This window comes from Oceanobacillus saliphilus (assembly GCF_023522835.1).
In the GTDB taxonomy this organism is placed as follows: domain Bacteria; phylum Bacillota; class Bacilli; order Bacillales; family Amphibacillaceae; genus Oceanobacillus; species Oceanobacillus saliphilus.
In genome coordinates, this window is sequence record NZ_JALCZU010000012.1 from 1 (window position 1) to 57,671 (window position 57,671).

Consider the following 57,671-nt stretch of genomic DNA (forward strand, 5'->3'; position numbering starts at 1 on the left):
TAAATATAAATAGAAAAATAAGCGTGATACCTTTTTTCCAATTTTCATGGAATGGTATCACGCTTATTTTTATTTACTGGGGTTTTGTCCCAGCCTCTTCCATCTGATTAACTCATTCCATAAGGACCCATACTGCCGGAATTGCCATTACCGCCGCCTCCACCAGTCAAGAAAGGCATCATTTTCTGTACTGTTTGGCCGAGATTCTGATTGTTTCTTGTCATTGTGTAGTAAGCTGCAGCTCCAACCCCGACAGAAGCAATTATTGGTAACCAATTACCATTTCTTTGCATTCATCATCAATCCTCTCTGTTAAAGTATCAGACAGGTTTAGCATGGCACAATGATTGAAAATCATGCTAGGAATCATATACCATGTAACTCGCTTCCTCAGCTGCATTCATTCCGGCCAGTCTTCCTGTTACAAGGGCTGAAGTAATGTTATATCCACCAGTATAGCCGTGAATATCCAAAATCTCTCCGCAAAAATAAAGGCCATGCATTATTTTGGACTGCATCGTATTTGGGACAATTTCCTTAATGGAAACACCGCCACCGGTCACAAATGCTTTTTCAAGCGGCAGGGAACCATGTACATGGAAAGTGAAGTTTTTGATGGTATGCACAATGGAACGTACTGTTTCTTTAGAGATATTCGCACATTTTTGGTCATCTCCAATTGAGTTATGCGCGAGAATATACGTTAAAAATCGTTCCGGGACAATTCCCTTTATTATATTTTTAAAAGCTTTCTTTGGGTTTTCTTCCATAGAGTCAAGAATATTCGTTATCAGTTTTTCTTCATGTTGATCTGGAAGGGCGTCAAGTACCATGGGAACTTTTTTCTGTCCCTTCATCAACTCCTTGACGACAAATTGCGAACAGCGTAATACAGCAGGTCCAGATACACCAAAATGAGTGAAAATCATATCCATTCTATGTGTGATGATCGGCTTGCCTTTTTTATTCAGAACCGATAAATCTACACTGCGAAGAGAGAGACCCTGAAGACTTTTATTTTGAATAAAGGGTTCTTTCGATGTTAGTGCAACTTCTGTTGGATAAAGCTCTGTTATCGTATGTCCGGCTTTTTTTGCCCAAGCGTAGCCATCCCCGGTTGAACCAGTATGTGGTACCGCCTTGCCACCGACAGCAATGACAATCGCTTTCGTATTTAGTTTTTCTCCTTCTTCCAAAATTACATGGTGCATGGTTTCGTCATAATGCACAGCCTTGACTTTTGTATTCATTTTCACGGTGACATTTAATTCCTTCAGTTTATCAATTAATGCGTTAACGACACTTTGCGCAGAGTTGGAAACAGGGAACATACGCCCATGATCCTCTTCCTTTAATGCTACACCCATATCTTCAAAGAAATCAATAATATCATCGTTATTAAAAACGGAAAAAGCACTGTATAGAAATTTACCATTTCCAGGGATGTGTTGAATTACTTCCTCTTGTGGGAGACGATTCGTTACATTACATCTTCCACCGCCTGAAATGGCGAGCTTTTTCCCGAGTTTTTTTCCTTTTTCAAGCAGCATCGTTTTTGCGCCATGCTCTGCTGCAGATATAGCAGCCATCAGACCGGACGGACCACCGCCAATTACGATTACATCATATGTCAATTCGATTCATTCCTTTCGTAAGTATAGTACCACTTAACAGCTGTCATGCTCAAATTTCTTTCATTAATTACCTTGAAATCGACAAAAATTGCTCCGTTGCACGAACATTATATGAAGAAACTGTGTATTAAGTATGGTAAAATGAGTTTTAGTATTTAAAAAAGAAAAACACACTGCAGACGGGGAAGTCGCAGTGATCAATTACGATTGCTAAGATGCGGGTGAAATAATGTCAAAAATAGTCAGAGGAACGATGCTTTTAACTGGTGCATCGTTTTTGTCGAAATTGTTGGGAATGCTTTATGTAATTCCCTTCAATGCGCTTGTAGGTGCTGAAGGTGGAACGCTTTATGCTTTTGCCTATACGCCATATAGTATATTTATTAGTCTATCAACAGTGGGGATTCCGTTAGCGGTTTCCAAATTTGTTTCGAAATATAATTCGCTCGGTGATTATGAAACGGGAATGCGAATGTTCAAAGCAGGAAGCAAACTCATGCTTTGTACTGGAATCATCGCATTTTTAATCATGTTCTTAGGGGCTGATTTGTTAGCACAATGGATGATTAAAGGGAAAGATGCAGAGGTTACTGCGGAGGACGTTGCGTTTGTTACTCGAATGGTCAGTGTTGCCTTAATTATCATTCCTTCCATGAGTATTGTGCGAGGATTCTTTCAAGGTCATGAATCGATGGGACCAACTGCAATTTCACAAGTTGTCGAACAAATTGTCAGGATTGCATTTATCTTAATAGGAGCCTATATTATACTCCATATACTTGGGGGTTCCATCGTTACAGCAGTCGGATTTTCAACATTTGCGGCATTCATTGGTGCACTTGGGTCCTGTGTCGTCCTGGCCATTTATTGGAAAAAGCGAAAGCCATTTCTTGACAGGCAAGTTGCAAATCAGCGCTATACGTATGACCTTGATACGAAGGATTTATTTAAAGAATTATTCCAGTATGCAGGACCATTTGTATTAGTTGGACTTGCCATTCCTTTATATCAGTTTATCGATCAGTTCACATTCGAGCCAGCCATGCTTGCCAGTGGTCGCCAAGGTATCTGGGTAGAAGCTTATTCGGTTATTAATATGTACGGTCATAAAATCGTTATTATCCCAATGACGATAGCAACTGGCCTTTCATTGGCGATGCTGCCAAGCCTGACACAGTCATTTACAAGAAAAAATGAACAAATGTATACAAAGCAAATTAACCAGGCTTTCCAAATCGTTTTAGTGCTCGTTATTCCTGCTTCAGTCGGAATAGCAATCTTATCACATGAAGTGTATGGTGCACTTTTTGGGATGAAAAATATTGAGATGACAGGTACATTACTTGCCTGGTATGCACCAATTGCACTGCTGTTTGCTTTGTTTACAGTAACATCAGGCATTCTTCAGGGTATAGACCAGCAGAACTATGCGGTGTTCAGTTTGCTGTCAGGCCTATTGGCAAAAATATTGCTGAACAGCCAGCTTATTCAGATGTTTGGTGCAAAGGGAGCAATCTTTGGGACCGCTATTGCGGCTAGTATTGCTGTGACACTTAATCTGTGGCGCATTAAAACAGCTATCGATTTTAAATTTAAACAAACCATTAAACGTACGATGCTGATTGGTATATTTACAGTAATCATGTGTATCGTAGTCTGGATTCTTAAAGGAATTATGGGTTTATTCATTCCATATGAAGAATCACGTTGGGCAGCTACTATAATGCTTGCTGTTGGTGCAACTGGTGGTGCAGTTGTCTATTTGGGACTTGCCTACTCATCCACATTGCTGGAACGAATCTTTGGGGGCAAGATCCCTTTAGTAGGCAGATTTTTAAGAAGGTAAAAGGAGAATGAGAATGCGTCTTGATAAATTGCTTTCCAATATGGGAATTGGAAGCAGAAAAGATGTAAAAACTTTATTAAAGAAGAAACAGGTTACCGTAAATGGAGCTGTTGTAAAAGATAATGCGATGAAAGTCGACCCGGAATCAGATGAGATTGCGGTGAATGGGGAAATCATTCGCTATAGGAAATACATTTATCTAATGATGAACAAAGCACCTGGCTATGTATCGGCAACGACAGACGCTCGCGAGAAAACGGTCATTGATTTGCTTGGAGAAGATGTCAGGCATTTCAATCCGTTTCCGGTCGGACGTCTTGATAAAGATACAGAAGGGTTATTGCTTCTAACTAATGATGGTGACTTGGCACATCAGCTCGTTTCTCCAAAGAAGAATGTCGGGAAAACGTATTTTGCCAGGATTGATGGTAACGTATCGGAAGCAGATATCAGAACGTTTCGTGAAGGTGTCGTGTTGGAGGATGGTTACCAGGCCAAACCGGGAGAACTTGTCATTTTGCGAAATGGAGAAACCTCAGAGATTGAAGTTACGATTACAGAGGGAAAGTTCCATCAAGTGAAGCGGATGTTCGAAGCCGTTGGGAAGAAAGTAATTTACTTGAAACGTCTAAGCATGGGTGAATTGAAACTAGATAACAACTTGAAGCTTGGCAACTACCGAGAATTGACGGAGAGCGAACTGGCGTATTGTCTTTCTTTAAAATCAGAAGCTTAAGCACACATAACTAGTAGGAGATGCATTGCTAGTTGGCCATGTGCTTTGCCGAAAAGAATAAATGAGGGATCAAACATGTCACATTATTTTATAGCCATCCATGTGCCAGAGGAGCTTCAAGCACTTTTTTCAGACTGGCAGCATGGATTGAAGGAACAATTTCCGTACAAGCAATGGCCACACAACCAGGATCTGCACATCACCCTAAAGTTTCTCGGTGATGTTGCCGATAATAAAGTGGAACAATTGAAGCAGGAATTGCAGAAAGTACAGGATTTGCAGGCTTTTGATCTTGATGTCGGAGGAATAGGTACGTTTGGCAATCCGAATAAACCTCGTGTCCTTTGGGCCGGGGTTGAACGTACGGATAGATTAGTCAAACTGCAGCAAATCGTCGAGGATTGTGCATTGAAAATCGGCTATCAAAAAGAAGAACGGGAATACCGACCACATATTACATTGGCCAAAATGTGGGCAGGGAAAAGCTCTTTATCTGAAGAGACATTACCTAGCCTGCAAAAACAATTTAAAGACAAGCAGACGATGCATGTAGCAGATATTGTACTGTTCCGCATTCATCCGACAAAGTCACCAAAATATGAAGTGGTCGAGCGGTATATGCTGAAATAACGATTCGAAAAAGATTCATAGCTGCTGGGATGTTCCTAGAAATACAGGATTAAATTTAAATTAGAGGAAAATGTCCATGTGTGTCCTCTAGAATGAGGGACAGTAAAGGCTGTTTTTCGTATCCATTATAAGCGTGCTGTTACGTAATTACAGCACGCTCCACTATGATAAGGGGGTGTAATTATCGCACAGTTAATAAAACTCCAGGATTACATATCAAGGTACGAATGGGATACATATCGTTATCCGACACAATATATCCGTTTAAAGAAAGACAACTGGAATAAGCTATACAGTATATGGGAGAATCCAGAATTACTGCATTCTGAGGAACCCGATTCAGAGTCGGAAACAGAACAACCTGCTATGACCAGATTTTCCAAGCTGAAGGCAAAGCTGAAACGAAAAACAGAACCGGAACAGCTGGAAGAGACCAAACAGGAACCCAGTGAATATGCAGATCTTCCGGATACAGAAGCAGAACTGAAGCAATATTTTTTGGATAAGCTTTTTCGCTTCCAAATGAAATGGGCAACATCAACGGTTACCGAAACTTCATTTGTAAATGGTGATTATTATCAGGATGCGCTACTTAAATATTTTATGCAACGATTTCCAGATACGTATTTAATTATGTATTTTCCAATATTTGCGATTAAAAAGGCACCGATAGAATCAGAGATTATGCTGATCAGTCCCATTGGCATAGAGATTATTCATTTTCTTGAGAAGAGCCCTGATACGGTCATTATGGCTGGGGATGAGCGTACATGGACGCTAGAAAAGGGAAATGAGCACACAAAGATACTTAGCCCATTAATTGCTCTGAAACGTTCTGAAAAACTTGTCAGCAGTATATTATCAAGCTATTCCATTGATTTTCCAATTAAGAAAACGGTCGTGTCACGTACGAACTCAATCGTTTATGCAACAGAGCCTTATAATACAAGACTCATTGGTCAGAAAGATTATGCTGATTGGTTTCAGGAAAAGCGTCGACTGACTTCCCCATTGAAGAATGTCCAATTGAAAACGGCAGAGGCTTTGCTGAAAACGTGTCAGACAACCTCGTTCAAACGTGCGGAATGGGAAGCAGATCGTGATTCAGAGTCATTTGGTAATGTGGGGGAATAGGGCATGTATATTTTTATTATTAACCCAAAAGCTGGTTTTGGGTTGGCACAGCGAATATTTTCCGATATTCAGCAAAGTGATACCTATCGCCAAATGGACAGGAAATACTATTTCACGGAATACGAAGGGCACGGAGAAGAAATTGCAAGTCAAATCAGCAATGATCCAACGGGCAAGACGATTATCGTTATTGGCGGGGACGGCACCATTCATGAAATCATAAACGGACTAACAACGACAGAAATTCCTTTAGGCTTTATTCCGGGAGGTTCTGGAAATGACTTTGCTAGAGGCTGTGGTATTAAAGGTAGTCCGCAGCAGATTTTGCAACAGATTGTAGAAGCTGACCATACGTTAGATTATTGGATTGGTAAATACAGTCAGCCGGATAAACAACAACGGAAATTTGCAAACAGCATCGGATTTGGATTTGATGCTGTAATCGCAAAGGCAGTAAATGAATCAAACTATAAAAACCTTCTCAATGCAATCGGATTAGGAACAGTTAGTTATGTTATCGCACTTTTACAAGTATTAATAACTTTTAAACCAATGTCTGTTACGATTGAAGTGAACGGAAAAACGAAGAAACTCGATAATTGCTGGATGGTTTCAATCGGGAATCATCCTTATTATGGCGGTGGAATGAAAATTATTCCTCATGCAGTGATTCAACCTAAAGTTTTGCCGGTCCTTATCATTCATTCGATTTCTAAATGGAAGGTTCTCGCTCTGTTTATAACGGTGTTTTTTGGCAACCATGCAAGCTATAAGGAAGTGGAAGTACTCGAAGCGAAATCTTTGAAAATAACTTCCGTTCAACCTATACTATTTCAAGTAGATGGTCAAACCGATCTATGCCGATATAGTGAAATAATAAAACAGGCTGCACCGATAAAAATCTTGGGAACAGCCTATAATAAGAAGTAATATTGCTCGTAACATAAAAATCATATTTGTGTTTTCATGTAAATCATTATAAAATATATTAATTGAACGCTAATTTTGAAAGATGTGAAAAAGTTATGATTGAATGGCTTGGACAAGTTTTAGGTATTGGTTGGAAAATAACACCTGCTGGCGGTCTGACGGGTGATGCGTTTGTTGCGGAAAAAGACAATAGACGACTTTTTCTGAAACGCAACTCATCTCCATTTCTCGCCGTATTGTCAGCTGAAGGAATTGTTCCCAAGCTAATTTGGACAAAGCGGATGGAGAATGGCGATGTCATCACCGCACAGGAATGGCTCGAAGGAAGATCGCTGAAAGCACATGAAATGCAGCATCAGCGTGTAGCTGATATCCTTCACAAGATACATCATTCATCCGAATTATTGCATATGCTCCTCCGTATGGGTAGAAAACCTGCCACATCGGATGATAGCCTTAAAAATATTAAAGAGATGCTAAATTCGAGAGGTCTGATTGCTAACTATGTAGAAGTTCAGACGGCTATCGACCATCTTGAACAACTATTGCCAAACACACGTAATCAGAATCTTGTTGTGTGCCATTGTGATATTAATCATAACAATCTTATCCTGACTGAGGATGGGAATATTTTCCTTGTTGACTGGGATAATGCGATGATAGCAGATCCCGTTACAGATTTTGGTATGCTGCTGAAATGGTATATTCCAATAGAGAACTGGAATGACTGGCTTATAAAATATGGTGTTACACCTAATAGTAATCTGTTTGAGCGAATGTACTGGTATTTGCTTCATGATGCGCTCCAGTTTTTAAACTGGCACTCGAAACGGGAAGAACCAGTTAAAGTAATGGAACGCCTCAATGATCTGAAAGAATTGAATGAACAAATACGTACTTCTATTCTAAAGTAGTCGTTTGTTGTATGGCACTTATCCAATGATCAAGATTATTTCTATTCCATGTAATATGATCCGGCTGACTTTGCGCTGATTCGCCTTGTCTGCCATAATTATATATATCGGGAAGCAGATTCAGCAGCTGTTCATCCGTAATGCTGTTGTTTGCCAACATCGATTTGACTAAACGTTTTATTTGCTGGTATTCACTGACAGTGGCACAGCAGTCAACCTGTTGTTCATCCAAAATATCAAGCAGCAGTGTCAATTGATTGTTTACATCTAGCGTCATCATAATCACCTCACGAATTAGTTTAGTCTGTTTCTTTTTTTCTATTCAAAAAGGCACTGGACTTAGCTATCTATGTTTAACAATTAATCAGTAGGAAAATTTATCTAATCTATCTTGCAAGTAAAGCGAGGGAACACAATGCGTCAAAGACATAAACCATGGGCTGATGACTTTTTAAATAGACATAACCATATTGTCATCCCGAATGTAACCGAATATAAAGGAATATGGCAATCTGTTTTTAAAAATGACCATCCAATCCATATTGAAGTTGGAACCGGAAAAGGGCAATTTCTCGTTGGAATGGCCAAACAGCATCCGGATATTAATTTTATCGGAATTGAAATGGCGAAAAGTATTATCGTATCAGCTGCCCAGAAAGTGCTTGATGGGGAAGTCGATAATCTACTTCTCTTAAACGAAAATGCAGAAGATCTCAGGGAGATGTTTGCTGAAAATGAAGTTGCCACTATCTACTTGAATTTCTCTGATCCGTGGCCAAAAAACCGTCATGAGAAAAGAAGGCTGACATACCATACATTCCTGGAGCAATATAAAGAGGTTCTCGATCCCGCAGGAAAAGTTATCTTTAAAACGGATAATCGTGGATTATTTGAGTATTCGTTAGTTAGCTTTAATGCATACGGAATGAAGCTTGAAGAAGTGAATCTCGATCTGCATGCCATTAGTGACCCTTTAAATGTAATGACAGAATATGAAGAGAAATTTGCTGCCAAAGGGCAAGTTATCTATAGAAGCCGAGCGAGTTTTTAATGAAGCGGAAAAGATCATCATTGGTTATGATGGTCTTTTCAGTTATAAAAGCTACTAACTAGCAAGATTTTTAAAGCCTTCGGGATGCATGATCGTATTGTTGCAAGAGATAATGATCGGAATTGAATCCAGAGGAATAGATTTAAAAAAAGCTTGACTTATTATAGGGAAGTTTGTCATAATAACATCAATAACTTATATGAACACCTTTAAAGCAGTCCTGTGAGGCTGGTAAGGTTAAAGCAGTAGGCACTTGCATTTTTTAGGTGCATTCAATTCTTCAGGTAAAGGCTATGCCTATGCCCTGTGCTGCTTACAAATACCTTGCCAGATCGCCCGGGCAAGGTGTTTTTTTATGCAACGAGAGAACTTGTCGAATACTAAGTTTTCTATAAAAAACAGGGGAGAGAACGAGATGAAACAACGAGAAATTCAGGTTAATGAGCGCCTGCCTTTATTACAAAGCTTACCATTGAGCATACAGCACTTATTTGCTATGTTTGGATCAACGGTATTGGTACCAATTTTATTCGGTGTTGATCCAGCAACAATCCTATTAATGAATGGTATTGGAACGTTACTATATATCTTGATTACGAAAGGACAGATTCCAGCATATCTTGGTTCAAGTTTTGCCTTCATTTCTCCAGTAATGGCAGTATTGACTACGGGTGGCGGATATGGAGCTGCATTAGGCGGTTTCTTCGTTGTAGGTCTTGTACTAGTTATGGTTGGGGTTATCGTAAAATTTGTAGGTACGTCTTGGATAGATGTCATTTTTCCACCTGCAGCAATGGGAGCAATCGTGGCGGTTATCGGACTGGAACTCGTACCAGTTGCTGCTAATATGGCCGGACTAGTTGCACAACCGGAAGTAGCGAGAGATACAACAGCAATCACCATTTCCCTGCTTACACTTGGAGCAACAATTATTTACTGGGTGACGATGAGAGGATTCCTGAAAATTATTCCAATTTTGCTTGGTATTATTACAGGCTATGTCATCGCAACGATGTTTGGCATTGTCGACTATACGGCCGTCAAAGAAGCAAGCTGGATACAAATGCCGACGTTTTATCAAATTGAATTCAATTGGTCGGATATCCTAATTATTTTACCAGCAGCACTTGTACTTGTACCTGAACATATCGGACACTTAGTTGTTACAGGAAATATCGTCAAGAAAGACCTTGTCAAAGATCCCGGACTGGATCGTTCCTTGTTCGGTAATGGTATTTCGACGATGATATCCAGTTTCTTCGGATCCACACCGAATACAACTTACGGTGAAAACATCGGGGTACTGGCAATTACGCGCGTCTATTCCACATGGATTATCGGTGGAGCGGCAGTAGTGGCCGTAATATTATCTTTCTCCGGAAAACTGGCTGCCCTCATTTCTTCCATTCCTGAACCGGTTATGGGTGGAATATCCTTATTGTTATTCGGTATTATCGCAGTAAGCGGTTTGCGAATGCTTGTTGAACAGCAAGTGAATTACAATAATTCTCAAAACCTCATCTTGACATGTGTCGTGTTGGCAATCGGTATTAGTGGTGCGTCCATCCAAATCGGAAATGTGGCGCTGGCCGGAATGGGACTAGCTACTATTGTAGCAATCATCATCAGCTTGTTCTTTAAGCTATTGGATATATTGAAGTTATCAAATGAATCGTAATAACCACTGCTCTGCGAATTAATCGCAGAGCATTTTTTTTGCAACTAAGGCATCTGCTCAAAGGCTTGGTCTTTGCCAAGTTTTTCTTATTTTACTATTTAGGATGATCTTACTAGAATTATATTGAAGTATTAATATTCATCATTCTTTTGCACTATAAAAATTCATAAAATTCATGCATTTATTTAATACTACTTTGCTAGTATAAAGAGTAGACATATGGAAGAAAGGAGTAGAGAAGCTAATTAGTTGGAGTTCATTTATGGTCTTACAATAGGGAGGGAATAGTATGAAGCAAAAATGGTGGATGAGTACCTTGCTCGTTTCTGTTTTTACGTTGGGCTCCATTGTCCCTGTAAATGCAGCAAGCGAATCTAATCCAATATCCGATGCGCGATCTGCATCATCAGATCGTACAGAGCCAAGGGTAACGGTTGGTCCAGCCGGAAAAACACTCTTATCAAAAGAAGAAACGACAACAATCGGACCGGGAATTGAATTATCAAGTTTCGAACGATTCGATGCACGGGGCTGGCTGAATGGTGAAGTGATGACAATTGATTTATCCAATGACATGGTAGCAGCGGATTTGCTATATCCTGGTGAGATATCCAAAACGATGCGGGTATCGGAAATGGCTAAGAATGCTGGTGCGATTGGTGCTGTAAATGGGGACTTTTTTGATATTAATAATACAAGTGCACCATCAGGAACAATGATTAAAGATAATATCCTGTTAAAAAGCCCACAAGGCTCTACATTAACTGCGGGTGTTGATCAGCAAGGTCTCGGGAAAATTACCGATATTTTCCTTGAAGGTACGATACAGCTGCCATCAGGAGACCATTCGCTTGCAGCCCTAAATCAATCTGCTATTCCCTCAAATGGAATCGGATTGTATACATCTGTCTGGGGACAAGCCCAAAGATCAACTAGTGGTTCTTCATTGTATGAAGTAATCGTACAAGATGGGGAAGTAGTGGCTGTCTCTGATCAGGCTGGAAAGGGACCTATTGCAGAAGATACATTTGTTTTGGTTGGACGTGAGCAAGGTGCGAATACATTAAAAGAATTATCGATTGGTGATGAAGTTACAGTTGCATATTCACCAAAAATCGATGAAGGTACATGGATGAACTTTGCAATCGGTGGAAATGTGAAGCTGGTTGACGGTGGACAAGTTCCAGCGAACATAGATGATAGCACTACCGCACCACGGACAGCAGTTGGATTTTCAGAAGATGGGAAAACGATGCTGCTTGCCTTAGTTGACGGTCGACAAGTTAATAGTCGTGGAATGACCTATAAAGAATTAGGGAAATTAATGAAGGAATATGGTGCGTTTACTGCATTAAATGTTGATGGTGGCGGATCATCAACAATGGTTGCACGCATGCCTGGGTATGCAGATGCAGAGGTAGTCAATGAACCATCTGACGGTGTTGAACGAAGTGTACCAAATGGAATTGGGATTTTTGCACAGGCAGGAAGTGGGGAGCTAACATCATTTGCTGTTGAAACAGTAGCAAATAATGAAAATAGTGACCGTGTTTTTCCTGGATTAAGCAGAACCTTTATCGGACTTGGACATGACGAAAACTATTCCCCTGTTGAAGTTGGGGAAATATCATGGCAGGCTCTTCCAGCTGATGTCGGTTCATTTGACAATGATGGCATTTTTCATGCGAAAAAACCGGGAACAGCTGTTGCAGAAGCGCAAATCAAATCAGCTAAAGGTACAAAGAAATTAACCGTGCTCGGAGAATTGGACCGTATCGAAACATCTAACTCCTATCTTGGACTTGAAATGGGGAGAAATAGCAGTTTTTCCGTTACTGGTTTTGATAAAGATGGTTATTCTGCACCGATAGAACCAAGAGATTTGGACTTGGATTACGATGATTCGGTTGTAGAAATTGAAGAAAATCAGGATGGAAGCTTTACTGTTGTACCAAGGGAAGATGGTTCATCCACGACAATTGCAGTGACTGCCCTGGATAAAAAAGTATACCTTCCAGTTACGGTAGGACTGGAGACAGTGGAAATAGATGATTTTGAAAATACGTCAAATTGGAGTGTTACAAAGTATCCATCTGCTGTTGGGGCGTCCATGGAAGTGGTGGAAGGTAGAGAAGGAAATGGTATTCAGATGAACTATGACTTTTCGACTACGACAGCTACACGTGCGGCTTATTTACAGTCCTCCCCAAGTCTGGAACTTCCAGGTGATGTCCAAAAAATTGGTCTTTGGGTACATGGGGATGGGAATGGATCTTGGCTTCGTACAGTTATAACTGACGCTGCCGGAACAAATTATACGTTAACATTAGCAAATCAAGTAAACTGGACAGGCTGGAAGTATGTCGAAACAACGATTCCAGCAGGGATTAGCTACCCAGTAAAATTATGGCGTATTTATCCGGTTGAAACCGATAGAAATAAGCAGTATAGCGGACAGCTGATTTTTGATGATCTGACAGTCGAAGTCCCGCCAACTGTTGAAATACCTGAGCAAGAGGAAGCTAAACCAGATCCTCTAATTGTTCAGAATGAATCAATCGGTAATGATCGCTGGAAGTTTGCAATTCTTGCAGACAGCCAGTTCACTGCAAACGCTCCAAATAGCAATAGCGCTCAGATGGCTCGTGAATCCCTTCGTCAAATCATTGCGGAGGAACCGGAATTCCTTGTCATTAATGGAGATTTTGTAGATACCGCTTGGGAAGAAGATTTTGAATTTGCTAAGCAAGTTTTAGATGAAGAAGTAGGAGATGAGATTCCTGTTTACTATATTCCAGGAAATCATGAGATTGTAGGTTCAGGGAATTTGGATAATTTTCTAAATGTCTTTGAAGAAAACCGATTTAGCTTTGATCATAAAGGAACAAGATTTATTTTATTGGACACATCAAAAGGCAGCTTAAGAACAAGTGATTTCGACCAACTAATTGAATTGAAAGAATCACTTCATGAAGCTGCATCAAATCCACAAATTAAAAATGTAACGGTGATTGGTCACCATCCAACACGTGATCCGCTTCCGACGGATAATAGTCAGCTGGCTGATCGCAAGGAGGCTCAATTGTTGGAGCAATGGTTCACTGAATTCCGCCAAAAATCAGGTGGAAAAGGCGCAGTTTATATTAGTGGTCATGCACATACGGTAAATCTGGAGCGTGTAGAAGGTGTGCCATATATGGTTGTTGGCTCTGCAGGAAAGGCTCCATATGGCGCAGTTGATAACGGCGGATTCTATGCATGGACACTTTTCGGAGTTGATCCTACTGCGATACCTGATCAATCAAATGGTCCTGAAAAAGCAGCAAACAGAAGTAATGTTAAGGGTTCTCAGTGGATACAAGCGGAAGTACGTCCATTGCTAGAATCAATTACACTACATGCTCCTGAAACAGCAAATAGTGGAGAGACAATTACGGTTGAAGCTACAGGTCATCAAGTCGGAAACCTGAACTTCCCACTGCGTTACCCGGCATCTGTCACATGGGAAGGAAGTAATAATGTGTTTATTGGCACTGGTAAAGAAGCCGAACAAGCTGAGAGAACAGGTAAGTACGCAGCGGTCTTGAATCCGGCAACAGGTGAGCTAAAAACATTAAGTGGCGGAGAGATTATGTTGAAAGTTATATCCAATAACGAAAGTGCCCAACAGCAAATTACCATTCAGTAGTTATTTGTTGCAACCAATAATAGAAAACGTGGTGCTTTCGCTGCACTTGTAGCAGGTGGTAAAGGTTTATCCTTTCCAATCAGCTCTACTAAACAGAGCGCAATTCGTGATGAATTGCGCTCTTGTTAATGTCTCAAGCATGGGATCGGTTTTAACGAATGACTAGTTCTGTCTACCTTGTACCCCTGGTTCATGCTGTTTTCGCTTATTTACCCAAATACGATTTTGATTGGTGTTATCAGGGAATTTTTCTCCAGCATGAAGCTTAATTTGTTGTGGGTCGTTCACATTACTACCGGTTTCACCAATTTCAATATAAACCCCGTTATTTGGTGCTTTGTCACCAGACCGAAATTGTGAGCCTTCACCCATAAAAATCACTCCTTATTCATCTAAGGTTTTCTTAGTATGGTGTCATCCGCTGCATTTAATTAGTGGCAAAAACAGGATACATCAGCAAGCCTCGACAAATGATGACAAAATTCGGGTAGTGACAGGCACCTCAGTGGCACCTCACAGTATTTTTTGGATCAGGTGTGGAATGTCATGGTTTTCGATATTGTTGATATATGTTTTTAGGTTGTCATGTAGTGGTGCTGTGTCATTCTTGATTCGATTTATAATGATTGGTTCCAAATCTGTCAATGTATTCCAATTATCGAGATGAAATATTAGTCCCTGGTTCTTTAAATAATTTAAATTGATTTCTTCTTGTCCGGGTAAAGCTTCATAAACAAAGATTGGAATCCGTTTCCATAGGCATTCACTCATGGTTACCCCACCAGGTTTGGTAATAATGGCATCTGCCTGATCATATAATCGATTCATTTCTTCTTTTGAACTTATATAGGGAATAGCTTGTATAGAGGGATGATTCAGCCGATCAACCGATTGGAATAATTTTTGGTTTTTCCCGCAAAGTACTTGATAACGAATGGTTCCCGATGGATGGAGTCGGTTGAGAAGCTTTTGGATGGACCCTGCTCCCATATTGCCTCCACTGATAAGTACGGTATATTTGGTTTTTTCCTTGGCCAATTGGCTGTCCACTCGGAAGCTTGGATGTACAGGTATCCCTGTGACAAAAACCTGATCTGGCTTCATTCCTCGTTCCAATAATTGATTCTTCACATCCATGCTCGGAATGAAATGGTAATTTATTTCATCCATTCCCCATAGTTCATTGATAAAGTAATCTGTATAGACATTAATAACCGTTCCTGACCAGGAATCCCTTTTTTTCAAACTGCTGAGAAGATAGGACGGTAAGGAATGTGTACAGATGACCAAATCGGGTTTTGTCTGCTCGAGAATTCGTTGCACTTGTTTCAAAAATAAAACTTCATATAGAAAGTAGTTCTTTTTAGGTTTTTCTTTTTTTACTACGACGCGTTTATATACTTGACTATAGATAGTCGGAAACCTTTGGATCCAATATAAATAAAATGAGGACACCAGCTTTTCGATGGTACCAAAGCTAAACGAAAGCAGCTCAACTTTAACACAGTCAAATTCACCAGCAGATTGATGTAATTGATCTTGTATACAGTCAGCGACGTGGTGATGTCCTGAAGGTATTTGTAAAAATGGCATAAATAATATTCGGACCATAGTTATTCGACTCCTTCACGATATAGTTTGTGAAGAGAAAATCATTTCATTCTCCAAACCTAAAACTTCCAGTTATAGTAATACAATTTCCTACACAAAATTAAAATACTACGAACAAGGAGAACTGGAATGATGAAAATGAACCTTAGAAGCTGTTGCTTATGCGTTTGGAATTTCATTGACCCTATCTACTATCGGTTCACTCGTCTGGAGTATATCGTTAATGAAAAAGGAAATCAGACAATGGTACGTGTCCGTCTGACCAAATACAAAGGGAGGAGTATTACGTTAGCGGATGGTACAGTAATCAACAAAAATGATACGTTATTAAAAATTCATCTGCATAATGTTCAGTTGGTAAAGCAAGTGCATATGTTTGAAAGTGAACTTAGACGCGGATTAGTTATATACAAGAGTGTTCGAGATGCACTGCCATCTATTGCCAAGTATATCCAATTACATGAAAATACAGATGATATTAAGGGTATCATTGGTATTACCTCGCTTTATAAAGGGTGTAAGAGACTTGGATTTGAAACGAAACCGATTCACAGTAATTATTATAAGTTTTTTAAAAAAGCAGCATTTTACCCAATCGATTTTATAGCATCTGCAACGAACAGTAAAAATCAGAAAACTCCGGTTTACTTATTTATGCCGAAGGACCAGTTATACCGAAAATACAAGCCTGTTTAATTGGCAACCCATCCATATATTACAAATGAATATCCCGTCTCAAACCCGTATAATAGGTTCGGGAGGGGATAAGATGTTTTACGCTGTTATTACAATTATTTTGATTCTACTAAGCTACTTTATATATATCGGAAACAAAAATACCCATGCTGTTACAATAAATGATATTCAACTAGACAATGGTGTGGAATCTGTCGGCGATCAATCACTTCGCATTCTTCATATTTCAGATATGCATATTGAAAATATCTCCGTAACACCTGATCAGCTTTTTGAACAATTAAAAAATCAGCCAATCGATCTGATTGCACTAACAGGAGATTTCCTTGATCGGAAACGAAGCATTCCAAGGCTTGTTCCGTATTTAGAGGCGCTGCGCAAGTTGAATCCCGTCCATGGAATGTATGCTGTATTCGGTAATCATGATTATGTACTGCGTCATCCGTATTTTGAGCAATTAAAAGATGTCTTGAATAATCACGGAGTCAAAACACTGCAAAATGAAAATGAAACACTTTTAATAGATGGGAAGACAGTCAATATCATTGGAGTTGATGATTTTGGCACTGGCCATAGTGACTTAGAGAAGTCTTATGATGAAGTAGGCACAGGTTATAATTTAGTATTGACCCATGATCCGAATGTTGTATTGGAGATGGCAGACTATCATTATGACTATTTGTTATCAGGTCATTTCCATGGTGGGCAAATATACTGGCCGAAACCGTACCATTTAGTGAAAATGGGGAAATTAGTCCGGATGAACATGGTGAAAGGATTACAGAAATACAAAGGGCGTTCGTTTTATATTAGCGAAGGTCTTGGTCAGACAGGAGTTAACATTCGGATCGGAAGCCGTCCGGAAATCACATTCCACACCGTCCAGTTACAACCGGCAGAAATCAAACAGAATGCAGGCGAAGCAGAACGTACTCCAGTCTTTGCTGGCTAATGCTTTTTTGTTCGGTTTATTTTTTATTCAGTAAAGTATAAAAAACGTGAATCCCATGGTAGGGATTCACGTTTTTTTTTATTCGACAAAATTCGAGGAGTGACCACAGGCACTTAACGGTATTCGTTTACTTCGAATAGGTCGATGAGTTCAATTTTTGGATTTTTGTCTTTGAACCAGTTCAGTGCGAATTCGTTGCGGAATAGGACGAGATGGTTGCCGTCCCGATCTTTACAGAGAAGATTCCCGCTATCGAAAAGGGATTCATCAACCTGATCATCCTTCAACCAGCGAGGGATGCGCTCTCCAATTGGTTCAAACATAATTTCTGCATTATATTCATTTTGCATACGGTATTTGAATACATCATACTGGAGTTCACCAACTGCACCAAGAATAAATGAATCCGTCATTTTATCACGGAATAATTGGATTGCCCCTTCCTGTACAAGCTGTTCGATCCCTTTACGGAATTGCTTCGATTTCAGGACGTTTTTTGCAGTTACTTTTTTGAATACTTCTGGTGGAAACTGTGGAAGTTCATCATATTCAAACTTCTCTTTCCCTTCCAACAGTGTATCGCCAATTTGATATGCGTTTGGATCATAAATTCCGATAATGTCACCTGCATAAGCCTCATCCACCGTTTCTCTCGACGATGCTACCATTTGCTGTGATTGGGAAAGCTTGAATACTTTACCCGTCCTCGATAATTGAACACTCATACCTCGGTCGAATTTACCGGAGCATACACGCAAGAAAGCAACACGGTCACGGTGGGCAGGATTCATATTCGCCTGTATCTTAAAGATAAATCCTGAGAAATCGGGACGATCAGGCTGGATAACACCTTCTGTTGATTTTCTTGGTGTAGGGGTTGGCGCCATATTGATGAATGTATCGAAAAATAACTCAACGCCGAATGGTGCAAGGGCACTGCCAAAAAATACCGGTGTTTGCTCTCCGGCCAGAACAGATTCCAATGAAAACTGATCGCCAGCTTCTTCAACCAATTCAAGCTCATCTTTTGCAGCTTGATAAATAGGGTTTGAAATAAGCTTCTCATGTTTCAGGAGTTCTTCGTTCGGAATATATGTCTCTACATCGTCAACATTATTTTTCACAAACTGCTTGCCATAGCGGTCAAAAATGCCGAGGAAGCCTTTTCCCATGCCGGCAGGCCAGTTCATTGGGTAGGTTTCAATATCTAATACTTGTTCAATTTCTTCGAGCAGTTCAAGTGGTTCTTTCCCTTCACGGTCTAATTTGTTAATGAATGTGAAGATAGGAATTCCGCGCATCCGACATACTTTAAATAGCTTCAATGTCTGTGCTTCAATCCCTTTTGTTGAATCAATGATCATAACGACACTATCCACGGCTGTCAGTGTGCGGTACGTATCTTCACTGAAATCCTCGTGCCCTGGTGTATCGAGGATATTCACATAATAACCATCATAGGGGAAGTTCATTACACTCGATGTAACGGAAATTCCACGTTGTTTTTCAATTTCCATCCAGTCCGATGTTGCAAACTTGCCGGATTTTTTTCCTTTGACAGTTCCTGCTGAGCGGATTAGATTTCCGTATAAGAGCAACTTCTCCGTCATTGTCGTCTTTCCAGCATCCGGATGGGAAATAATGGCAAATGTTTTTCGTTTCTTTACTTCATCTTGTATACTCATAAAAAAATCCCTTCTGTTCTAGATTCTATATAGCGTTTCGAATAAAATTTGGGATTTTCATCTTACATTTGATTGACGCTCCTTTAGCAATTCATGTATTTCCTCTGATATAATATTACTGGACCAACTATTACTATACTATTTTTTTCACTAATTTTAAATAAAACCTAACAATTTTATTCGAACCCCTAACGAAAGGAGCGTCTCCATTGAAAATCAAACTGAATCAGAAAATCATCATGGATAGATGTGGGGCAGTTTCCTTTAAAAGAGGGGAGGCTTATTATCGCAATGGTAAAGTAACGCTAGATACGTATAACCCTGATCAAATAAAGGCTGTGGTCTCAAGCCTGGAGGATTTTTATGTAACGATTGAAAAAAGCAAGGACGGAGACTTTCGCGTTGCATGCAGTTGTCCTTCACTCGCATCATTCCATAAAGAATGTCAGCATGTCGCAGCGGTTTTACTATTTTTAAAAGACGAAAATCATCGGGAGAGGACATCAGAAACGTTGGTTGAGCATGAGCCTGCAAATAAGCTTGCACAAGGATTAGTTACGCTGTTTGAAGACAGACCACTTCACTCCAGCGGACATCAAATGCATTTTGAGGGAAGAGAAGTTCTCGATGTGACGGTTCTATGTAAAGTGGTCAATGTTGGCGGTCAAGCATACATGTTCGGGATCGAGTTGAAGGTAGGCACTGTAAAAGTGCTGCACATCAGGGATTTTTTACAGCATATACAGCACCGTAAGAAAAGTGTACTTTCTTTATCATTTACATATGATCCGGTTCTGCATTGCTTTCAACATGAAACGGATGCAATAATCACACAGCTTATCCAAGTGGTCGAGGATGAGAAATCCTATCTAGATGGATTGACCGAGCACGATTACGATGCCAGTCGGGAGTTACTGCTGATTCCGCCATCATCATGGTTACGACTAGAAGCCCTACTGACAAAAGCACCACGAGTGAAGCTGGAAAATAGTGAAGGTTTATATCATGATTTTCAAGTGTTGGACGAGCAACTCCCTTTACGGTATGAGTTTTCGGAAACAAAGGATAAAGACTATCAGCTCGAGGTCAATGGATTACATTCGATGATTATCTTGCATGCGTATCGAACAGCAATGATTGACGGGAAATTAATGGTTTTAAAAGAAGAAGAAAATCAACGTCTGCATGAACTAAAAATTATGTTGGATACTTCAGGCACGAACCGTATTACAATCCCGGCTAGCCAAATGAAAGTTTTTATGGGAAAGGTCGTTCCAGGTTTACGGAAAATGGGGGAGGTTATTTTATCCGAATCCGTTATCAACCGATTCAACAAAACGCCGCTCAAAGCCAAACTTTATCTCGATCGTGTAAAAAATCGCCTTCTTGCCGGCCTGGAGTTCCATTATGATTCGATAATTTTGAATCCGTTGGAGGACAGAGAGATACGACAAGGTGCAATGATTGTTCGGGATATCGAAAAGGAAGATGAAATACTACGAATAATGGACGAAAGCTCTTTCGTGAAAACAGAAGGCGGGTACTTTTTCCAGAATGAGGAACTGGAATATAACTTTCTGTATCATATTCTTCCAACACTACAGAAGCTTGTTCAAATCTATGCCACAACAGCGGTCAGAACGAGGATAGTTAAAAAACCTCCACGGCCAAAAATCAGGGTGAAACATCAACGGGAGCGGACAAATTGGCTTGAATTTAAATTTGAAATGGAAGGTTTCCCTGAAAAGGAAATCCGTCATGTACTGGAAGCAATCGAAGAAAAGCGGAAGTATTATCGATTGCGCAATGGCTCGCTCATGTCATTGGAAACAAGGGAAATGGAGGAAATTCGCCGCTTTCTCCAAGCGGTACCAGTACAGGATGAGGATATTGAGAAAGGGTTGACTGTGCCGATAGCAAGAGGGTTGCAGCTGATAGATATGGTTGAGGATGTGGAGACGTTTTCAGTGGAGGATTCCTTTAGGCAATTTCTGGAGGGAATTCGAAATCCAGACAGTCTCGATTTCCCGGTTCCTGAAAGTTTGGATCAGATTCTAAGGGATTATCAGAAGCTAGGTTATCGCTGGATGAAAACATTGGCAAGCTATAGGTTTGGTGGTATTTTGGCTGATGACATGGGACTTGGGAAAACCGTACAAAGCATTACTTATATCGTTTCTGAATTGGCTGAAATTCGTTCAACGAATGTTCCTGTGCTGATCGTCAGTCCATCCTCTGTCACTTATAATTGGCTAAATGAGTTAATGAAGTTTGCACCAGAAATTCAGGCAATTGTGCTGGACGGTAATGTCAGTTCCAGAAAAAAACTGCAGCGCGAGCTTTCTGACGTGGATGTGGTGATCACTTCCTATCCATTGCTTCGCAGTGACATTCAGTGGTTTGAAAGGCAACATTTCCATACGGTATTTTTTGATGAGGCACAAGCATTTAAAAATCCATCTACACAAACAGCCCGTGCTGTAAAAAAAGTGAAAGCAGATCATCGTTTTGCACTTACAGGGACACCTGTCGAAAACGCATTGGAAGAGTTATGGTCGATTTTCCATATTGTTTTCCCGGAGTTATTCGGTGGCTTGAAAGATTACAGCAAGTTAACAAGGAAGCAAATTTCACGACGTATCCGACCTTTTATGTTGCGTCGTATCAAGGAAGATGTTGTGAAAGAGCTTCCTGAAAAAATTGAGCTTACGGAAACCGTAGAATTGCATCAAGAACAGAAAACCTTGTATGCTGCCTATTTGGCGAAGCTGCGCCATAAAACATTGAAACATCTCGATAAAGATACAATTCGTAAAAATCGTATTCGAATATTGGCTGGTTTAACAAGGTTGAGACAAATTTGTTGCCACCCAGCACTGTTTGTTGATGGTTATGAAGGGACTTCTGCCAAATTTGACCGACTGATGAAAATTCTGGAAGAGGCAAGACTTTCGGGTAGACGTGTATTGATTTTTTCACAGTTTACAAAAATGCTTGGAATTATTGGAAAAGAATTAATGTATCAAGAAAGACCGTACTTTTATTTAGATGGACATACACCATCCGAAGAACGGGTCGAGATATGCAATCGATTTAATGCTGGGGAGCGGGATATTTTTCTTATCTCCTTGAAGGCAGGTGGAACTGGACTCAATCTTACAGGAGCAGATACGGTCATATTATATGATTTATGGTGGAATCCGGCAGTCGAGGAACAAGCGGCAGATCGTGCTCACCGTATTGGACAGAAAAATACTGTCCAGGTCATTAAACTGATCACAAAGGGGACCATTGAGGGAAAAATGAATGAGCTCCAGGAGAGGAAACGCCATCTCATTGAGGAAATCATTGACCCCGCAGAAAAGTTAGCCACCACCTTGACAGAAGAAGATATAAGGTGGTGCCTGTCACTCCCCGAATTTGCTGGAAATATGTCGGAAGATGATCGGTGATAGTTACGGTTCGGTTTTTACGTACAATGTTTTCTGACTTGATTTAAACGTTTCGTTATGTAATAGTATAAATGAAATGAACATTATATAACGAAAGATAAGTTGTAGGGGGACCAGTGTTGCTGGTTGAGATTGTATCCGTAAGATACTGACTCTTAGAACCTGATCTGGCTAAGACCAGCGTAGGGAACATGCTTCATACGGATATTACAATAAATCGTATGCGCCCAAGGTTCCTATACTTTGGGCGCTTTTTGTTTGTAAGTAAGAGCGTAGAAAACGTTCTTACCTCTATCAGTGCAAGGAAAATGTCTGCCTTAGCTTGTTGGCAAACCTGCAGTTTACGAGTGATGGAATATCCGTACATGTTGCTCCCCCCTATTAAACTTATATTTTTAGCTTAGGAAAAGAGGGATTTGAAATGAGGAAGTTATTATTTTTGAGCATCATGTTAGTGGTGCTTGCAGCTTGCGGAAATACCGATGAGGAAAATTCGGCAAACACATTAAAAGAGGTTACGGTTGTACTGGACTGGACACCAAACACAAATCATACTGGCTTGTATGTTGCTAGAGATAAAGGATATTTTGAAGAGGCTGGCCTGGATGTAGAAATTATCATGCCTGGAGAAGCTGGGGCAGATCAATTGGTCGCAGCGGGTAAAGCGGAGTTTGGCATCAGCTATCAGGAAGGCATTACCGAGGCACGTATTCAGGATATACCGATTGTATCCATTGCAGCCATCATTCAGCATAATACATCAGGTTTTGCATCGTTGGATGAAAAAAATATAACAACAGCAAAAGATTTTGAAGGTAAATCGTATGGAGGCTGGGGTGCACCGGTTGAAAAAGCAGTGCTTGGTTCCATTATGCAGCAGGATGATGCCGATGTGGAAAAGGTTGAAATCGTCAGTATTGGAGACGCAGACTTTTTTACCTCCATGCAGCAGGGGATTGATTTTGCCTGGATCTATTATGCATGGACAGGTGTGGAAGCAGAACTACGTGACCAGCCAATTAATATGATTTACCTAACCGATTACAGCGATAAATTGGATTATTATACTCCGGTTCTTGCTACGAATGAAACGATGATTGAAGAAGATCCGGAAACCGTGAAGCAATTCGTCCATGCGGCTTCGAAAGGTTATGAATTTGCAATCGAAAATCCCGATGAGGCTGCAGATGTGCTGATTGAAGCAGTGCCTGATCTTGATCCGGAACTCGTAAAAGCAAGTCAGGAGTGGTTAGCACCAAGGTACCAAGATGATGCGGACCAATGGGGAGTACAAAAACTGGAAGTATGGGAGAACTACTCGGAGTGGATGTATGAAAATAATTTGCTGGAAAAAGAACTTGACAGCGAAAAAGCATTTACAAATGAATTTTTACCTGAAAAAGGAGAGGAATAAGCATGGCGAATGCATTGTTAAGTATTCAAATTATCCCAAAAACGAAAAATGGAGAAGATACGATTCCCTTTGTGGACGAGGCAATAGCGGTCATCCATGAATCCGGTGTGAAATATCAGGTGAGTCCTTTGGAAACGACCATGGAGGGAGAGCTCGCCGAATTATTTCAGATTGTAGAGAGAATGAATGAGAAAATGGTGGAAAAAGGATGCCCCAGTGCCATATCCCAAATAAAGGTTTTCTATAAACCGACTGGAGCCTCGATGGATCAATTAACGGAGAAATATCGCTGATGCGATCAATCTTTGAAAAAGGGTGGAGGCCGATTCTGGCCCTCATCCTTTTATTTATCTTTTGGGAATTTTGCACCATAATTTTTGAAATTCCTGCATGGTTGCTTCCCAGTCCATCACAGGTCTTTGCAGAAGCATTTACAGGCTGGTCAGGTTATCAGGTCCATCTTGCATCGACGGTACAATTGGTAATAACGGGATTCTTAATTGGCGCAAGCGTAGGAATCATTGTTGCGGTAAGTCTGCATTTGATTCCATTTATGAGACAGGCATTTTACCCATTGATTATTATCTCGCAAAACATCCCTACCATTGTATTGGCGCCATTATTGGTAATCTGGTTCGGATTCGGCATACTTCCTAAGTTAATCGTCATTACGCTCGTATGCTTTTTCCCAATAACGATTGCATTGCTCGATGGTTTTCGCCAGACAGACAATGATTTAAAGCATTATGTACAAATGGCGGGTGCAACGAAACAACAGATCTTCTGGAAACTGGAATGGCCACATGCATTACCATCTTTATTTTCCGGGTTGAAAATTTCAGCAACCTATAGTGTGATGGGAGCAGTTATATCGGAATGGCTCGGTGCGAGTAAGGGAATTGGTGTGTACATGACACTGGCATCGTCTTCTTATCGAACGGACCGCGTATTTGTGTCAATTTTCTTGATCGTGATTATGAGTTTGATTTTCTTTGCAATTATTCGAGTCCTTGAAAAGTGGGTCATCAATTGGAAGCCAATAGAAAAGGGGAGTCATCATGAATCATCTTGAGGTTCGTCATTTATCCAAATCCTTTGAGACAAATTCTGTATTGAAAGACGTCCATTTTTCGGTCGGGAATGGAGAGTTTGTTTCACTGCTTGGACCTTCAGGGAGTGGGAAAAGTACATTGTTTCGGATTATTGGTGGAATTAGTCTGCCGTCCTCCGGTTCCATCCATTTAAACGGTGAGAAAATTAACGGGAAACGTGGATCCATCAGTTATACACCACAGTCGCCATCCTTAATGCCATGGCGGACGATTCTGGATAATGTCCTTTTAGGTCAGGAACTAACCGGCTACCGTGATCGAGAAAAGGCGATTGCAATGATGAAGCGGGCAGGTCTTGAGGGATATGAAAAAGCCTACCCACATGAATTGTCCGGTGGCATGAAGCAGCGTGCATCCTTTATTCGCAGCCTGCTAAGTCCACAGGAGCTCATTTTATTGGATGAACCGTTTTCGGCCTTGGATGAGTTTACGAGAATCGATATGCAAAAATGGCTGCTATCGATATGGGAAGCCCACCAACGTTCCATATTGTTTATTACACATCATATCGAGGAAGCTATTTTTCTGTCAGACAGAATCATCATTTTATCAGCAAGGCCTGCAACAGTAAGAAAGGAATTTGTCATTCCATTTGAACGCCCGCGAAAAGAATCCCTGCTCTTATCTGATGAATTTTTACAATGGAAAAAGAAAATCTACGAAGAAATGAGATTTCCACATGTTTCATCGAGTGATTGATGCACATGTCCATTTAGATTTATATGAGGAATCAGAGCGCGTGCGAATATTGCGGGAGATGGATAAGTATGAAATCGATACGCTCATCACCGTTTCGAACGATTTGACATCGGCAAGGAAAAATCTTGAGTTGGCAAGAGATAACGGGCGTATAAAAGCAGCATTTGGCTTTCATCCGGAACAAGCTCTCCCCGAGGAGCGGGAATTGGAGGAGCTACTGGGATTTATAGAAGCAAACGAGCAGGACATGGTTGCCATCGGGGAAGTTGGCTTGCCTTATTATATGCGGAAAGAAGAACAGGATGTTGCATTGCAGCCTTATCTGGAGTTGCTGGAGAAATTTATACAGGTAGCAAAAAGATTGGAAGACAAACCGATTGTTCTCCATGCGGTCTATGAAGACGCTCCACTGGTGTGCTCGCTGTTAGAGAAGCACTCTATTAAAAAAGCACATTTCCATTGGTTCAAAGGTGATCCGCGTACAGTGGAAAGAATGAAGGAAAACGGCTATTTGATTTCCGTGACACCAGATGTAGTATATGAACGGGAGATTCAGAGTCTGGTAAAGGACTATCCACTAACACAAATGATGGTAGAGACTGACGGACCATGGCCTTTCGAAGGACCATTCACAAAGCAAATGACACATCCAAAAATGATCCACGAAACCATCGAAAAAATTGCCCACATAAAAAATGTAGAATTAGAAGTAGCCTATAAACAAATCTACAAGAATACAACGAAGTTCTACGAGGGCTAGGTGCCTGTCACTCCCCGAATTTACTCGAATTATGCCGAAAACCGAACAGTGCCCAGCCCTGTTCGGTTTATTCTGGTTTGATAACGGTTATAAGTAAAGAATAGAGAATTTTTCTAAAATGTTACCGTCTAGAATCATGATAGGAGGAGGCAAATCAAATGCAAGTCGATATTAATGGCAATTCGCTTGAATTGATGATCGGTGATATTACGCAGCAAAAGACAAGAGCTATTGTTAATGCAGCAAATGGAACGCTCCTTGGTGGTGGCGGAGTTGATGGTGCAATTCATCGTGCAGCAGGAGAAGATTTGGTTCAGGAATGTAAAAAGATTCGCCAGGCAGAACTGAAAGGGGAGGAATTGCCAACAGGTGAGGTAATTATCACGCCTGGCTATAATCTCCCGGCTGACTATGTCATTCATACGGTTGGACCGGTGTGGCAAGGTAATCCTGATACGGAAGAAGAAATGCTTGCCAATTGTTATCGAAATGCGTTGGAGCTTGCCAAAGTAAAGAAGATTAACAGCATCTCCTTTCCTTCTATTTCAACAGGAGTATATCGTTATCCAATTGATCAGGCATCGGAAACAGCCCTCCAGACAATTGTAAACTATCTGGAAAATAATGATTTTGGGGATGTTGTTTTAACACTGTTCTCTGAAAGTGATTATAACGTATACAGAGAGGCATTGAAAATAATATTGGAAGAATAATGTCAATAAAAAGAGTGAAAGAAATGAGTCTTTTCTAATGTTTCAAATGAAACTAGGAAAGGTTTTTCAATCGTTATAAAACCTTCGACAAATTTCGTCAAAAACCGAGGAGTGACAGGCACTAAGCAAACAAAACGCTTTCATTAAAATGTAGTATACTAGATATAAAGCTGGTGGGGATATTGCCAATTATCGCCTACCAATGAGATTTCAAGGGGGAATGATGTATGGCAACTACACAGTCGAATGAAATCATGGAACAAACCGAACATTATGGGGCAAATAACTACCATCCGCTTCCAATCGTAATTGCAGAAGCGGATGGTGTATGGGTAAAAGACCCGGAAGGCAATAAATATTTAGATATGTTAAGTGCCTATTCTGCTTTAAACCAAGGGCATCGTCATCCAAAAATTATTAAGGCATTGAAAGATCAGGCAAATAAAGTAACATTGACATCACGTGCCTTCCATAATGAATTGCTCGGACCTTGGACGAAGCGAGTCGCCGAACTTACAGGTAAAGATAAAGTACTGCCAATGAATACGGGTGTAGAGGCTGTTGAAACAGCGATTAAAGCCGCTCGCCGCTGGGCATACGAAGTAAAAGGCGTAGAGGATAATCAAGCGGAAATCATCGCTGCTAAAGGAAATTTTCACGGTCGTTCCATCAATTCCGTTTCGTTATCGGATGATCCAAGTGCAACAAAAAATTACGGACCATTCGTACCAGGCATCAAAAAGGTAGCATTCGGCAATGCAGACGCAATCCGTAACGCGATTACACCAAATACTGCCGCTGTTATTGTGGAGCCAATTCAAGGAGAAGCAGGTATTATCATTCCACCAGAGGGTTACTTAAAAGCTGTTCGTGACATTTGTACAGAAAATAACGTATTATTTATTGCGGATGAGGTGCAGACAGGTTTTGCACGTACTGGAAAAATGTTTGCCTGCGAATGGGAAAATGTTGTACCTGACATCTATGTGATGGGTAAAGCTTTAGGTGGCGGGGTCTTCCCTGTATCGGCAATTGCAGCGAATAAAGCTATTATGGATGTTTTTACACCAGGTTCGCACGGATCGACTTTCGGAGGAAATCCTTTAGCATGTGCGGTATCCCTTGCAGCGATAGAAGTAATTGAGCAAGAGAACCTAGTTGGAAAGTCGCTCGAATTAGGTGAATACTTCGCAAACGCATTGCGTGCAATCCACAATCCGGAATTAAAAGAGGTTCGTGCACGTGGCCTGTTTATTGGAGTAGAATTTAATCGGCCGGTTCGTTCCTATTGTGAAGCATTAAAACAAGCAGGGGTATTATGTAAAGAAACGCATGAAAATACCATCCGTTTTGCACCACCACTAGTCATTAAACGAGAAGATTTGGACTGGGCCATTGAAAGAATTAATCAAGTGCTATCAAAATAAGGTTAACTTTTAAAAGAATTCTAACTGGCCAAGTGTCAGCGGTTGTCTGAGGAGTTTGAACGAAGAGTGGGGTTTGACATCATTTTTTAGTGTAGGAGGAAACAACATGGAAGTTTTTGCAGAATTCTTAGCGCGTATCGATAATCCACAATACCGGGCCCGAACGGAAGAGGTCTTGGGTTGGGTATTTGAGAAATTCCCCAATTTAGTGCCAGCAATAAAGTGGAACCAGCCTATGTTTACCGATCATGGTACATTTATTATTGCCTTTAGTGTAGCCAAAAAGCATTTGGCTGTTGCCCCCGAAAGTGTAGCTATTAATCATTTTTCTAATGAAATAGTGGAGGCTGGCTATGATTACAGTAAGGAATTGATACGTATCAAGTGGGATAGTCCGGTTGATTTCTCATTACTTGAGAAACTAATAGCGTTTAATATTTTAGATAAGGAAAACTGTTCAACTTTTTGGCGGGAGTAAAAAGGTTCACTGTCACTCCCTGAATTATGTCGAAATATATTAAAAACCGAACAGGGCTGTTACTGTTCGGTTTATTGATTTTCAAGTAAACTATTTAACATAATAATAATAGTTGGTAACTGCGGAGGGAATACATATGAAAATGTTATTTATGCTTCGGGATGCATTTATTGAGGCAAATCCAAAACTGATAGAAGAAGCACGTACAATAGGAGAAGTAAACGTTATTCTGACAGATCAGGGAATTGAAAAAGAGGAATTGAAAAGGGAAGTCGCAGATGTTGATGTCATTGTCGTTGCTATTGTAAATATTGATAAGGAAATCATCGATGCTGCCGCTAACCTGAAATACATTATGAAATTTGGCTCAGGATACGACAATATCGACCATGTATATGCACGGGAAAAGGGAATCCCTGTAACCAATGTCCCTGGACAGAATGCTGAAGCAGTTGCAGATCATGCTTTCGGTTTGATGCTTGCGGCTGCAAGGCATGTTACTCAAAAAAATCAGGAAATGAAATCCGGTAAATGGGAGCTTTCCATGGGCTTTGAAATATTCAATAAGCGACTGGGCATCATCGGTTTCGGAAATATCGGAAAAGCTATCGCAAGACGCGCCAATGGTTTCCATATGGAAATAAGCGTCTATGCCAATCATAAAGACTATGATTCTGCTGAAAAATTAGGGGTGAAATTTGTTGATCTAGATGAACTGCTTTCGACTTCCGATACAGTTGTCATATGCACAAATTTGAATGAAAAAACACGAAACATGATCAATGTGGAAACACTAAGCCTCATGAAACCGACCGCCATTCTCATCAATATTTCACGTGGTGGATTAGTTGATGAAGATGCATTAACCGAAGCTCTTAAGAATAAGCAATTATTTGCAGCGGGACTTGATGTGTTCGCAGATGAACCAACAAAGAGTGAACTTGCTGCACTAACGAACGTGATTGCCACTCCACATATCGGAGCAGCTACGTATGAAGCAATCGAGCGGATAGGTGATGGGGCACTTGCTAATCTGAAGCGGTTTGCTGCTAGGGAGGAATTGGCGAATCTCGTAAACTAGATTTCCGTAACCAATTAATGGAAAAGTATACATCCTGTTAGGAACATTTGTAAAATAGTGTAGAAGGGAAAAATGCCTTTTCTAACCTTGATGAACAGGGAAGAAAAGGCATTTTAATAAGTATGACGTGTGTTTCAAAACCTCTGGATTCAAAAAATATTCCGGATGATAAAGCTTTTATTCCTATCATCTACTCGATGTGCTGCACCGGAATCATTTTCTGTTTAAATAACTGTTTTAAAAATGTCATATTCCATTCACATATAGTCTCTAATAATGGGAGTTACTTATGCTCCGCAATTGATTTCCCTGCCAGCTGCATCACGGTCATGTCATCCATCGGGGGATTGTGGAGGCCTGCGCGGACATCACGATAGTAGCGCTGTAATGGGTTTTCCTTGGATAAACTTCTAGCACCAGTAATTCGCATTGCTAAGTCAACCACTTCAATAGCTTTATTTACAACAGATAATTTCACCGCGCCCAGCTCAGGTCCCATCGTTTCCCTAACTACTTCATCACTTTCATCCCATTTTTTAGCTACACCATAGAGGAAATATCTGGATTCCATCATTTTAAGTTCCATTTCACCTAGCTTCTGTTTGACATTCGGTAAGTCGGAAATGGTGCCCTCTATACTGTTTGGTGAATAGCTGGCAGCAAACTGAATTGCTTTTTCCTGGGCAGCGCTGGCAATTCCAAGATAACACGCAGGTATATGCAGTAACCAGCCAGCGGGTTTCTTTTTACCAGGAGACACACGTTCAACGAGAACCTCTTTGCCTAGATGAACATTTTCCAGTACAAGATCATGACTGCCAGTACCGCGCATTGCAATGGAGTTCCATGTTTCATCCACGTTGACACCAGCCAGCTCCCGCTTCATGAGGAAATTTCCAACCTGATTCTCTCCATCAATCGATGCACTGACAATAAAATAATCCAGAATAGGGGAGAGGGTTGTAAATGTTTTTCTGCCATTAATGACCCATCCATCACTGACTTTCTTCGCATAAGTTTCCGGCTTGCCGCCACGGGTCGGGCTTCCGGTAGCAGGCTCTGATGCGGCACTGTTCAATAATGCTCCAGAATGAACGACATCCTTGGCTACTTCTGCATAGATATCCTTTTTCCAAATTTCATTTTCACCGAGATGTTTCATGATACCCATATGCCAGCCGATGGATAGGGCTGTTGAACCGTCCGCTTTTCCGATTATTTCCTGGTAGTGAAGTAGTTCAGATAGAGAAATCCCTTCTCCGCCATATTCTTTTGGAACGGTTAAGGACGAATAGCCGATTGTTTTTAAGTCCTCAAAATTTTCGAAAGGGAACGTGCCATTTTCATCATGATGCATTGCACGTTGTGAAAATGAATTTACAGTTTTAGATAATAGGTTTACTCTTTTTTCCATTGTAGTAAGGTCTGATAACTTCATTTCCAACCTCCAGCTTTATATATTGTTTATTCAATTAATCCAGTAGGAATGATAGGTTTATTATTTCACTATGTTATGAAAATTTCAATGTAAATGGCATAGGGTTTAGATCCGATAATTTTCAGGGACAACCAACCTATTATGACGATAAGTAAAAATAGTTGATATTAAATAGCGCTTTCATTAGAATTGTATGTAAATTCAGAAAGAAAGCTCCATATAAAAAGGAGGAATTAAAATGGATGGCAAAGTAGTATTGATTACAGGTGGTGCAGGTGGAATAGGTCAGGCAACTGCCCAGCTGTTTTTGGACAAGGGCGCAAAAGTAGTTTTAGTGGATATCAATCAGGAAGCACTTGATAATGCTAAAAATTCCTTAAATGCTGAGGAAGATAGAATTTTGGTAGTGCAGGCAAACGTAACCGATGAAGAAGATGTGAAAAGATATGTGGATCAAACGGTTAACATTTTCGGAAAAATTGATGTATTTTTCAATAACGCCGGAATCAATGGACCTTTTGCTCAAATTAAAGATTTGGAAAAAGAAAAATTCGAACAAATCCTCCATATTAACGTAACTGGGGTATTCCTCGGACTGAAACATGTCATCAGGCAGATGGAAAAACAAGGGTATGGCAGCATTATTAATACTGCCTCAAACGCAGCATATATCGGCTCAAGCGGAATGGCGGGTTATATTGCTTCCAAGCATGCGGTAGCTGGAATCACAAAAACGGCAGCATTGGAAGTTGCTGCCAGTGGCATTCGCGTCAATGCAGTTGCGCCAGCTGCAATTGATACTCAAATGCTTGCGGATATTCAGAATAATATAACGCCAGGCGAGCCTGAAACATCTGGTGAAGCAATCAAACAGGGAATCCCTATGGGTCGATTCGGTGCTCCAGATGAAGTGGGACAGGTCGTCCTGTTCCTTGCATCTGACCACGCCTCATTTGTCAATGGATCTCTCTATAATGTGGATGGTGGCATGCAGGCAGATTGATAGAAAGCGATATGTACTTAAAAAAGATGAAATCACTGGAAAGTGGTTTCATCTTTTCATACTGGACTGGTTCTAATTTTAATAACTAATACACACTATGGGTTGGGTTATAGGCGATACGTTCGGAAGACTTTCATTTAGGTGATGCCCCTGTAATAGTATCAATCAGTGCGCTGCGGAATAAAAAAACCGCTGCTACTGATTGAGTTTTTTTCGACAAATATCGGGGAGTGACAGGCACTCCTAAATCAGTATACCTGCTTTCTTTAGGTCTTGGCAGGCGGCTTCGATTTTGTCCATGGAGTCGGCTTCAAGTGTGTGTAGATGTACACCATCTGTTAGAGAAGATAGGTAGGGAGCATCCGCTGCGTTAATTTTTTCTAGGAACTGATCTACTTCTCTTCGGTTGCTGACACAGATGGAAGCGGTCAAATCACCGTATACAGCATGCTCCACTATAACATCCTTGATGGTGATGCCGTGATCCACGATAAGGTAAAGTTCTTCCTGTGTTTGTTCAGCTCCATGTTTGCAAGCAATCACTTTACGCTCAAGAATATCTTCCTTTTCTTCCTTCAGATAGAGATACCCTTGGCTGGTGGCAATAATTGGCTCATTTTTTGCCTTCAAAATGGATACATCCTGGACGATAACTTGTCTCGATACATTGGCTTTACAGGCAAAATCACTGCCGCTAACAGGCCTCCTTGCTCTTTTCAGTGTTTCTATAATAAGTTGTTGTCTGTTTGCGGAAGACATTTTTTTACCGGTTTTCATAGGTGACCCACCTCCTCGTATAAGTATATATCATGTGTACATTTAACCTTTAACATAGCATGATATCCATCCTATAAATTAACCTTTTTTATCTTTACAAAAAATTTACATTCCAAATTTAATCACTTGATATTATATTAATTCTATGTAAATATAGATGTCAAGACAAGTGACATTACTAGATTACCTTTTTAGGTAGAGATTTATAAAAATCGAAGAAGAATCCAACCTAATTTACATGATAGTTTTCGTACACGTATACCCTTATTGTGAAAATATTCACATTCGGACTTTCTAAATTCAATAACTTTTAAGGAGTACTAACATGAATAAACTGAAATTACGCAATATGCTCGATTCTTTTCTATTGGAAGACATCGGTGATCAAGATATAACAAGCGAAGCAATATTTCCAGAGAATCAAACCGGTAAAGGTGTGTTCATTGCAAAAGAGGCCGGAACACTTTCTGGTCTGGACATAATCACGGAGGCATATCACCTGCTCGATTCGCGAATTGAAGTAAAACTTCACTTTAACGATGGAGACCAAGTAAATCAACAAGACACTATTGCTGAAGTGTATGGCCCGGTCAGACATCTTTTGACTGGAGAGAGGGTCATCCTGAATCTACTGCAGCGAATGAGTGGGATTGCAACAATGACAAGTAAGGCCGTTGAAACGTTAAATGATCCGAGCATCACTATTTGTGATACGAGAAAAACAACGCCTGGACTCCGTTTGCTGGATAAATATTCCGTCATCACTGGTGGCGGGAAAAACCACCGCAATGGACTGTATGACGGCGTCATGATTAAGGACAATCATATTTCCTATTGCGGATCGATAGCCCAAGCTGTTAAAAAAGCACGTGCGGCAATTGGACATATGGTAAAAATCGAAGTAGAAACGGAAAACGAAGAGGAAGTTCTTGAAGCAGTCCAAGCAGGTGCAGACGTCATTATGTTCGATAATCGAACACCTGAAGAAATAAAAGCGTTTGTCTCACTTGTACCGGACTCCATTATTACAGAGGCTTCAGGTGGCATCACACTGGACAATCTGGCAGCCTATGCAAATACCGGTGTCGATTATATTTCATTAGGTGCATTAACACATTCCGTAAAGGCATTGGATATTAGTCTGCAAGTTAACGATGGAGAGAAAAAATAACCCGATTCACTTTACAAACCATCAGGGGGTAAAACGATGAAAAAAATATACTTGCTATTCTTTATTTTTATTGGACTGTTCATTTTGGCTGCATGCGGGAGTGGTGATAATTCACAATCAAATGCACCAAGTGATTCACAGGACACACTGAACACAACGATCATCGGTGGCCGTACTGGTGGGGCATGGTCGGTATTTGCAGAAGGGGTGGCAGAATCAATCCGCCGAGAACATGATGGTTCCATTATAACAGTGGAACCAGGTGGTATCGTGGAAAACCCACCCACTGTGGGTACTGGTGTAGTTCCATATGGCTTATCCTATGCGATGACATCCTATGCCGCATACACTGGTGAAGAGCCTTATACAGAACCTTACGAAGACTTGCGGGCTGTCAGTGTTATTATTCCATCTAATTACTATCAATTTCTAGTTCGGGCAAATGAACCATATGATTCCATTGCTGAAATCGTTGAACAACAGGTACCAATTCGATTGGCGGTCGATCAAAAGGGTTCTGCCGGGGAAATAATGACCCGAAATATTTTTCAGGAGTATGGTGTGACCTATGACGACATCATTTCATGGGGGGGTTCTGTTGATTATTTATCGGGGTCGAAAACATTCGAAATGATGGCTGACAACCGAATAGATGCTGCCGGTGATGCGGTTTCCGCTCCTTCTGGTGATATTATTGAGGCTGCAACTTCCATGAACATGAAAATGCTTCCGCTTGATTCGGAAACGATGCAGGCAGTGGCAGAAGAACTAGGTATGAAATCAGGCACCATTCAAGCTGGAACATACGCATTTTTGGAAGAAGATATACCTACGATCAGTACACCGGCAATACTCATTACACACAAAGATATCCCGGAGGAAGAAGTTTATCAGATAACACAAGCAATCTATGATAACTTCGACTATCTCAGAAACGTACATCAGGAATTTAAAAATCTAACAGAAGAAACGATCATGGATGTTGGTAATGTTCCCCTTCATCCAGGAGCTGAAAAATTTTTCCGGGAAAAAGGATTGATGGAGTAAGGTTTTCCCAAAAGGAGTCATAGCATTGTGAACATCAGAAAACTTCTAGTTAGCTGGTTTGCCCAAGGGTATAAACGTAATCTAGCAAGCTATCATATAAAAATAGTCGGCTTTACTGCATTCTTTTTATCCGTTTACCAGATTTGGTCTGTGATTTGGGGTAAGTTGGATCCGCTTAATCAAATGGCGATCCATCTTTCGTTTATCCTGGCACTTACTTTTCTTTTATACGGGTATTCCAAAAAGGATGTAATCAAAAGTCATGCACCAAGTGTGATGGATTATTTGTTTGCAGTATTGTCGATTAGTGCAGGAATCTATTTTACAATACTTGCTGAACGAATCGCGACGAGAATTCCGATTATGAATCCATTAAGTGCGCTTGATATTTTTATCGGACTCGTATTTGTACTGTTAACCATTGAGGCAGCACGCAGGACCATTGGTTTTCCGATTATCATCATCGTATTTATCGGTGCGGCCTATACACTCGGTGGCCATCATCTAAGCGGAATGCTCAGTCACCGCAAGTTGTCCCCAATTGAATTCATTGATGAGCTCGCATTTAGTTTTAATGGGCTTTGGGGTTCGCCGATATCTGTCGCTGCAACATTTGTGTTTATGTTTATGTTATTCGGTTCTTTTCTGCAAAAATCGGGTGCTGGAGAATTTTTCTATAAACTGTCAGCCTCAATTGCTGGAAGAACGCGGGGAGGTTCTGCCAAAGTAGCAGTTCTGACAAGTGCCTTCTTCGGTTCCATTTCAGGAAGTCCAACTGCAAATGTTGTCACAACCGGAAACTTTACGATACCAGTAAGCAAAAAGTCAGGCTATCCGCCGGCAATCGCTGCCGCAGTGGAAGCAGCTGCCTCAACAGGAGGAAGTATCTTACCGCCAATTATGGGTTCCTCAGCTTTTCTTATGGCTGCCGTCACCCAGATGTCTTACAGCTCCATCGTCATTGCAGCACTAATTCCTGGTATTCTTTACTATGTTTCATTACTTTCCATGGTCCATTTAGAGGCAATGCGCTTGAATTTACCCCGTCCTGCCAAAGAGGATATTCCTAAATTAAAGGATGTTCTGAAAGAAGGATGGTTCTATGTTATCCCGATGATTGTTCTTGTCTTTTTTTTAATGCAGGGATTCAGTGCTTCCAGAACTGGTTTTTACGGAATACTAGCTGTTGTCGCTGTAAGCTGGTTCCGTAAAGATACCCGGATGGGAGTGCGGAAAATTATCGCTTCCATGATTGATGGTGCAAAGTCATCGATTCCAGTAACAGCGGCCAGCGGAGCAGCTGGGCTGATCATTGCCGGAATCATGACTACTGGTCTTGGCGGGAAGCTAACGAGCATTGTACTTGGATTGACAGATGGAATGATTTTTCCGACATTGCTTCTGGTTATGGTTATTTGTATTATTCTCGGAATGGGCATGCCTGTAGCGGCCGCGTATATATTGACTGCCATGCTCGCAGCACCAGCTTTGATTGAATTGGGTGTGACTGTAATGGCTGCCCATTTATTCATTGTTTACTTTTCCATCTTTTCGGCAATCACACCACCTGTTGCCGTGGCTTCCTATGCAGCTGCGGGAATTGCGGATGCTAACCCGAACAGAGTGGGATTGGAAGCTGTAAAACTAGGTATTGTCGGATTTGTCGTTCCGTTTATGTTTGTTCTAGAGCCAGCGCTGCTCATGGATGGTTCTGCTGTAGAGATCATTATTGCGTTTCTGACAGCGGTTATAGGTGTCATTGCACTCGGCGCTGGCGCAATCGGCTGGCTGAAAACGAGAACAACGCTTCTAGAACGAATTTTACTGATTACGAGTGGTGCACTAACGATGTACGCCAGCCTGCTAACAAGCGGAATCGGCCTAATCATCATCACCATCGTATTCATCTTGCAACACAAACGAAAAATCACGAAGGTGCCTGCCACTCCTCGAATAATGTCATGATATTCCTTGAAAACCGAACAGTGTTTGTCACTGTTCGGTTTTATGATGGTGAGGATTCGTTGAACCGCGATTGGTGTTTCGCTATTTTGGGCGGTTTCGTGGGTATTTTTTATCGTCTTTCATATCATTTAGTTCCTGTTTGTTTTTGTTTTTCTTCTTTTTGCCTTTGCTCATCAAAAATACCTCCTGTTTTTCAATAGTTTCTCCGATTTGGCAATATCGATTCAACTTAACTAAGAAAGTGAATTCGGGGCATACTAGTATTGCAAAATTGGCTTAGGAGGTTATTCAGATGTCAGAGGAAAATAAAAATAAAAATAAAGATAAAGGCAGACAAAAGAATGTACGGAAATATGATACAACCCCAAAACACAAAAAAGGGGACACGGAATTTGCGGAAGATAGCGAGTTCCTCAATTTGGATAATAAGAAAAATAAGAGGAAGCGTAAAGGCTAAAGAAAAGGTCTATCCACTGATAGGAGGATAGGCCTTTTCTTGTGTTTGGAATATCGGGCAAACACTTCACATAACTAAAATACCTCATTTGAAATAAATCCGTTTCTAGCAGAGCTTAAAACCTTTCTGAAATCTCCAATTGCATCTGTTTGAGATAGAGACTTATTGGTGAATCGATGGACCCCGGAATTTCCGAAGAGAATCCTACTAATGTTACGATGCCAACCAGTTCATTATTAAATGAAATAATCGGGATAGCTACGGAAGAGATTTCTGCTATTAAAGGTTCAGTTGCAAAAGCTATCTTTTCAGTCTTGATTTCTTCAGATTCCACAGAGGTTTCATCGTTACTGAAATTATATTTTCGTCGCCAATTTTCAACCATCAGTTTAGTTGAAAATACATCAAATATTTTACCTGCGGAGGAATTGGGAGGAAGTAATGTTCCGATTTCTGCTCCAATATTTAATGTTTGGTGGGGTCGGAAAATCTTGGCTATCACCGGTCCATCAAAGGTCGGTAATGCAAAAATGACAGAATGATTCGTCTCCGAACATATTTTTTGAAGGTATGGTGCAGTGATAGCGATTACGTCCTGGTTTCCGATTGCTGCCATTCCATATTGAATTAGCCTTGATCCTAAGTGATACATTCCTGTTTCCTGCTCACGAAAAATTAAATTTTCATTTACCAAGGTGTTCATGTATTTGTATAAATTACTCTTTGTAATTTGAGTTTTCTCCTGAATTTCTATAATCCTTAGTGGCCGATTCTCTGCTACAATCGCTTCGATAATTGAAAGCCCCGTTTTTAATGATTGAATGGTATCTTTACTTCTTTTTGTTTCCATCTTCTATTCTCCCTGCTATATAAGTCTGAACATCCATATTATCATGTATTCATTTTTATAAAAAATGGTAAATTTGTGAATATTTATTGACATTAATTCCTTATATCCTTTATACTATTATATATAATATAATGAATTATCACAATAGTGGAAAGTGTGGGAAGGGAATACGTTTTATTAGGAAACTTGGTTGCCACCAAGCCTTTCGGTGACACCTTTACTTGCTAGAAAAAGAAAGCGGTTTATTTCCACGGGAGAACTGGAATCTATTGCAAACCAAGTAAATCTTTATTACTTAATAACTTCATTTGAAAAGGAGATCGTTATGAAACTCATTACTTTTACTGCAGCTGGAAATACTCGAATCGGAGCGATTGTGGAAGAAACTAAAATTGTCGATTTAAATTATGCTTATCAGGCACAATTGAAAAGTGAAGGGAAATATCGATATAAAGAAATAGCGGAAGCTTTTGTTCCATCAAAAATGGAAGCGCTTTTTCAAGGTGGAGATGAAAGCATTGCGATTGCTAAGAAAGCGGTTAATTATGCTCTAGAGAATCCAAACAGCTTTCATCAGCAGCTGATCCATAAAAAAGATGCTGTTAAAGTGGAGGCTCCATTATTGGCTCCAGGGAAGATGATCTGTGTCGGGCACAACTATAGGGAACATATTCTCGAGATGGGTCGCGAGCTTCCAACTAACCCAGTAGTTTTTGCGAAATTTGCAAACACAATTATCGGACCAGAAGATGATATTCCTTTTTATCCTATATCCGAACAGTTGGACTATGAAGCAGAATTTGCGTTTGTTGTTGGAAAGAAAGCCCGAAATGTTTCCGAGGCTGATGCACTTAAATATGTTGCCGGTTACACGATTGCAAACGATGTAACATACAGGGATATCCAACGTCGTACCTTGCAATGGATGCAAGGAAAGGCAGTTGATGGAAGTGCACCAATGGGGCCTTGGCTCGTAACTTCCGATGAATTGCAGGATCCATCAGGACTGGAAATCGTTTTAACTGTAAACGGTGAAGAACGTCAGCGCTCAAATACGAAAAATCTTGTATTTACGGTAGAAAAACTTGTTGCATTCCTTTCTAATTTGATGACTTTAGAACCAGGCGATATTGTACTTACCGGCACTCCTGGAGGGGTAGGGGTGGCAAGAGATCCTCAGGCATTCTTAAAAGATGGGGACGTCGTTAAAATTGAAGTCGATGCTATAGGGGCATTGGAAAATAAAGTAGCATTACAGAAAGGGGAAAATTAATCAATGGCAGAATCTAAGGTTGATAGCTATGTCGAGTCAATAAATACGTCTATTGATAAAATGTTAACAAGTGTTGAGGACGTTTCTGAAGATGTAATCCGCTGGAATCCCCATGAAGATGAATGGTCTATTTTACAAATTTTGTCTCATGTAAGAGAAGCTACGCTGTATTGGTTGAGTGAATTGGAGACAGTGCTTGATAAGCCAGGTTCGGAATGGGGAAGAGGATTGCAGAATCCAGAACGTCTACGTGCAGTGGAAAATACAGAAGCATTAGATGTGGAAGAAGTCATCGCCGAAGTTGCCAATCTGAAGCTGCAAGTCTCTGAGCGCTTGGCAAAAGTAGATGATGATCGATTAGCCGAGGAAAATCCACATCGAAACTTCGCTAAATTTGGGAATAAACCAGTTACATTTTTAATCGAACATTTCATCGTGGACCATGTAGAAGGTCACTATAGCCAGATTCAAAGAAATCTTTCGAAGTTGCGTACGAAAACTACCAAATAATAATGAGAGGTTGATTTCAGATGGCAGAACAAGCAAGTTATCTCAATGATAAAGACGTAAAGGATTTTACAAAGGATATTCAGCAATTCAATCTGGGTCCACTATGGGAAGCGATACCAGAAGTAATGAATAAGAACCCTGAACCACATGCACAAGCATATTTGTGGTCAGGTGAATTAATGGAAAAAAAGTTAATGGAAGCGGCAGAAATTTTCACACCTGAACGTGGAGGAGAACGTCGGGCGATTTACTTTCAAAATCCTGGACTAACTTATCGAAAACCATGGGGACAAGTATCCACGACCCAAACATTGTATGCTGCTGTACAGCTCCTTTTGCCTGGCGAGGAAGCTCCATCCCATCGTCATTCACAAAGTGCGCTCCGTTTTATTACGGAAGGAGAAGGAGCTTACACAATTGTACAAGGTGAGCGAATCTTTATGGAAGAAGGAGATTTTCTAATTACTCCAAAAAATCTCTGGCATGGCCATGGGCATCTCGGTGAAAAGCCAATGATTTGGATGGATGCATTGGATATTCCTACTATATATTCTATTGGAGGTACTTTCTTTGAACCGTATGAGGACGGATTACAACAACCAAATGTACCCGATAACTTTTCGGAAAAACGTTATCGCGGGGGCATGGTGCGTCCAGTAGGCGATGATAAATTTGATGTTGCTCCACTTGCAAACTATAAATGGGATCGTACTACAGCAGCAATCGAAGGATTAATGGAATTTGATCCAGATCCGAATCATGGTTTTGCAATCGAGTACATCAATCCATCTACTGGAAAATCAGCAAATCCTACAATGGGAACCAGAATGCAGTATCTTCCAGATGGTTTCCATACGAATGCACTGAGACATACACATTCAACCATTTATCACGCTTTTAAAGGATCTGGATATACAGTCATAAATGGTGTACGTTTCGATTGGAAAGCTGGAGATTATTTTGTGGTTCCTAACTGGGCCTGGTATGAGCATAAGACGTTTGAAGATTCCTATTTGTTCAGCGTGAACGATATTCCTATTATGGATCGTTTTGAATTGGAAAAAGTAGAAAACTACGAAATCAATCATGGACATCAGAAAATAACTAGTGAATTTAAGTCGGTTTTCAGATAGAAACGGATATACCGCTGTTAATCCGTATGGGGGGGAGATTTTACATTCCCCCCTTAAAAATAAACCTTTATGTAAACGCTTATATAACGAAAAATTATAACAATTAGGAGAGTGAAGAAATGGGCAACAATGGAAATGACCCAGTTATAGTAGTTGGTGGAGGTATTGGAGGACTTGCGACTGCGCTAGGTCTCGCTCAGGCTGATAAAAATGTACAAGTTCTGGAACAGGCTCCCGAGATTGGCGAAATAGGTGCGGGGATTCAGCTGGCAGCAAATGCAACCAATGTTTTGCAGCGATTAGGAGTTATGGATAAGATTAGTGAGGTCTCTGTTTTTCCAAAAAGGCTTGTACTCATGGATGCCTATACAGGTAAGGAATTATCTGCATTGGACCTTGGAGAAATATATAAAGAAAGATATGGTGCACCGTACGTCGTTTTGCATCGTTCAGATATGCAACGAATTTTACTTGAAGCGTGTGAAGCACATCCGAATATTGAAATACGAACGAATCAGCAGATCACATCCACGAAAGATAATGGAAATTCTGTCGATGTTGTTACCGCCAGTGGCGCTATTCATTCTGGCTCAGCAGTAATCGGTGCAGATGGGTTATGGTCAACGACACGTAAACAGTTTAGTGATGATGATCCTGTTTGTTCCCAATATGTGGCCTACCGTGGGGCAATTCCAATGGAAGAAGTAACAAATGTGGGTAATCTTGATGATGTATATATGTGGATTGGTCGAAACATGCATGTTGTTCAATATCCAGTCAGAAGAGGCGAGCTTTATAATCAGGTAGTAGTCTTTAAGAGTTCTCAGTATAGGAAAGAAATTGAGCGTACAGATCAGTGGGGTACTCCTGAAGAAATGGATGAAGTATTTTCAAATACGTGTGAAAAAGTAAAAACCGCAATATCCTTTATCTCCAGACAAAAAAGATGGCCAATGTATGATCGTAATCCAATCGATAACTGGACAGATGGAAATATTACATTAATGGGTGATGCTGCACATCCGATGCTTCAATATTTGGCGCAGGGAGCCTGCCAGGCGTTGGAAGATGCTTCTTACTTAACCGATACAGTTCTCAAGCATGGGGATGATTTTAAAAGTGCATTTCTTGAGTACCAGCAGGAGCGTTTACCTCGTACGGCTTATGTACAGAGAAGTGCAAGAAGCTGGGGTGAAATCATTCATACAGAAAATCCAACTGCAACGCTTTTACGCAATGTTATCTTAAAGCAGCGTACTGAAAAAGATTTTACATTTATAGACAGATACCATGGTTATAATAAAGCAGCTATGGAAGTAAATTAGTTCTCTTTATTGATTTCTTTAGCGTTAGGAAGGTAGGAAGTATACTCATTTCCTGTGCAACTAAGGTTGTCACCGAAATGCTTGGTGACAACCAGTTTTCTAAAAAGAATCATGAATAACTATCATTTGGAGGAAAAATATGAAACATAACAAATTAAAGAAGGTGTTACTTGGCAGTTTTGCATTATTCATCCTGTTCGTCCTGTCTGCCTGTGTAGAAAATGATTCTGCTGGATCAGCTGAAAGTGAAACTGATACCTATTCGTTTAAAGTTTCCCATGTTGTACAGGAATCCCACATTTGGCATCTAACAGCGGAAAAATTCAATGAAGAATTACAGGAACGTTCAGATGGAAGAATGTCACTGGAAATTTATCCTGCATCCCAGCTTGGTCTGGAACAAGACATGGTCCAACAGTTGGAAACAGGCTCTATTGATTTCGGGTTTCTTACTAATGCATATATGAGTACGCGTGAAGAATCACTTAATTCATGGTTTATGCCTTTCTTATTCAATAATTTGGAGGAAGCTGCAACAATGAGAGATTCAAAGGAAGCACAGGACATGCTCGCTACGCTGGAATCACAAGGTATAATCGGTCTTGATTTTGCATTCGCCGGGAACAGACATCTCCTGCTGAAAGATGGTTTTGTTGAAACACCTGAAGATTTAAGTGGTAAAAAGATGCGGATAATTGGTAGTCCTGCTGTGCAAAGCTTCTGGGGGAAAACTGCTGCTGGGCCAACTGCGATGCCTTTGTCTGAAGTATATACGTCCTTGCAGACTGGAGTCATTGATGGAATGGACATCGATCTGGATGCGCTTGTTACGGAGAAGTACTATGAAAATGCGGAATATTTAACCTTAACGAATCATGCAACATTTCCAACTGTTATCACAATGAGCAAACAGACAATGGATCGTCTCTCAGAAGGCGATCAGGAGATTGTTAGATCCTCACTTAAAGCAGCAGTTGATTGGGGTGTGGAAGAAGCGATTGCCAGAGAAGAAAGTAACTTGGAACAATTAATAGAAGAAGGGGTTCAGGTACAGGAATTAGATCCATCTACGTTCGAGTCAATCGCGACGGAAGTTCATGAAGAATTCTCTGAGCAATCCGATATTATTCAGTCTTTTATAGAAAATGCAGAGTAGATGATAGTTGACTATATAGCAGCTTCTAAACGTCCACTTTTAGAAGCTGCTCATTCGTAAGGGGAGTGGTACAGTGAAAATGATCATTAATTTGAGTAACTGGATATATAGAGCAGAAAAAATAATAGCAATGATACTATGTTTCATTATTTTAATCTCTCTAACATTAGGAGTGGTCTTTCGCTATGTGCTAAGTTCTCCTTTGACCTGGTCTGATGAAGCTGCAATGTTTTCTTTGGCTTGGATGACCTTCATCGGGGGAAGTATGACAATTAAAGCAAAATCAACTCCAACCATTGATATAGTAACGAACATTGTTAAAGGAACTTTAAGGAAAATAATAATTATTATTGGCTATTTACTATCCTTTATTTTTGTTACTTACATTTTATACGTATCCATTGTTTGGTTAAGTTCTCCGAATATTTTAATTCAACGGTCGAGTTCGATGGCAATGCCGATGATTTTTGCTTATTTGTGTATTCCTGTCAGCTTTTTATTCATGAGTATTCACCTTTTTGAAATGTTATTACAAAGTTTGTTTACTGCAAGGGAGGCTGATTAATATGTTCATTGCGATTATTGCTTTCTTTGTACTTTTATTAATACGAATACCAATTGCATTGGTTCTTGGGATGACAACTGTAATATACATAGTTGTGAGTGGTAATATGGGTGTCATGATAACCATACCTCAAAGACTTTACTCTGGAATGGAAAACTATGGCCTTTTAGCAATTCCATTATTTATGCTTGCTGGAGAATTGATGAATTCAGGAGGTCTAACAAAGCGATTGGTTGGCTTCGCTCAAACCTTTGTAGGGCATTTCAGGGGGGGACTGGCATATGTCAATGTTCTGGCTAATATGATGTTAGCTTCGATCATTGGCTCAGCAACGGCCCAAATTGCTATGATGAGTAAAACGATGGTACCTGCAATGGAAAAAGAGGGATATTCAAAAAAGTTCAGTGCTGCAACTACAGCATCTGCAGGATTACTTGGACCGATAATTCCGCCAAGTATGCTATTCATTATTTATGGTGTAGGTTCTGGCGTTTCCATAGGTTCCATGTTTTTGGCGGGTGTTCTTCCAGGTATCCTATTGTCACTGGGTTTTATTGTACTTATAGCTATCACAGGAATGAAGCAACAATGGCCAACGCATAAGCGGGCAACACTAGCCGATATGGCAAAAAAGTTTGTACAAGTTATTCCGGCGTTGTTCGTTCCCGCTGTCATTATTATTGGTGTCATCAGCGGAATGTTTACTCCGACTGAATCGGCGGCTATTGCATGTATTATAGCATTACTGAGTGGGTTCTTTTTTTATAGGGAGCTTGAGTTAAAGGAGATACCGAATGTCCTTGTTAACACAGCTAAAACGACTGCTACCATAACACTTCTGATTGCCATGGCCAATATTTTCGGTTGGATGCTCTCATTTGAACAAATTCCACAAAGCATTGCCACATGGATGGTGTCACTAACAGATAATCCTTTGGTTTTCCTGCTCCTGGTTAATATTTTCTTACTCGTTGTAGGTATGTTTATGGACGGTATTGCCGCTTTAGTTTTATTAATACCGATATTTTCTCCATTGCTAGTAATGTATGGTATTGATCCAATCCATTTCGGAGTAATTATGTGTATTAATTTATCTGTTGGTCTACTGACTCCGCCGATAGGATCTGGTCTATATATCACATCCTCTTTGGTTAATATTTCAATAGGGGATTTGACAAGAGCGATCTTTCCATTTTTACTAATGACTTATCTTGTCATTTTGATTTTGACCTATGTACCACAAATTGTTTTATGGCTTCCATCATTTTTAGCTAATTAACTCAATTTCTGCATGAATATTGATTCATAAAAATTCAAAAGCAATTTCTCTCCGATAAGGGGATGAGATTGCTTTTTTAATGGTTGCTAAATATAAACGTAGCAACTCGCTTTTTCATGTTGCATGAACAATCCTTACATAAAATTACCACAGCCAGGAGATAACTAACCTAACTATGACCGAAAGTAGGTATTCAATTTGGAACTAAACGAAACATTTCAACCAGGTGAAGTAGTCTATATGATCATTCGCAATCCCCATGCACAGGATGTCGCGCAAGTACAGCAGGCAGCTATCGTGCAGAATCCGAATAACCCTAATGAATTGGCTTTGTTTGCCCATGAGAACTATTATCCACTAACAGATGAATACGCGATATTCAAATCGGAAGCGGATGCTGAGCAGGCGTATAAGGATGCCTTTGGAACACCGAATATCATCCATTTTAGTGATGGAAATTATTATGGTTAAACCATTTGTACCGCAACTGGTCTATGTTGAACCGAGAGCTATGGAATATGAGCTTGGTAAAGAATTGGTAACTAAATTTGAAAATATGGGAGTTGAAATTAGGGAAACGACTTCCCATAATCAAATTCGCAATTTGCCGGGAGAAAATCATTTTCAAAAATATCGAACAGCCAAGTCGACGCTTGTTGTTGGAGTGAGGAAAACATTAACGTTTGATACGTCCAAACCATCCGCTGAATATGCAATCCCTTTTGCGACAGGATGTATGGGACATTGCCACTACTGCTACTTACAAACAACGATGGGAAGCAAACCATATATCCGTACGTATGTGAATGTGGATGAAATTTTTGATGCCGCGGACGGGTATATGCGGGAACGTGCGCCGGAGCCCACCAGGTTTGAGGCATCCTGTACGTCTGATATTGTCGGAGTGGATCATCTGACACATACGCTGAAAAAAGCAATCGAGTATTTTGGTGAGTCCGAATTTGGTCAATTACGATTTGTGACGAAGTTTGCCCATGTCGATCATCTGTTGGATGCCAAACATAACGAGAGAACACGCTTTCGATTCAGTATTAATGATGATTACATTATCAAATATTTTGAGCCGGGCACTTCGAGACTTCATGAGAGAATCGAAGCAGCTGGCAAAGTGGCTGAAGCTGGATATCCGTTAGGGTTTATTATTGCACCAATTTACTTGCATGACGGCTGGAAAGAGGGATACAAGGAGATGTTCGAAAAACTCGAAGCCGCATTGCCTGCTTTTGCAACTAAGAATCTTACATTTGAAATGATCCAGCATCGATTCACAAAGCCAGCTAAACGTGTCATCCAGGAAAACTACCCGATGACAAAACTCGAACTTGACGAATCGAAGCGTAAATGGAAATGGGGAAGATATGGGATTGGGAAATATGTATACCAAAATGAGGAGCAGGAAGATATTAAAGACACACTTGGCGGATATATTCATTCGTATTTTCCGGAGGCGAGGATTGAATATTTTACATAAGGATGAGAGGTGAATCAATGAAAGTGCATAATCAGGATAACTTGACTGTCACAGGAACAAATATCGATGAAGTAAAAAAACGGAATGCAAACTCGGGTATGTCCTATAACGAAGCAAAGGAATTCTTGGCGAGAACTACAGGTGGACATGGCACATCTGTCTATAGTGATACCGATGTGGAACAAGTTAGGATGAAAAATAAAAAAGCATAAAAAGTGTATTGGAGGAAGCGATATGGAAGAAAAAGACTTTGAAAGAATTTACAGCGAATATCGTGCCCAAAGTGAACTGCATCCCGAGGTCGGGAAGGATGCTTCAATGGAGAAAGAAGAAATAGTGGCGGTTCGTAAAAATGAGTCCGGTGATATAATTGCCTTTAAAACCAATTCAGGACGTGAACTGGATTACGTTACTGCATTAGATGAGGCAAAATCAGGAAAAATCGCTCATGTGGATGTCTTTCATAAGTATGGACGAGATATTATCAGAAGCGAACCTGATGGTATACGAGAGAATAACTTGGCCAATTTGCCAACGTTTTAAAGCTTGGCCCTTCTATGGGAATTTATCCGACAATATTCGGGTATTGACCACAGTGCACGTAATAAAGCAGGCTGCTGGAGTTTTTGTTTTCCGGCAGCCCGCTTTTTATGCTTGTTCTTCAGTAGCCCATTCTTCTACGTTCCATACTTTTGTTACCCAGTCTTCGTAAAATTCTGGCTCATGACAGACGAGAACGATGGTACCTTTATATTCTTTTAATGCGCGCTTTAATTCTTCTTTTGCCACGACATCCAAGTGATTTGTAGGCTCATCGAAAACGAGCCAGTTGCTTTCAGTCAACATTAATTTGCACAGGCGTACTTTTGCCTGCTCTCCACCGCTTAACTGCTTCATTGGGCGGGTAATATGCTCATTTTTTAAGCCGACCTTAGCCAAAATCCCACGGACCTGTGCCTGATTCAGGTGGGGGAATGCATCCCATACTTCATCAATCGGCGTCGTGGAAGGTGCCTGCACTTCCTGCTCGTAATAAGAAGGGAAGAGGAAATCACCAAGCATCCGCTTGCCACCGAGCGGGTCAATTTTGCCGAGAATGGTTTTAAGTAGTGTAGATTTTCCAACACCATTACTCCCGACAACGGCAATCCTGTCACCACGTTCGATTTCCGTTGTCAGCTTTGGAAATAGTGGTTGATCATAGCCGATTTCAAGGTCTTCCGCCTCAAAAACATAGCGGCTGCTGCCACGGGATTCCTTAAAACTGAATGTCGGTTTCATCGCCGTTTCTGGGCGGTCAATCCGCTCCATCCGTGAAAGCTGCTTTTGACGGCTTTTCGCCCGGCCGGTAGTAGAGTAACGTGCTTTATTTTTTGCAATGAATTCTTCTTGTTTCTTAATATATTCTTGCTGTTTTTCATAGGCGTTAATATGCTGGTTCTTGTTGATCTCAGCAAGCTCAAGGAATTTTTCATAGGTTGCCGTGTAGCGTGTCAGCTTGGAAAACTCAAGATGGAAGATGACATCGACAACGCCATTCATAAATTCCGTATCATGGGATATGAGCAGAAAGGCATGTGGATATTCTTTTAAATAGCTGCTTAGCCATTGGATATGCTCGACATCAAGATAGTTTGTCGGTTCATCGAGGAGCAGAACTTCTGGCTGTTCAAGCAGCAGCTTCGCTAGTAGTACCTTCGTACGCTGGCCACCGCTAAGAGCGGAAACGTCTTTATCCAGACCAATGGCATCAATGCCAAGACCATGTGCTGCCTCTTCGATTTTAATATCCAGATTATAAAATCCGCCAGCTTCTAATTTATCCTGGATCATACCCATTTGCTCCAGCAATTCTTCCAATTCTTCAGGAGTCGCAGTTCCCATCTTTTCGGTCACTTCATTGAGCATTTTTTCTTGTTGAAACAGTGGTAAAAAGGCATCACGAAGCACATCACGGATTGTTTTTCCTTTCGTCAGAACAGTATGCTGATCCAAGTAGCCATAGTCGGTACCTGGTGTCCATTCCACTCTGCCACTGTCATGTATCAATTGTTTCGTAAGGATGTTCATCAAGGTGGACTTTCCAACCCCGTTTGCTCCAACTAAACCAACATGCTCGCCGGCAACAAGGCGGAAGGATACATCTTTAAATAACGTGCGATCACCGAAGCCGTGGCTCAGTGAATCGATAGTAAGTAAACTCATTTTTATTAAAACCTCCGGGAAAGTGAAGAAAGACTTATCATTATATTTATTGGGGTGTGAGGTAGGAGATGGTATCCTAATTCCAATTTTTTCATATAACTTATAGCTTCTACTTTAAATTTCATTCGTATTAATTATAGAGGATATCTGGGAATGTGGCTAGAGGAGGATTCTACATAAATAAAAACTAAACTGATAATCTTCAACAAAATTCGAGGAACCGAAGTATAAACGTTGTTGTAATGAATGTGACAATTATGTATAATTATTATTAATTATTGTATAATTATTCAAAAATGAATAATTTAGCATCGCAGGAGGGGTGGGATGATGGTCAATCTCAATCTTCTTCCAAATGCGGAAGAGGAAGTAATCGATTCGTATGATGAGGATATTATTGTTACGAACCGCTATGGGAAAATCATTAAGGCATCACATATAAGTGGCAGACAGTACGGGTTAACGGCAAAAGACCTGCTTGGACAATCCGTATATGAATTGGAAGCGAAGGGGATCTTCTCTCCAGCAATCACGCCATTAGTCCAAAAGCAAAAGAAAAAGATTGTACTCGTCCAAACGAAACAGGATGGAGGCAAAGTGCTCATTACTGGTGTACCGCTCTATAATGAGAAACAGGAAGTTGAGTTTGTCGTCAGTTATTCCTATGACGTTTCTGAGTTGCTTGTTCTTCAGGAATACTTGAATGAACTTGAGGGGGAAATGTCCCGGGTGAAAGAAGAACTCGAGACGCTCCGTGAGAAAAGTATGCGTTTTGATGGAATCGTTGCAGAGAGCAAGTCAATGAAAGATGTTTTAAAATCTGCAAAAAAGGTTGCACCGCTAAAAGTACCTGTCCATCTTCAGGGCGAGAACGGTGTCGGAAAATCAACGCTTGCCAAATTAATTCATAAACAGGGTCCTTGGAAAGATGGACCGTTTATAGAAGTAAATTGTGCAGCTATTCCGGAAACAATTCTTGAGCGGGAACTGATTGGAAGCAGTGAAAAAGGATTGGAAAAAACAGGCTACATGCAATTGGCTCAATTTGGAACACTATACTTGCAAGGTGTCGATGAACTCTCTAGGACATCGCAAAGTATTCTATTGAAGTCGCTTCGGCAAAAGAGAAATGAATTCAGAATCATCAGTTCCACGGAATACAATCTAGATAAACTTGTAGCTGCCAATCAGTTCAGAGAGGATTTATATTACTTCCTTCATGTGATACCTATTTCCATAAAGCCATTAAGAGAGCGGCCAGAAGATTTAAGTGAAATCATTTTAAATTATATACAAACATTCTGTAAGGAATATCAGTTGGAACGGACATTGTCTAACGATTTATTTCATGAGCTCCTGCATATGGAATGGAAAGGGAATCACCTGGAAGTGAAAAATCTGGTTGAAAGGCTTGTTACCCAAAGCGAATCAGTGACTATTACAAAAGATGACCTTCCAATACATTACCAATCGGAAAACAAATATGGGCTCGATTCTTTTGAAATAGATGGACAGACATTACCACGGATTCTGGAAAGTGTGGAAGAAAAAGTATTGTTCAATGCAAAGAAACAGTGCAAAACAACGACAGAAATGGCAAAAATGCTGGGCATCAGTCAGCCGTCAGTCGTACGAAAGCTAAAAAAATATTCAATGTAAATATGGTGTTGACCATATGTTTCCTGTATTTTATTTAACAGTAATTATTACGGGTGTAATCAGTGCAATCATACTTCCAAGGATCCCACCGCTTTCCAAAATACTGAGAATACTTCTGCTTTCAGATGGGGTCTGAATCAGGCCGTCCTGATACGTATTATACACAGAGCCAGATTCAAGAAGAAATCCAAGGGGAATTTGAAACTGCCGAACAAACCAATGATGCCATTGTCTACTATGCCATTGAAGTTGGCGGTACTTGTACCGGCGAGCATGGTGTAGGTATTGGGAAGATGAAATTCCAGCAAGCGGAACATGGAGCCGCTCTGGAAATCATGAAACAAACAAATGTACGATCCACTGGGAATCTTAAACCCAGGAAAGATATTTTAAAAACCGAACAGTGCCTGGCACTGTTCGGTTTTTTGATGTACGTAATAAAGGATAAAGTTAGCAACCTACATATGTCCAAGTGAAGGCTAATACTTCAAAAGGATAACTTCCAGAGGGAAAATTCTTGGAAGAGATAGTACCGATGTATGAAACCTATAAAAATAACGAATGCTAAGAAAGCATCGTATTATAATGATAAAGGAGGTGTGATATAGATGAGGACTTTAAAGACGATTGCCTTGACTTTGATTATAATTGGCGCTCTTAACTGGGGTCTGATTGCTTTTTTTCAATTTGATTTAGTAGCAGCAATTTTTGGAGGGCAGAATGCATTCCTATCGAGATTAGTTTATGGTCTTGTTGGGTTGAGTGCTCTTTACTATATAGTAGCCCTGTTTAATCCGATGGAAGCAGCAATGGATCCGGAAAATGGTGAAGACAGAAGAGCCGGGAATCTGAACTATGGAACAGAGTTCGGTGAAGAAATAGAACCAGAACCATTTAATCGATCGGAATATCCATTACATCCTTCCGAAGTTGAGAGAAAAGAGAATAGGGACACAGAATAGCACTTGTTTCTGCGATAGGAAATTAAATCGTGATGGTTTCTGGTGAATGAGAAAACCCCGTACTGCAAACAATGGTATGTTTGTGGTACGGGGTTTTGATGATGATTTTAGTAACATTTAACTATCCATAAAACGGAAATCAATGTCTGAACCCACTCGACGAAATACGAGGAGTGACAGGCACCTATTTATTTAGCTGGATGTTGCTCTGGTTCTCCGTAAAAATAATCATTAATATTTACGGGTTCCCATTCCTCGTTAGGTGTGTAAAATCGTAGAAGGTCTCCATTTAATACTTTATCGGAGAGCTCTAACTCATGAAGCACGGTTTCTTTCATTTCCATCATTTCTTCCGTTGGTTCTTCCACAACCTCTTTCGTAACATTATCATAAAAGATTCCATTTATGGAACTGTATGCTTCCGTTACAAAATCACCATTGCGGAATGGAACAAATGCTTTATGGTCCTCAGAAAACATATCTGTACCAAATAAAATGTAATCCTGTGCATCGATACCAACAATATGCAACATGGTAGGCATGACATCAACGAGACTTGAATATTCGTGATTTATACCCTGACCATCAACACCGGGTATCCGTATGATAAATGGTACGCGCTGTAATTCTGAATTTTTTAAAGGTGTAATTTCTTCACCTATGATTTCAGCCATTGCCCGGTTATGATTCTGAGAAATACCATAATGGTCTCCATATATCATAATAATGGAATCCTCGTACAATCCTGCTTCTTTCAGATCAATGAAGAATTGTTCCAATGACTCATCCAAATAACGTGCTGTTTGGAAGTAACGGTCCACCGTTCCAGACCCAGTTTCTGCAGGTGCAAGGCTTGCCTCGCCCTCATCAAGGATAAATGGATGATGATGGGTCAATGTCATCATATGTGCATAAAATGGTTGATCCATTTCCTGCAAATATGGAATCGATTCTTCAAAGAAGGGTTTATCTTTCAATCCATAGTTAATCACATTTTCTTCACTCATATCAAAATAACTATCATAATAATACTCATTGATTCCTAAATGTCGATATACTTCATCACGATTCCAGAACGATTTGCGGTCTCCATGGAATACTGCGCTCGTATAGTCCTGACGTTGTTCCAATATAGCTGGCAAAGCTTGATACGTGTTATCTCCCTTTGTTACGAATGCAGACCCCTGTGGCAGGCCATAAAGCGACGTATCGGTTGTCAACTCGGCATCAGCCGTCTTTCCCTGTTCCGTTTGATGGAAGAAGTTATCAAAATATGTGAAATCCTGGCTTTCATCATGAACCAATGAATTTAGAAATGGCGTAACTTCTTCACCATGTAATTCATAATCAATTAAGAAAGATTGAAAAGACTCGAGATGTATTTTGATGATATTCTTTCCTTCACCTGTCCCAAAATAAGCTGGATTTGGTTCAGCATACTTGTACTTTGTATAATTTTCCACTTCTGTAATGTCACTGCTGTCAGCCAAAACCCGCTGTCTGGAGGATTCAACGCTTTGAATAGCATCATAGATCATGAAGTTATAAGCTCCAAGGTATTTCACCAAATAATTTCTGTCAAATGCGCGTTCCAATAATTGTGGACGGTCCTTTTCCGCTAAACCTAGATTGACCCCGAAAGCAATGACACCAACGGCCAGCACAATCAGTGGTTTACGGAACTGCAGGCGCTCTGTCCGCCAATTAGATTTAAACTTATTATAAAGTACGATTAAAATAGCAATATCCAGTAAATATAGAATATCAAGTGGTGCCATTAAATCGAGTATACTTCCACCTAAACTTCCAAAGTTATTTGTCTGCATCATGGTAGCTAGTGTAATAAAGTCACCATTAAATCGGTAAAACACAACGTTTGCGTATAGAATAAATCCTAAAATAAATGAGAAAACAATAATCCGGCGTCCAGCTTTTTTACCTGCAGCAAATAATGCAAGTCCCAGGAAAATCAACCCAGAACTCAAGGGGTTGAAAAACAATAGAAATTCCTGCATCGCTCCACTGACACCTAAGTTAAATTCCAATTTATATATTGAATATGTTTTTATCCAAAAAAGTACGACTGCAATCGCGAAGAATCCCATTTTTGTAGATAATAATTTCTTCACATTGTTCACCTCTAATTTTACATTAAGTTTACAAATTAACATTAAATTAATATTGTTACAAGGTGCAATTATATAGCATGGCTTGGTACTAAGTCAAAATGTTTTTTGTGTAAAAAGTGTGGCAACGTACATAATGGAGTTGAGTATACCAATGTGCAGAGGGATTGTTTGCGCTTACAACATCCGCGTTTAATTATCTCCCATCTAGCAATCAAAGCAGGTTTCTAGGAAACGAACATTGGAAGTTTTGTAGCTGATAACTATCGGTCATATTGGATTCATGAATGGGGGCGTTGTGCTTTCCAATATGGACTTGGTGTAAACAAGGCGTTTATTGAAGGAAGAATAATAGTTCTGCCATACCGGATTGGATAAATATAAAAGGTGAAGACAGTTACGATCAGTCTTCACCTTTTATATTGCAGAATGGAAGCAGGAGAACAGTCCCCATGCTTCTCAACTGTTTCTTAATTGGTAGCGTTGTTATGTTCCTGTTATAATGAAATAACATTTATTTTGTTAGGACATATTCAACAAAATTCGGATAAAAAGTTATTTGGGGGGAATTAAAAGTGCAATCAGAAGTCATTTCAGCTGCAATGAAAATTTTCCAAGTTACAAATTTGAATACATATATATTGAATGCGAACAACGAGCTTATCTATAATCATGAAATCATTGACATTCCTGAGTTTATGCCAGGATCAGGCCAAGAGGATCTTTTCTTGCTGCTCGAAAAGATGGAGCAGCGAAACCAACTCTATTCCTATATCAACGAATGGGGTCTACATTATTTTGCGTATGCTTTAACAGAACAAAACAACGATTTTACGGTTGTAATCGGACCTTATTTCGATGCAACTCCAAATTTGTATAGTCTGTCGAGGGAGTATGACCTCAACAGCATTGACAGCGAAAATCTTAGAGCTGTAAGTGAAAAAATACATGTATTGACGGTAGAACAAGCAACTAGTTTTGCAAGTGTGCTCCAGCAGTTTCAAATGATGATGAACAATGATGTGAATCCGCGAATCATTGAAACACGAAAAAATAAAAGCTCTGAAACGAAGAAAGTTGAATACGCTGCTCGAGATGAAGACATGGAACTTGTGAAATTACGGTATAAAATTGAGACGGATTTTATGTTTGCGGTTGGAGAAGGGGACAAAACAGAAGCATTAAAGCTAATCAATTCGAGAAATATGCTTTTTTCTTTCTCAGAACGTTTTCCAAACCAACCATTACGCAGACTGAAAAACCTGGCAATCATCATGAACACATTATTGCGGACCGCTGCAAGAAACAGTAATGTACCTGCTATTATGATTCATCGCATTTCGGAAAAATATGCATATGAAATAGAAAACGCCAGCAAAATAGCAACATTGAATCCGCTGCAAGATAAGATGATAGAAGCATATTGTAATCTGATTGCATCCAATTCACTGAGTGGTTACTCAACAATGACACAGCGGGTAATGGAGCACCTGTTAAGCTATTATGATAAGCAAATAGATAAGAATGAGCTAGCTGACCTCTGTAACACACATCCGAGTCATCTGTCCCGTAAATTTAAACAGGAAACAGGTATGACCATTACGCTCTATCAGCAGATGGTAAGAATAAATAAATCAAAACATTTACTAAGAACAGAAGATTTATCGATTGAAGAGATTGCATGGATTGTTGGCTATGAAGACTCATCCTATTTTGCCAGGGTTTTTAAAAAGGATACAGGGTATACACCTTCCCAATACAGGGAAGGTAGTATGGAATGATGAATGAAAGTGTTTACATTTTTATTATTAAATAGAACTTTTTATCATCATAAGATTAAAAATACAAAATGAGGATTTTTCTAATCTAACATTTTTCGACAAAAACCGAGGAGTGACAGGCACCATTTTAATCCATACTAGTCGAGAGGTGATGAAAATGTATAAGATACTGACACATAATGATTTGGATGGGGTTGGTTGTGGGATTTTGGCAAAGCTTGCGTTTGGTAAAGAGGTGAGGGTTCGTTACAATTCCATTACCGGCTTAAATCGGGAAGTGGAATGGTTTTTGGAAAATGAAAATAAGGATACAACTTTGTTTGTTACCGATTTATCTGTTAATGAAGAAAATGAAAAGAAACTGGAAGCATTTTACCAGGATGGAGGGAAGGTTCAGTTTCTCGACCATCATAAAACAGCACTTCATTACAATGAATATGAATGGGGTCATGTCGTTGTAGAGGATGATGAGGGGAAATTAACTTCCGCAACCTCGTTATTTTATGAATATCTTTTGGAACATCAAAAGATTGATCCGACGGAGGCAATCGAAGAATTTGTAGAACTAGTCAGGCAGTATGATACATGGGAATGGGAAAAGAACGACAATCAAAAAGCCAGACAGCTTAATGCTCTCTTTTTTCTTGTTTCTATCGAAGAATTTGAAGAAGTAATGCTCGAACGATTACAAAAAAATGATCCTTTCCAGTTTGATGACTTTGAAAAAAAGATACTGGATATGGAAGATGATAAAATGGAGCGCTATATTCGCCGGAAAAGAAGGCAGCTCGTTCAGACAAAAATCGGTGACCATTATGCTGGGATAGTTTATGCGGAGTCCTATCACTCTGAGCTTGGTAATGAACTTGGCAAAGAATACCCGCACCTGGATTATATTGTAATCTTAAATATTGGTGGAAAAAGAGCAGGGTTCCGGACAATCCACGATGATGTGGATGTATCTGACGTTGCCGGCCGTTTTTCCGGTGGCGGACATGCGAAAGCTTCTGGATGCTCATTGACCGATGAAGCATATAAGCTTTTTGTAGCCGATACATTTCATCTGGACCCACTGACAGAAGACGCAAAAAGAAATCGATATAATCTTAAAGAATCCTCATTCGGTTCGATGTATAAAAACAGAGCAGATAAACTTTTTCTGTTATATCCACTGAA

Annotated in this window: 53 protein-coding genes and 1 riboswitch (1 of these 54 running past the window's edge); of the genes, 42 read left to right on the plus strand and 11 right to left on the minus strand. The window is 40.2% G+C overall.

Features of this window, described 5'->3' with window-relative positions:
• Positions 1-107: 107 nt before the first annotated feature.
• Positions 108-293, minus strand: coding sequence for a hypothetical protein (locus tag MN204_RS17120; RefSeq protein WP_249872311.1), 186 nt, complete (start codon positions 291-293; stop codon positions 108-110).
• A 66-nt stretch (positions 294-359) separates the two neighbouring features.
• On the minus strand, positions 360-1,634 hold the full coding sequence (locus tag MN204_RS17125) for a BaiN/RdsA family NAD(P)/FAD-dependent oxidoreductase (RefSeq protein ID WP_306798753.1): 1,275 nt from the start codon (positions 1,632-1,634) through the stop codon (positions 360-362).
• Between the two features lie 229 nt (positions 1,635-1,863).
• Here MN204_RS17125 and MN204_RS17130 point away from each other — a divergent pair, with 229 nt between their 5' ends.
• The 6 genes from MN204_RS17130 (at position 1,864) to MN204_RS17155 (ending at position 7,824) form a co-directional block, all read left to right on the plus strand.
• Positions 1,864-3,480 (plus strand): putative polysaccharide biosynthesis protein, encoded by a 1,617-nt coding sequence (locus tag MN204_RS17130; protein ID WP_249872312.1) that lies wholly within the window; start codon positions 1,864-1,866, stop codon positions 3,478-3,480.
• 13 nt (positions 3,481-3,493) lie between these two features.
• The gene (locus MN204_RS17135; protein WP_249872313.1) at positions 3,494-4,216 is read left to right on the plus strand and encodes a pseudouridine synthase; all 723 of its coding nucleotides are present in this window, start codon (positions 3,494-3,496) and stop codon (positions 4,214-4,216) included.
• A gap of 75 nt (positions 4,217-4,291) precedes the next feature.
• Complete coding sequence (thpR, locus tag MN204_RS17140; RefSeq protein ID WP_249872314.1) at positions 4,292-4,846, plus strand: RNA 2',3'-cyclic phosphodiesterase; 555 nt, start codon at positions 4,292-4,294, stop codon at positions 4,844-4,846.
• A 366-nt stretch (positions 4,847-5,212) separates the two neighbouring features.
• Positions 5,213-5,980: an NERD domain-containing protein gene (locus MN204_RS17145; protein WP_249872315.1), complete on the plus strand. Its 768-nt coding sequence runs from the start codon at positions 5,213-5,215 to the stop codon at positions 5,978-5,980.
• Positions 5,981-5,983: 3 nt separating this feature from the next.
• Complete coding sequence (locus tag MN204_RS17150; RefSeq protein WP_249872316.1) at positions 5,984-6,910, plus strand: diacylglycerol/lipid kinase family protein; 927 nt, start codon at positions 5,984-5,986, stop codon at positions 6,908-6,910.
• Between the two features lie 95 nt (positions 6,911-7,005).
• A complete protein-coding gene (locus MN204_RS17155) occupies positions 7,006-7,824 on the plus strand; it encodes a phosphotransferase family protein (RefSeq protein WP_249872317.1) in 819 nt (272 codons plus the stop codon).
• Here MN204_RS17155 and MN204_RS17160 read toward each other — a convergent pair.
• Positions 7,811-8,101: a YtzH-like family protein gene (locus MN204_RS17160; RefSeq protein ID WP_249872318.1), complete on the minus strand. Its 291-nt coding sequence runs from the start codon at positions 8,099-8,101 to the stop codon at positions 7,811-7,813. The two genes, MN204_RS17155 and MN204_RS17160, sit on opposite strands and share 14 nt — an antisense overlap.
• Before the next feature lie 138 nt (positions 8,102-8,239).
• Here MN204_RS17160 and trmB point away from each other — a divergent pair, with 138 nt between their 5' ends.
• From trmB to MN204_RS17175, 3 genes are all read left to right on the plus strand, one after another.
• Positions 8,240-8,875 (plus strand): tRNA (guanosine(46)-N7)-methyltransferase TrmB, encoded by a 636-nt coding sequence (gene trmB / locus MN204_RS17165; RefSeq protein ID WP_249872319.1) that lies wholly within the window; start codon positions 8,240-8,242, stop codon positions 8,873-8,875.
• A gap of 415 nt (positions 8,876-9,290) precedes the next feature.
• Complete coding sequence (uraA, locus tag MN204_RS17170) at positions 9,291-10,553, plus strand: uracil permease (protein WP_249872320.1); 1,263 nt, start codon at positions 9,291-9,293, stop codon at positions 10,551-10,553.
• Between the two features lie 289 nt (positions 10,554-10,842).
• On the plus strand, positions 10,843-14,241 hold the full coding sequence (locus tag MN204_RS17175) for a phosphodiester glycosidase family protein (protein WP_249872321.1): 3,399 nt from the start codon (positions 10,843-10,845) through the stop codon (positions 14,239-14,241).
• 162 nt (positions 14,242-14,403) lie between these two features.
• Here MN204_RS17175 and MN204_RS17180 read toward each other — a convergent pair whose 3' ends face one another.
• A complete protein-coding gene (locus tag MN204_RS17180) occupies positions 14,404-14,613 on the minus strand; it encodes a YjzC family protein (RefSeq protein ID WP_249872322.1) in 210 nt (69 codons plus the stop codon).
• Positions 14,614-14,754: 141 nt separating this feature from the next.
• On the minus strand, positions 14,755-15,852 hold the full coding sequence (locus tag MN204_RS17185) for an MGDG synthase family glycosyltransferase (RefSeq protein ID WP_249872323.1): 1,098 nt from the start codon (positions 15,850-15,852) through the stop codon (positions 14,755-14,757).
• Positions 15,853-15,981: 129 nt separating this feature from the next.
• Between MN204_RS17185 and MN204_RS17190 the strand changes: the two genes are divergently transcribed.
• Both MN204_RS17190 and MN204_RS17195 read left to right on the plus strand, forming a co-directional pair.
• Positions 15,982-16,548 (plus strand): YkoP family protein, encoded by a 567-nt coding sequence (locus tag MN204_RS17190; RefSeq protein WP_249872324.1) that lies wholly within the window; start codon positions 15,982-15,984, stop codon positions 16,546-16,548.
• A 73-nt stretch (positions 16,549-16,621) separates the two neighbouring features.
• On the plus strand, positions 16,622-17,500 hold the full coding sequence (locus tag MN204_RS17195; protein ID WP_249872325.1) for a metallophosphoesterase: 879 nt from the start codon (positions 16,622-16,624) through the stop codon (positions 17,498-17,500).
• A 113-nt stretch (positions 17,501-17,613) separates the two neighbouring features.
• Here the strand turns inward: MN204_RS17195 and MN204_RS17200 are convergent, their stop codons facing one another.
• Complete coding sequence (locus MN204_RS17200) at positions 17,614-19,185, minus strand: peptide chain release factor 3 (protein WP_249872326.1); 1,572 nt, start codon at positions 19,183-19,185, stop codon at positions 17,614-17,616.
• Positions 19,186-19,394: 209 nt separating this feature from the next.
• On the opposite strand from MN204_RS17200, the gene MN204_RS17205 reads away from it, so the two are divergent.
• The 10 genes from MN204_RS17205 to MN204_RS17250 all read left to right on the plus strand — a co-directional run bounded on the left by MN204_RS17205 (position 19,395) and on the right by MN204_RS17250 (position 30,321).
• Complete coding sequence (locus MN204_RS17205) at positions 19,395-22,637, plus strand: DEAD/DEAH box helicase (protein WP_249872327.1); 3,243 nt, start codon at positions 19,395-19,397, stop codon at positions 22,635-22,637.
• A gap of 96 nt (positions 22,638-22,733) precedes the next feature.
• A riboswitch (TPP riboswitch) is annotated at positions 22,734-22,843 on the plus strand.
• A 215-nt stretch (positions 22,844-23,058) separates the two neighbouring features.
• Positions 23,059-24,051 carry an ABC transporter substrate-binding protein gene (locus tag MN204_RS17210; RefSeq protein ID WP_249872328.1) on the plus strand — a complete coding sequence of 331 codons (993 nt, stop codon included), beginning with the start codon at positions 23,059-23,061 and terminating at the stop codon, positions 24,049-24,051.
• 2 nt (positions 24,052-24,053) lie between these two features.
• Positions 24,054-24,344, plus strand: a complete 291-nt coding sequence (locus MN204_RS17215; protein WP_249872329.1) for a thiamine-binding protein — start codon at positions 24,054-24,056, stop codon at positions 24,342-24,344.
• Positions 24,344-25,123 carry an ABC transporter permease gene (locus MN204_RS17220; protein ID WP_249872330.1) on the plus strand — a complete coding sequence of 260 codons (780 nt, stop codon included), beginning with the start codon at positions 24,344-24,346 and terminating at the stop codon, positions 25,121-25,123. Before MN204_RS17215 ends, MN204_RS17220 begins: the two co-directional genes overlap by 1 nt.
• Positions 25,110-25,862 (plus strand): ABC transporter ATP-binding protein, encoded by a 753-nt coding sequence (locus tag MN204_RS17225; protein ID WP_249872331.1) that lies wholly within the window; start codon positions 25,110-25,112, stop codon positions 25,860-25,862. The genes MN204_RS17220 and MN204_RS17225 overlap by 14 nt, the downstream gene beginning before the upstream one ends.
• Entirely contained in the window at positions 25,843-26,622 is a 780-nt protein-coding gene (locus tag MN204_RS17230; protein WP_249872332.1) for a TatD family hydrolase, read from the plus strand. The genes MN204_RS17225 and MN204_RS17230 overlap by 20 nt, the downstream gene beginning before the upstream one ends.
• A 158-nt stretch (positions 26,623-26,780) precedes the next feature.
• Positions 26,781-27,335 (plus strand): O-acetyl-ADP-ribose deacetylase, encoded by a 555-nt coding sequence (locus MN204_RS17235; RefSeq protein ID WP_249872333.1) that lies wholly within the window; start codon positions 26,781-26,783, stop codon positions 27,333-27,335.
• 227 nt (positions 27,336-27,562) lie between these two features.
• Positions 27,563-28,762, plus strand: a complete 1,200-nt coding sequence (locus MN204_RS17240; protein ID WP_249872334.1) for an ornithine--oxo-acid transaminase — start codon at positions 27,563-27,565, stop codon at positions 28,760-28,762.
• 106 nt (positions 28,763-28,868) lie between these two features.
• A complete protein-coding gene (locus tag MN204_RS17245; RefSeq protein WP_249872335.1) occupies positions 28,869-29,240 on the plus strand; it encodes an iron chaperone in 372 nt (123 codons plus the stop codon).
• A 136-nt stretch (positions 29,241-29,376) separates the two neighbouring features.
• Entirely contained in the window at positions 29,377-30,321 is a 945-nt protein-coding gene (locus tag MN204_RS17250; RefSeq protein ID WP_249872336.1) for a 2-hydroxyacid dehydrogenase, read from the plus strand.
• A gap of 283 nt (positions 30,322-30,604) precedes the next feature.
• On the opposite strand, the gene MN204_RS17255 is transcribed toward MN204_RS17250, so the two are convergent.
• Positions 30,605-31,759, minus strand: coding sequence for an acyl-CoA dehydrogenase family protein (locus MN204_RS17255; RefSeq protein WP_249872337.1), 1,155 nt, complete (start codon positions 31,757-31,759; stop codon positions 30,605-30,607).
• Between the two features lie 238 nt (positions 31,760-31,997).
• On the opposite strand from MN204_RS17255, the gene MN204_RS17260 reads away from it, so the two are divergent.
• Complete coding sequence (locus MN204_RS17260) at positions 31,998-32,762, plus strand: SDR family NAD(P)-dependent oxidoreductase (protein WP_249872338.1); 765 nt, start codon at positions 31,998-32,000, stop codon at positions 32,760-32,762.
• A 243-nt stretch (positions 32,763-33,005) separates the two neighbouring features.
• Here the strand turns inward: MN204_RS17260 and MN204_RS17265 are convergent, their stop codons facing one another.
• Positions 33,006-33,539 (minus strand): transcription repressor NadR, encoded by a 534-nt coding sequence (locus MN204_RS17265; protein ID WP_249872339.1) that lies wholly within the window; start codon positions 33,537-33,539, stop codon positions 33,006-33,008.
• A gap of 325 nt (positions 33,540-33,864) precedes the next feature.
• Between MN204_RS17265 and nadC the strand changes: the two genes are divergently transcribed.
• The 4 genes from nadC to MN204_RS17285 all read left to right on the plus strand — a co-directional run bounded on the left by nadC (position 33,865) and on the right by MN204_RS17285 (position 38,179).
• Complete coding sequence (nadC, locus tag MN204_RS17270) at positions 33,865-34,710, plus strand: carboxylating nicotinate-nucleotide diphosphorylase (protein WP_249872340.1); 846 nt, start codon at positions 33,865-33,867, stop codon at positions 34,708-34,710.
• Between the two features lie 36 nt (positions 34,711-34,746).
• Positions 34,747-35,757, plus strand: a complete 1,011-nt coding sequence (locus tag MN204_RS17275; RefSeq protein ID WP_249872341.1) for a TAXI family TRAP transporter solute-binding subunit — start codon at positions 34,747-34,749, stop codon at positions 35,755-35,757.
• 27 nt (positions 35,758-35,784) lie between these two features.
• Positions 35,785-37,722 carry a TRAP transporter permease gene (locus MN204_RS17280; protein WP_249872342.1) on the plus strand — a complete coding sequence of 646 codons (1,938 nt, stop codon included), beginning with the start codon at positions 35,785-35,787 and terminating at the stop codon, positions 37,720-37,722.
• A 292-nt stretch (positions 37,723-38,014) separates the two neighbouring features.
• Positions 38,015-38,179, plus strand: a complete 165-nt coding sequence (locus MN204_RS17285) for a hypothetical protein (RefSeq protein WP_249872343.1) — start codon at positions 38,015-38,017, stop codon at positions 38,177-38,179.
• Between the two features lie 115 nt (positions 38,180-38,294).
• Here MN204_RS17285 and MN204_RS17290 read toward each other — a convergent pair whose 3' ends face one another.
• The gene (locus tag MN204_RS17290) at positions 38,295-39,029 is read right to left on the minus strand and encodes an IclR family transcriptional regulator (protein ID WP_249872344.1); all 735 of its coding nucleotides are present in this window, start codon (positions 39,027-39,029) and stop codon (positions 38,295-38,297) included.
• A 325-nt stretch (positions 39,030-39,354) separates the two neighbouring features.
• On the opposite strand from MN204_RS17290, the gene MN204_RS17295 reads away from it, so the two are divergent.
• The 11 genes from MN204_RS17295 to MN204_RS17345 all read left to right on the plus strand — a co-directional run bounded on the left by MN204_RS17295 (position 39,355) and on the right by MN204_RS17345 (position 48,305).
• Complete coding sequence (locus MN204_RS17295; protein WP_249872345.1) at positions 39,355-40,302, plus strand: fumarylacetoacetate hydrolase family protein; 948 nt, start codon at positions 39,355-39,357, stop codon at positions 40,300-40,302.
• Positions 40,303-40,305: 3 nt separating this feature from the next.
• The gene (locus MN204_RS17300) at positions 40,306-40,812 is read left to right on the plus strand and encodes a DinB family protein (RefSeq protein ID WP_249872346.1); all 507 of its coding nucleotides are present in this window, start codon (positions 40,306-40,308) and stop codon (positions 40,810-40,812) included.
• A 20-nt stretch (positions 40,813-40,832) separates the two neighbouring features.
• Positions 40,833-41,945, plus strand: coding sequence for a cupin domain-containing protein (locus tag MN204_RS17305; protein ID WP_249872347.1), 1,113 nt, complete (start codon positions 40,833-40,835; stop codon positions 41,943-41,945).
• A 119-nt stretch (positions 41,946-42,064) separates the two neighbouring features.
• Complete coding sequence (locus MN204_RS17310; protein WP_249872348.1) at positions 42,065-43,270, plus strand: FAD-dependent monooxygenase; 1,206 nt, start codon at positions 42,065-42,067, stop codon at positions 43,268-43,270.
• A gap of 139 nt (positions 43,271-43,409) precedes the next feature.
• Positions 43,410-44,426: a TRAP transporter substrate-binding protein gene (locus MN204_RS17315; protein ID WP_249872349.1), complete on the plus strand. Its 1,017-nt coding sequence runs from the start codon at positions 43,410-43,412 to the stop codon at positions 44,424-44,426.
• A 79-nt stretch (positions 44,427-44,505) separates the two neighbouring features.
• Positions 44,506-44,991, plus strand: coding sequence for a TRAP transporter small permease (locus MN204_RS17320; protein ID WP_249872411.1), 486 nt, complete (start codon positions 44,506-44,508; stop codon positions 44,989-44,991).
• A 1-nt stretch (position 44,992) separates the two neighbouring features.
• The gene (locus tag MN204_RS17325; RefSeq protein WP_249872350.1) at positions 44,993-46,270 is read left to right on the plus strand and encodes a TRAP transporter large permease; all 1,278 of its coding nucleotides are present in this window, start codon (positions 44,993-44,995) and stop codon (positions 46,268-46,270) included.
• A 198-nt stretch (positions 46,271-46,468) separates the two neighbouring features.
• A complete protein-coding gene (locus tag MN204_RS17330) occupies positions 46,469-46,741 on the plus strand; it encodes a transcriptional regulator SplA domain-containing protein (RefSeq protein ID WP_249872351.1) in 273 nt (90 codons plus the stop codon).
• Positions 46,734-47,762 carry a spore photoproduct lyase gene (gene splB, locus MN204_RS17335; protein ID WP_249872352.1) on the plus strand — a complete coding sequence of 343 codons (1,029 nt, stop codon included), beginning with the start codon at positions 46,734-46,736 and terminating at the stop codon, positions 47,760-47,762. Before MN204_RS17330 ends, splB begins: the two co-directional genes overlap by 8 nt.
• 17 nt (positions 47,763-47,779) lie before the next feature.
• A complete protein-coding gene (locus tag MN204_RS17340) occupies positions 47,780-47,974 on the plus strand; it encodes a gamma-type small acid-soluble spore protein (protein ID WP_249872353.1) in 195 nt (64 codons plus the stop codon).
• 22 nt (positions 47,975-47,996) lie between these two features.
• Complete coding sequence (locus MN204_RS17345; RefSeq protein ID WP_249872354.1) at positions 47,997-48,305, plus strand: DUF3892 domain-containing protein; 309 nt, start codon at positions 47,997-47,999, stop codon at positions 48,303-48,305.
• Between the two features lie 105 nt (positions 48,306-48,410).
• Here MN204_RS17345 and MN204_RS17350 read toward each other — a convergent pair whose 3' ends face one another.
• Positions 48,411-49,967, minus strand: a complete 1,557-nt coding sequence (locus MN204_RS17350; RefSeq protein WP_249872355.1) for an ABC-F family ATP-binding cassette domain-containing protein — start codon at positions 49,965-49,967, stop codon at positions 48,411-48,413.
• Positions 49,968-50,294: 327 nt separating this feature from the next.
• Here MN204_RS17350 and MN204_RS17355 point away from each other — a divergent pair, with 327 nt between their 5' ends.
• The 3 genes from MN204_RS17355 (at position 50,295) to MN204_RS17365 (ending at position 52,588) form a co-directional block, all read left to right on the plus strand.
• Positions 50,295-51,626 (plus strand): sigma 54-interacting transcriptional regulator, encoded by a 1,332-nt coding sequence (locus tag MN204_RS17355; RefSeq protein WP_306798755.1) that lies wholly within the window; start codon positions 50,295-50,297, stop codon positions 51,624-51,626.
• 125 nt (positions 51,627-51,751) lie between these two features.
• Positions 51,752-52,102 carry an FAD-linked oxidase C-terminal domain-containing protein gene (locus MN204_RS21745; RefSeq protein WP_438804717.1) on the plus strand — a complete coding sequence of 117 codons (351 nt, stop codon included), beginning with the start codon at positions 51,752-51,754 and terminating at the stop codon, positions 52,100-52,102.
• 132 nt (positions 52,103-52,234) lie between these two features.
• On the plus strand, positions 52,235-52,588 hold the full coding sequence (locus tag MN204_RS17365) for a DUF378 domain-containing protein (RefSeq protein ID WP_249872356.1): 354 nt from the start codon (positions 52,235-52,237) through the stop codon (positions 52,586-52,588).
• A 188-nt stretch (positions 52,589-52,776) separates the two neighbouring features.
• Here the strand turns inward: MN204_RS17365 and ltaS are convergent, their stop codons facing one another.
• Entirely contained in the window at positions 52,777-54,717 is a 1,941-nt protein-coding gene (gene ltaS, locus MN204_RS17370) for a lipoteichoic acid synthase (RefSeq protein WP_368858679.1), read from the minus strand.
• 572 nt (positions 54,718-55,289) lie between these two features.
• Between ltaS and MN204_RS21520 the strand changes: the two genes are divergently transcribed.
• A complete protein-coding gene (locus MN204_RS21520) occupies positions 55,290-56,495 on the plus strand; it encodes a helix-turn-helix domain-containing protein (RefSeq protein WP_249872357.1) in 1,206 nt (401 codons plus the stop codon).
• Positions 56,496-56,652: 157 nt separating this feature from the next.
• Positions 56,653-57,671: the 5' portion of a DHH family phosphoesterase gene (locus tag MN204_RS17380; RefSeq protein WP_249872358.1), read on the plus strand. Its footprint extends 181 nt past the window's final position; only the first 1,019 of its 1,200 coding nucleotides appear in the window; its start codon is at positions 56,653-56,655; the stop codon falls past the right edge of the window.

Excerpts from the sequence above, each read along its gene's own strand:
- MN204_RS17290 (WP_249872344.1), bottom strand. The coding sequence starts at position 39,029 with ATGGAAACAAAAAGAAGTAAAGATACCATTCAATCATTAAAAACGGGG.
- MN204_RS17155 (WP_249872317.1), top strand. The coding sequence starts at position 7,006 with ATGATTGAATGGCTTGGACAAGTTTTAGGTATTGGTTGGAAAATAACA.
- MN204_RS17300 (WP_249872346.1), top strand. The coding sequence starts at position 40,306 with ATGGCAGAATCTAAGGTTGATAGCTATGTCGAGTCAATAAATACGTCT.
- MN204_RS17145 (WP_249872315.1), top strand. The coding sequence starts at position 5,213 with ATGACCAGATTTTCCAAGCTGAAGGCAAAGCTGAAACGAAAAACAGAA.
- MN204_RS17240 (WP_249872334.1), top strand. The coding sequence starts at position 27,563 with ATGGCAACTACACAGTCGAATGAAATCATGGAACAAACCGAACATTAT.
- MN204_RS17345 (WP_249872354.1), top strand. The coding sequence starts at position 47,997 with ATGGAAGAAAAAGACTTTGAAAGAATTTACAGCGAATATCGTGCCCAA.
- MN204_RS17175 (WP_249872321.1), top strand. The coding sequence starts at position 10,843 with ATGAAGCAAAAATGGTGGATGAGTACCTTGCTCGTTTCTGTTTTTACG.
- MN204_RS17120 (WP_249872311.1), bottom strand. The coding sequence starts at position 293 with ATGCAAAGAAATGGTAATTGGTTACCAATAATTGCTTCTGTCGGGGTT.
- MN204_RS17305 (WP_249872347.1), top strand. The coding sequence starts at position 40,833 with ATGGCAGAACAAGCAAGTTATCTCAATGATAAAGACGTAAAGGATTTT.
- MN204_RS17150 (WP_249872316.1), top strand. The coding sequence starts at position 5,984 with ATGTATATTTTTATTATTAACCCAAAAGCTGGTTTTGGGTTGGCACAG.
- MN204_RS17295 (WP_249872345.1), top strand. The coding sequence starts at position 39,355 with ATGAAACTCATTACTTTTACTGCAGCTGGAAATACTCGAATCGGAGCG.
- MN204_RS17355 (WP_306798755.1), top strand. The coding sequence starts at position 50,295 with ATGATGGTCAATCTCAATCTTCTTCCAAATGCGGAAGAGGAAGTAATC.
- MN204_RS17255 (WP_249872337.1), bottom strand. The coding sequence starts at position 31,759 with ATGAAGTTATCAGACCTTACTACAATGGAAAAAAGAGTAAACCTATTA.
- MN204_RS17190 (WP_249872324.1), top strand. The coding sequence starts at position 15,982 with ATGATGAAAATGAACCTTAGAAGCTGTTGCTTATGCGTTTGGAATTTC.
- MN204_RS21745 (WP_438804717.1), top strand. The coding sequence starts at position 51,752 with ATGGGGTCTGAATCAGGCCGTCCTGATACGTATTATACACAGAGCCAG.
- MN204_RS17320 (WP_249872411.1), top strand. The coding sequence starts at position 44,506 with ATGATCATTAATTTGAGTAACTGGATATATAGAGCAGAAAAAATAATA.
- MN204_RS17275 (WP_249872341.1), top strand. The coding sequence starts at position 34,747 with ATGAAAAAAATATACTTGCTATTCTTTATTTTTATTGGACTGTTCATT.
- MN204_RS17250 (WP_249872336.1), top strand. The coding sequence starts at position 29,377 with ATGAAAATGTTATTTATGCTTCGGGATGCATTTATTGAGGCAAATCCA.
- MN204_RS17195 (WP_249872325.1), top strand. The coding sequence starts at position 16,622 with ATGTTTTACGCTGTTATTACAATTATTTTGATTCTACTAAGCTACTTT.
- MN204_RS17130 (WP_249872312.1), top strand. The coding sequence starts at position 1,864 with ATGTCAAAAATAGTCAGAGGAACGATGCTTTTAACTGGTGCATCGTTT.
- MN204_RS17285 (WP_249872343.1), top strand. The coding sequence starts at position 38,015 with ATGTCAGAGGAAAATAAAAATAAAAATAAAGATAAAGGCAGACAAAAG.
- MN204_RS17315 (WP_249872349.1), top strand. The coding sequence starts at position 43,410 with ATGAAACATAACAAATTAAAGAAGGTGTTACTTGGCAGTTTTGCATTA.
- splB (WP_249872352.1), top strand. The coding sequence starts at position 46,734 with ATGGTTAAACCATTTGTACCGCAACTGGTCTATGTTGAACCGAGAGCT.
- MN204_RS17225 (WP_249872331.1), top strand. The coding sequence starts at position 25,110 with ATGAATCATCTTGAGGTTCGTCATTTATCCAAATCCTTTGAGACAAAT.
- MN204_RS17340 (WP_249872353.1), top strand. The coding sequence starts at position 47,780 with ATGAAAGTGCATAATCAGGATAACTTGACTGTCACAGGAACAAATATC.
- nadC (WP_249872340.1), top strand. The coding sequence starts at position 33,865 with ATGAATAAACTGAAATTACGCAATATGCTCGATTCTTTTCTATTGGAA.
- MN204_RS17235 (WP_249872333.1), top strand. The coding sequence starts at position 26,781 with ATGCAAGTCGATATTAATGGCAATTCGCTTGAATTGATGATCGGTGAT.
- MN204_RS17310 (WP_249872348.1), top strand. The coding sequence starts at position 42,065 with ATGGGCAACAATGGAAATGACCCAGTTATAGTAGTTGGTGGAGGTATT.
- MN204_RS17210 (WP_249872328.1), top strand. The coding sequence starts at position 23,059 with ATGAGGAAGTTATTATTTTTGAGCATCATGTTAGTGGTGCTTGCAGCT.
- MN204_RS17325 (WP_249872350.1), top strand. The coding sequence starts at position 44,993 with ATGTTCATTGCGATTATTGCTTTCTTTGTACTTTTATTAATACGAATA.
- MN204_RS17350 (WP_249872355.1), bottom strand. The coding sequence starts at position 49,967 with ATGAGTTTACTTACTATCGATTCACTGAGCCACGGCTTCGGTGATCGC.
- MN204_RS17215 (WP_249872329.1), top strand. The coding sequence starts at position 24,054 with ATGGCGAATGCATTGTTAAGTATTCAAATTATCCCAAAAACGAAAAAT.
- thpR (WP_249872314.1), top strand. The coding sequence starts at position 4,292 with ATGTCACATTATTTTATAGCCATCCATGTGCCAGAGGAGCTTCAAGCA.
- uraA (WP_249872320.1), top strand. The coding sequence starts at position 9,291 with ATGAAACAACGAGAAATTCAGGTTAATGAGCGCCTGCCTTTATTACAA.
- MN204_RS17260 (WP_249872338.1), top strand. The coding sequence starts at position 31,998 with ATGGATGGCAAAGTAGTATTGATTACAGGTGGTGCAGGTGGAATAGGT.
- MN204_RS17230 (WP_249872332.1), top strand. The coding sequence starts at position 25,843 with ATGTTTCATCGAGTGATTGATGCACATGTCCATTTAGATTTATATGAG.
- MN204_RS17245 (WP_249872335.1), top strand. The coding sequence starts at position 28,869 with ATGGAAGTTTTTGCAGAATTCTTAGCGCGTATCGATAATCCACAATAC.
- MN204_RS17200 (WP_249872326.1), bottom strand. The coding sequence starts at position 19,185 with ATGAGTATACAAGATGAAGTAAAGAAACGAAAAACATTTGCCATTATT.
- trmB (WP_249872319.1), top strand. The coding sequence starts at position 8,240 with ATGCGTCAAAGACATAAACCATGGGCTGATGACTTTTTAAATAGACAT.
- MN204_RS17160 (WP_249872318.1), bottom strand. The coding sequence starts at position 8,101 with ATGACGCTAGATGTAAACAATCAATTGACACTGCTGCTTGATATTTTG.
- MN204_RS17365 (WP_249872356.1), top strand. The coding sequence starts at position 52,235 with ATGAGGACTTTAAAGACGATTGCCTTGACTTTGATTATAATTGGCGCT.
- MN204_RS17185 (WP_249872323.1), bottom strand. The coding sequence starts at position 15,852 with ATGGTCCGAATATTATTTATGCCATTTTTACAAATACCTTCAGGACAT.
- MN204_RS17135 (WP_249872313.1), top strand. The coding sequence starts at position 3,494 with ATGCGTCTTGATAAATTGCTTTCCAATATGGGAATTGGAAGCAGAAAA.
- MN204_RS17220 (WP_249872330.1), top strand. The coding sequence starts at position 24,344 with ATGCGATCAATCTTTGAAAAAGGGTGGAGGCCGATTCTGGCCCTCATC.
- MN204_RS17180 (WP_249872322.1), bottom strand. The coding sequence starts at position 14,613 with ATGGGTGAAGGCTCACAATTTCGGTCTGGTGACAAAGCACCAAATAAC.
- MN204_RS17265 (WP_249872339.1), bottom strand. The coding sequence starts at position 33,539 with ATGAAAACCGGTAAAAAAATGTCTTCCGCAAACAGACAACAACTTATT.